The sequence below is a fragment of the Desulfofundulus australicus DSM 11792 genome (genome assembly GCF_900129285.1).
Lineage (GTDB): Bacteria > Bacillota > Desulfotomaculia > Desulfotomaculales > Desulfovirgulaceae > Desulfofundulus > Desulfofundulus australicus.
The window spans coordinates 1-57394 of record NZ_FQUW01000012.1; the positions used below are offsets into that span (position 1 = coordinate 1).

At 54.6% G+C, this 57394-nt stretch carries 67 protein-coding genes (1 of these 67 cut by a window edge); 2 read left to right on the forward strand and 65 right to left on the reverse strand.

Annotated elements, in window-relative coordinates; all coding sequences use genetic code 11:
* Positions 1–257: 257 nt before the first annotated feature.
* The 31 genes from BUB44_RS05510 to BUB44_RS05660 form a co-directional block, all read right to left on the reverse strand.
* Complete coding sequence (locus BUB44_RS05510) at positions 258–770, reverse strand: beta clamp domain-containing protein (protein WP_073163909.1); 513 nt, start codon at positions 768–770, stop codon at positions 258–260.
* A 15-nt stretch (positions 771–785) separates the two neighbouring features.
* On the reverse strand, positions 786–1154 hold the full coding sequence (locus tag BUB44_RS05515) for a hypothetical protein (protein WP_073163912.1): 369 nt from the start codon (positions 1152–1154) through the stop codon (positions 786–788).
* Positions 1142–1933, reverse strand: a complete 792-nt coding sequence (locus BUB44_RS05520) for a hypothetical protein (protein ID WP_073163914.1) — start codon at positions 1931–1933, stop codon at positions 1142–1144. Before BUB44_RS05520 ends, BUB44_RS05515 begins: the two co-directional genes overlap by 13 nt.
* 67 nt (positions 1934–2000) lie before the next feature.
* On the reverse strand, positions 2001–2633 hold the full coding sequence (locus tag BUB44_RS05525) for an HD domain-containing protein (RefSeq protein WP_131821583.1): 633 nt from the start codon (positions 2631–2633) through the stop codon (positions 2001–2003).
* 445 nt (positions 2634–3078) lie between these two features.
* Positions 3079–3405 (reverse strand): hypothetical protein, encoded by a 327-nt coding sequence (locus BUB44_RS05535; RefSeq protein ID WP_073163924.1) that lies wholly within the window; start codon positions 3403–3405, stop codon positions 3079–3081.
* A gap of 155 nt (positions 3406–3560) precedes the next feature.
* Positions 3561–4691 carry a DUF3854 domain-containing protein gene (locus BUB44_RS05540; RefSeq protein WP_073163927.1) on the reverse strand — a complete coding sequence of 377 codons (1131 nt, stop codon included), beginning with the start codon at positions 4689–4691 and terminating at the stop codon, positions 3561–3563.
* Between the two features lie 69 nt (positions 4692–4760).
* On the reverse strand, positions 4761–5840 hold the full coding sequence (locus BUB44_RS14980; RefSeq protein WP_083543109.1) for a RecB family exonuclease: 1080 nt from the start codon (positions 5838–5840) through the stop codon (positions 4761–4763).
* A 33-nt stretch (positions 5841–5873) separates the two neighbouring features.
* Entirely contained in the window at positions 5874–8288 is a 2415-nt protein-coding gene (locus BUB44_RS05550; protein WP_073163930.1) for a cobaltochelatase CobT-related protein, read from the reverse strand.
* Positions 8289–8310: 22 nt separating this feature from the next.
* Entirely contained in the window at positions 8311–9750 is a 1440-nt protein-coding gene (locus BUB44_RS05555; RefSeq protein WP_073163933.1) for an AAA family ATPase, read from the reverse strand.
* A gap of 46 nt (positions 9751–9796) precedes the next feature.
* A complete protein-coding gene (locus BUB44_RS05560) occupies positions 9797–10213 on the reverse strand; it encodes a hypothetical protein (RefSeq protein ID WP_073163936.1) in 417 nt (138 codons plus the stop codon).
* A gap of 73 nt (positions 10214–10286) precedes the next feature.
* Positions 10287–11420: a hypothetical protein gene (locus BUB44_RS05565; protein WP_131821584.1), complete on the reverse strand. Its 1134-nt coding sequence runs from the start codon at positions 11418–11420 to the stop codon at positions 10287–10289.
* Between the two features lie 126 nt (positions 11421–11546).
* Positions 11547–11963, reverse strand: a complete 417-nt coding sequence (locus BUB44_RS05570; RefSeq protein WP_073163941.1) for a single-stranded DNA-binding protein — start codon at positions 11961–11963, stop codon at positions 11547–11549.
* A gap of 60 nt (positions 11964–12023) precedes the next feature.
* A complete protein-coding gene (locus BUB44_RS05575; RefSeq protein WP_073163944.1) occupies positions 12024–12320 on the reverse strand; it encodes a hypothetical protein in 297 nt (98 codons plus the stop codon).
* 42 nt (positions 12321–12362) lie between these two features.
* Positions 12363–13760 (reverse strand): hypothetical protein, encoded by a 1398-nt coding sequence (locus BUB44_RS05580; protein ID WP_073163946.1) that lies wholly within the window; start codon positions 13758–13760, stop codon positions 12363–12365.
* A gap of 103 nt (positions 13761–13863) precedes the next feature.
* A complete protein-coding gene (locus tag BUB44_RS05585) occupies positions 13864–14229 on the reverse strand; it encodes a type II toxin-antitoxin system PemK/MazF family toxin (protein WP_073163949.1) in 366 nt (121 codons plus the stop codon).
* Positions 14216–14434 (reverse strand): hypothetical protein, encoded by a 219-nt coding sequence (locus tag BUB44_RS15220; protein WP_131821585.1) that lies wholly within the window; start codon positions 14432–14434, stop codon positions 14216–14218. The genes BUB44_RS05585 and BUB44_RS15220 overlap by 14 nt, the downstream gene beginning before the upstream one ends.
* A 12-nt stretch (positions 14435–14446) precedes the next feature.
* A complete protein-coding gene (locus tag BUB44_RS05590; RefSeq protein WP_073163951.1) occupies positions 14447–14713 on the reverse strand; it encodes a hypothetical protein in 267 nt (88 codons plus the stop codon).
* A 69-nt stretch (positions 14714–14782) separates the two neighbouring features.
* Complete coding sequence (locus BUB44_RS05595) at positions 14783–15076, reverse strand: LA_3696 family protein (protein ID WP_073163954.1); 294 nt, start codon at positions 15074–15076, stop codon at positions 14783–14785.
* Between the two features lie 245 nt (positions 15077–15321).
* A complete protein-coding gene (locus tag BUB44_RS05600) occupies positions 15322–15840 on the reverse strand; it encodes a hypothetical protein (protein ID WP_131821586.1) in 519 nt (172 codons plus the stop codon).
* A gap of 433 nt (positions 15841–16273) precedes the next feature.
* Positions 16274–17134 carry a S1 RNA-binding domain-containing protein gene (locus tag BUB44_RS05605; RefSeq protein WP_131821587.1) on the reverse strand — a complete coding sequence of 287 codons (861 nt, stop codon included), beginning with the start codon at positions 17132–17134 and terminating at the stop codon, positions 16274–16276.
* A 91-nt stretch (positions 17135–17225) separates the two neighbouring features.
* Positions 17226–19145, reverse strand: a complete 1920-nt coding sequence (locus tag BUB44_RS05610; RefSeq protein ID WP_073163963.1) for a VirD4-like conjugal transfer protein, CD1115 family — start codon at positions 19143–19145, stop codon at positions 17226–17228.
* On the reverse strand, positions 19138–20031 hold the full coding sequence (locus BUB44_RS05615; protein ID WP_073163966.1) for a hypothetical protein: 894 nt from the start codon (positions 20029–20031) through the stop codon (positions 19138–19140). The genes BUB44_RS05610 and BUB44_RS05615 overlap by 8 nt, the downstream gene beginning before the upstream one ends.
* A gap of 281 nt (positions 20032–20312) precedes the next feature.
* Complete coding sequence (locus BUB44_RS05620) at positions 20313–20843, reverse strand: hypothetical protein (protein ID WP_073163969.1); 531 nt, start codon at positions 20841–20843, stop codon at positions 20313–20315.
* Entirely contained in the window at positions 20815–21306 is a 492-nt protein-coding gene (gene nusG, locus BUB44_RS05625; protein ID WP_073163972.1) for a transcription termination/antitermination protein NusG, read from the reverse strand. Before nusG ends, BUB44_RS05620 begins: the two co-directional genes overlap by 29 nt.
* 56 nt (positions 21307–21362) lie before the next feature.
* On the reverse strand, positions 21363–21608 hold the full coding sequence (locus BUB44_RS05630) for a hypothetical protein (RefSeq protein WP_013822005.1): 246 nt from the start codon (positions 21606–21608) through the stop codon (positions 21363–21365).
* Positions 21609–21621: 13 nt separating this feature from the next.
* Entirely contained in the window at positions 21622–22020 is a 399-nt protein-coding gene (locus BUB44_RS05635) for a hypothetical protein (protein ID WP_131821588.1), read from the reverse strand.
* Between the two features lie 111 nt (positions 22021–22131).
* Positions 22132–23205, reverse strand: coding sequence for a ParM/StbA family protein (locus BUB44_RS05640; protein WP_073163978.1), 1074 nt, complete (start codon positions 23203–23205; stop codon positions 22132–22134).
* Positions 23206–23361: 156 nt separating this feature from the next.
* Positions 23362–26325, reverse strand: coding sequence for a DEAD/DEAH box helicase family protein (locus tag BUB44_RS05645; protein WP_073163981.1), 2964 nt, complete (start codon positions 26323–26325; stop codon positions 23362–23364).
* Between the two features lie 3 nt (positions 26326–26328).
* Complete coding sequence (locus BUB44_RS05650) at positions 26329–28920, reverse strand: DNA methyltransferase (RefSeq protein WP_073163985.1); 2592 nt, start codon at positions 28918–28920, stop codon at positions 26329–26331.
* Between the two features lie 288 nt (positions 28921–29208).
* Positions 29209–30327, reverse strand: coding sequence for a stalk domain-containing protein (locus tag BUB44_RS05655; protein ID WP_073163988.1), 1119 nt, complete (start codon positions 30325–30327; stop codon positions 29209–29211).
* Positions 30328–30409: 82 nt separating this feature from the next.
* Positions 30410–30586 (reverse strand): aspartyl-phosphate phosphatase Spo0E family protein, encoded by a 177-nt coding sequence (locus BUB44_RS05660; RefSeq protein WP_242655865.1) that lies wholly within the window; start codon positions 30584–30586, stop codon positions 30410–30412.
* 190 nt (positions 30587–30776) lie between these two features.
* On the opposite strand from BUB44_RS05660, the gene BUB44_RS05665 reads away from it, so the two are divergent.
* Positions 30777–31043, forward strand: a complete 267-nt coding sequence (locus BUB44_RS05665; protein ID WP_073163994.1) for a hypothetical protein — start codon at positions 30777–30779, stop codon at positions 31041–31043.
* A 538-nt stretch (positions 31044–31581) separates the two neighbouring features.
* Here the strand turns inward: BUB44_RS05665 and BUB44_RS05675 are convergent.
* From BUB44_RS05675 to BUB44_RS15350, 14 genes are all read right to left on the reverse strand, one after another.
* Complete coding sequence (locus BUB44_RS05675) at positions 31582–32187, reverse strand: hypothetical protein (protein WP_073163999.1); 606 nt, start codon at positions 32185–32187, stop codon at positions 31582–31584.
* 40 nt (positions 32188–32227) lie between these two features.
* Positions 32228–32599 (reverse strand): hypothetical protein, encoded by a 372-nt coding sequence (locus BUB44_RS05680; protein WP_073164002.1) that lies wholly within the window; start codon positions 32597–32599, stop codon positions 32228–32230.
* Between the two features lie 142 nt (positions 32600–32741).
* The gene (locus tag BUB44_RS05685; RefSeq protein ID WP_165611015.1) at positions 32742–33164 is read right to left on the reverse strand and encodes an ASCH domain-containing protein; all 423 of its coding nucleotides are present in this window, start codon (positions 33162–33164) and stop codon (positions 32742–32744) included.
* Positions 33165–33333: 169 nt separating this feature from the next.
* The gene (locus tag BUB44_RS05695) at positions 33334–33627 is read right to left on the reverse strand and encodes a hypothetical protein (protein WP_073164010.1); all 294 of its coding nucleotides are present in this window, start codon (positions 33625–33627) and stop codon (positions 33334–33336) included.
* Between the two features lie 79 nt (positions 33628–33706).
* Positions 33707–34354: an HD-GYP domain-containing protein gene (locus BUB44_RS05700; protein ID WP_073164013.1), complete on the reverse strand. Its 648-nt coding sequence runs from the start codon at positions 34352–34354 to the stop codon at positions 33707–33709.
* A gap of 96 nt (positions 34355–34450) precedes the next feature.
* Positions 34451–34657, reverse strand: a complete 207-nt coding sequence (locus BUB44_RS05705; protein ID WP_073164016.1) for a hypothetical protein — start codon at positions 34655–34657, stop codon at positions 34451–34453.
* Positions 34658–34671: 14 nt separating this feature from the next.
* Positions 34672–35634 (reverse strand): glycosyltransferase family protein, encoded by a 963-nt coding sequence (locus BUB44_RS05710; RefSeq protein WP_073164018.1) that lies wholly within the window; start codon positions 35632–35634, stop codon positions 34672–34674.
* 92 nt (positions 35635–35726) lie between these two features.
* Positions 35727–36155 (reverse strand): P-loop NTPase family protein, encoded by a 429-nt coding sequence (locus tag BUB44_RS05715; protein ID WP_131821589.1) that lies wholly within the window; start codon positions 36153–36155, stop codon positions 35727–35729.
* Between the two features lie 83 nt (positions 36156–36238).
* Positions 36239–36502 carry a stage V sporulation protein S gene (locus BUB44_RS05720; protein WP_073164024.1) on the reverse strand — a complete coding sequence of 88 codons (264 nt, stop codon included), beginning with the start codon at positions 36500–36502 and terminating at the stop codon, positions 36239–36241.
* Positions 36503–36541: 39 nt separating this feature from the next.
* The gene (locus tag BUB44_RS05725) at positions 36542–37618 is read right to left on the reverse strand and encodes a VanW family protein (RefSeq protein WP_242655867.1); all 1077 of its coding nucleotides are present in this window, start codon (positions 37616–37618) and stop codon (positions 36542–36544) included.
* A 126-nt stretch (positions 37619–37744) separates the two neighbouring features.
* Complete coding sequence (locus BUB44_RS05730; protein WP_073164027.1) at positions 37745–38380, reverse strand: HD-GYP domain-containing protein; 636 nt, start codon at positions 38378–38380, stop codon at positions 37745–37747.
* Between the two features lie 75 nt (positions 38381–38455).
* Positions 38456–38794, reverse strand: coding sequence for a hypothetical protein (locus BUB44_RS05735; protein WP_242655869.1), 339 nt, complete (start codon positions 38792–38794; stop codon positions 38456–38458).
* 232 nt (positions 38795–39026) lie between these two features.
* Entirely contained in the window at positions 39027–41276 is a 2250-nt protein-coding gene (locus BUB44_RS05740) for a glycoside hydrolase family 78 protein (RefSeq protein WP_073164029.1), read from the reverse strand.
* Between the two features lie 81 nt (positions 41277–41357).
* Entirely contained in the window at positions 41358–41495 is a 138-nt protein-coding gene (locus BUB44_RS15350) for a hypothetical protein (protein WP_165611016.1), read from the reverse strand.
* A gap of 352 nt (positions 41496–41847) precedes the next feature.
* On the opposite strand from BUB44_RS15350, the gene BUB44_RS05750 reads away from it, so the two are divergent.
* Positions 41848–42378, forward strand: coding sequence for an FtsH/Yme1/Tma family ATP-dependent metallopeptidase (locus BUB44_RS05750; protein WP_278247936.1), 531 nt, complete (start codon positions 41848–41850; stop codon positions 42376–42378).
* A gap of 61 nt (positions 42379–42439) precedes the next feature.
* Here the strand turns inward: BUB44_RS05750 and BUB44_RS05755 are convergent, their stop codons facing one another.
* The 20 genes from BUB44_RS05755 to BUB44_RS05850 all read right to left on the reverse strand — a co-directional run.
* Positions 42440–43792, reverse strand: coding sequence for a VanW family protein (locus BUB44_RS05755; RefSeq protein ID WP_073164035.1), 1353 nt, complete (start codon positions 43790–43792; stop codon positions 42440–42442).
* A 60-nt stretch (positions 43793–43852) separates the two neighbouring features.
* The gene (locus BUB44_RS05760) at positions 43853–44518 is read right to left on the reverse strand and encodes a hypothetical protein (protein WP_073164038.1); all 666 of its coding nucleotides are present in this window, start codon (positions 44516–44518) and stop codon (positions 43853–43855) included.
* Positions 44519–44832: 314 nt separating this feature from the next.
* The gene (locus BUB44_RS05765; protein ID WP_131821590.1) at positions 44833–45576 is read right to left on the reverse strand and encodes a hypothetical protein; all 744 of its coding nucleotides are present in this window, start codon (positions 45574–45576) and stop codon (positions 44833–44835) included.
* Positions 45573–46121, reverse strand: coding sequence for a hypothetical protein (locus BUB44_RS05770; protein ID WP_073164044.1), 549 nt, complete (start codon positions 46119–46121; stop codon positions 45573–45575). Before BUB44_RS05770 ends, BUB44_RS05765 begins: the two co-directional genes overlap by 4 nt.
* A gap of 64 nt (positions 46122–46185) precedes the next feature.
* A complete protein-coding gene (locus BUB44_RS05775) occupies positions 46186–47160 on the reverse strand; it encodes a hypothetical protein (protein ID WP_131821591.1) in 975 nt (324 codons plus the stop codon).
* Between the two features lie 97 nt (positions 47161–47257).
* A complete protein-coding gene (locus BUB44_RS05780; protein ID WP_073164050.1) occupies positions 47258–47866 on the reverse strand; it encodes a class I SAM-dependent methyltransferase in 609 nt (202 codons plus the stop codon).
* Positions 47863–48603: a dolichyl-phosphate beta-glucosyltransferase gene (locus tag BUB44_RS05785; RefSeq protein ID WP_207545622.1), complete on the reverse strand. Its 741-nt coding sequence runs from the start codon at positions 48601–48603 to the stop codon at positions 47863–47865. Before BUB44_RS05785 ends, BUB44_RS05780 begins: the two co-directional genes overlap by 4 nt.
* Positions 48604–48641: 38 nt before the next feature.
* On the reverse strand, positions 48642–49997 hold the full coding sequence (locus BUB44_RS05790) for a hypothetical protein (protein ID WP_073164056.1): 1356 nt from the start codon (positions 49995–49997) through the stop codon (positions 48642–48644).
* Entirely contained in the window at positions 49987–50640 is a 654-nt protein-coding gene (locus BUB44_RS05795; RefSeq protein WP_073164059.1) for a hypothetical protein, read from the reverse strand. The genes BUB44_RS05790 and BUB44_RS05795 overlap by 11 nt, the downstream gene beginning before the upstream one ends.
* Positions 50621–51034, reverse strand: coding sequence for a hypothetical protein (locus BUB44_RS05800; protein WP_073164062.1), 414 nt, complete (start codon positions 51032–51034; stop codon positions 50621–50623). Before BUB44_RS05800 ends, BUB44_RS05795 begins: the two co-directional genes overlap by 20 nt.
* Positions 51035–51060: 26 nt before the next feature.
* Complete coding sequence (locus BUB44_RS05805; protein ID WP_073164065.1) at positions 51061–51243, reverse strand: hypothetical protein; 183 nt, start codon at positions 51241–51243, stop codon at positions 51061–51063.
* 60 nt (positions 51244–51303) lie between these two features.
* Entirely contained in the window at positions 51304–51498 is a 195-nt protein-coding gene (locus BUB44_RS05810; RefSeq protein WP_073164068.1) for a hypothetical protein, read from the reverse strand.
* Positions 51499–51525: 27 nt separating this feature from the next.
* Positions 51526–52308 (reverse strand): type II secretion system F family protein, encoded by a 783-nt coding sequence (locus BUB44_RS05815; RefSeq protein ID WP_073164071.1) that lies wholly within the window; start codon positions 52306–52308, stop codon positions 51526–51528.
* Complete coding sequence (locus tag BUB44_RS05820; protein WP_073164073.1) at positions 52301–53212, reverse strand: type II secretion system F family protein; 912 nt, start codon at positions 53210–53212, stop codon at positions 52301–52303. Before BUB44_RS05820 ends, BUB44_RS05815 begins: the two co-directional genes overlap by 8 nt.
* Positions 53203–54546: an ATPase, T2SS/T4P/T4SS family gene (locus tag BUB44_RS05825; protein ID WP_073164076.1), complete on the reverse strand. Its 1344-nt coding sequence runs from the start codon at positions 54544–54546 to the stop codon at positions 53203–53205. The genes BUB44_RS05820 and BUB44_RS05825 overlap by 10 nt, the downstream gene beginning before the upstream one ends.
* The gene (cpaB, locus tag BUB44_RS05830) at positions 54452–55279 is read right to left on the reverse strand and encodes a Flp pilus assembly protein CpaB (protein WP_165611018.1); all 828 of its coding nucleotides are present in this window, start codon (positions 55277–55279) and stop codon (positions 54452–54454) included. The genes BUB44_RS05825 and cpaB overlap by 95 nt, the downstream gene beginning before the upstream one ends.
* Positions 55269–55817 (reverse strand): prepilin peptidase, encoded by a 549-nt coding sequence (locus BUB44_RS15355; protein WP_073164081.1) that lies wholly within the window; start codon positions 55815–55817, stop codon positions 55269–55271. The genes cpaB and BUB44_RS15355 overlap by 11 nt, the downstream gene beginning before the upstream one ends.
* Before the next feature lie 14 nt (positions 55818–55831).
* Positions 55832–56125, reverse strand: a complete 294-nt coding sequence (locus BUB44_RS15360) for a prepilin peptidase (RefSeq protein ID WP_073164084.1) — start codon at positions 56123–56125, stop codon at positions 55832–55834.
* Positions 56125–57006 carry a CpaE/TadZ family protein gene (locus BUB44_RS05845; RefSeq protein ID WP_073164087.1) on the reverse strand — a complete coding sequence of 294 codons (882 nt, stop codon included), beginning with the start codon at positions 57004–57006 and terminating at the stop codon, positions 56125–56127. The genes BUB44_RS15360 and BUB44_RS05845 overlap by 1 nt, the downstream gene beginning before the upstream one ends.
* Positions 56996–57394 carry the final stretch of a CpaE/TadZ family protein gene (locus BUB44_RS05850; protein WP_073164090.1) on the reverse strand. Its footprint extends 1041 nt past the window's final position, so the window shows 399 of its 1440 coding nt (coding positions 1042–1440); its start codon lies off the right edge, out of view; its stop codon occupies positions 56996–56998. Before BUB44_RS05850 ends, BUB44_RS05845 begins: the two co-directional genes overlap by 11 nt.

Here is a 57394-nt window from a genome sequence, read left to right on the forward strand (position 1 = left end):
GGGGCATGAGAGTGGTTGGGGAAAGGGAAAATCTTTGCCCAGGCGGGCGTATTCTTCCGGCGGTACAGGCGTGTAAAATATCTGCTGCATGGCGGTCACTTCCAGCAAATATTCTACCTGTTCCACAGCCGGAAGAAAAGGGGTCAGTCACTGGTTGTCATATTCTGGTGAATAGACGGACTGACTGACCTGAAATACCAGCACAATTTGCGAAGCAGTTGCAGATTATTCTGGTATCGGAAATAGTTGCAGATTGTTCAATCTGCGAAAATGGGCAGGGGTTGGGCTAAATCAAAGTGAGAATTGACAAGCACCCCTGTTAGAATGGGCCGGTCGAGTTCACCGTAGCAGGCAAAATAGACCTGACCGACTGCGTTCAAGAATTCCGCGGCATCAACTTCGATGCCCCTGCCGTCGACGGAGGGTACCGCCGGAAACTCGCCGGTGTATACGCTGACCCTGGCTTCGCTGCCGGAATACCTGAGCAGCAGTTCGTTTTCCGCCCGCTCGACTTCTACGGGACCTGCCGGCAGCCGCTTTACAAGGTCGTAGATTCCAGCGTTTACTATCACTTCGCCTTCGTCTACAACCTCGACTTCTGCGGTATAACGGATAGTCAGCTCGGTGTCCGTCCCGACCACCTCCAGGCGGTCGCCCCTGACCGTCATGTGGATCCCCTGGAGGATCCCCAGCGGGCTGTTGTGCCTGACCGCACGCCGCGCCGCGAAGAGGGCGCTTTCGAGTGTTTCTTTGGACGTAGTGAATTTCATAAGACCATTCCTCCTCTAACTATTAAAGTTTTTGTGCAACTTTGCTGCCCGGGAACCCGGCGCCATGTAGCTTTCATCAACCAGTTCAGGAACCGGACGGAAGTATATTTCCGGCAGTGCCAAAAACGTCCGGCTGCATATCTCTTCCAGCCGCTTCCTGTAGTAGATAATGTGGTTCCTGACCAGGTTGGCGTTAACCCCGTCCGGGTAGAAAGGGTCGGTCGTGCCTTTAGCCAAAATTTCGGCGTGCCGCTCGAAACGTTCTTTTAAGGCGGCCACACACTCGTCGTACTCCTCTTTGAGAGGTCTGCGTTTTCTTCTTTTTCCACCAGAGGATTGACCGGTATCATCCGACAGGATGTCAAAGATTGTTAACTGCCGCACGGCAATCCTCTCCCCGTTTTCGCCAGACCAGCACCGCGAACGCTGTCCCGCCACTTTACCAGCTTAATTATCAGCTCGTCAAGGTCCTCGCTGAACGGGTAGCCGCTGCCCAGTTCTTCCGTCCAGCTGTCCCTTAACGCTGCAAAATCGGCTATGAGCAGGTTCAACAGCCGGTACCCCGGCGTCTCCGTTACGATAACTTCTTCCCAGTCTGCCGGTTTCTGCTGCCGGACCCAGCTCCGCACATATTTATCTTCCAGACGGTCCAGTTTTTCCAGCAGCTCCTCAATTTCTCCCCACATTTCAACCGCTTCGCTGACAACTTCTTCTATCTCGTTCTCTTCAGCTTCGTCGCTCATTGCCCACCGGACCTTATCAGCTAAGTGTTCAGCGTCCATTATGTCCCACAAATCAACGTGTTCTTCGCAGTTCTCTCTAAGGTAATCGTCAAGCATTTCTACAGCACGTTCCAGCTTGCGGCCTACCCTGAACAAATCGCCAAATTCTTGCTTGTGTTTTAGAATGTACCTGATCCTTTCCTGCTCGGCTTCCGAAATAAGCATCATATTTTCGTTGTCAACCTGCATTACGTACCCTGTCGACCAGTAGAGGACATTCCCAAAACACGGACTCCATATTTCAGCGTCGTCGGGTTTCTCCGCTACTTTGCCTACACGAAAGTAGCGACCCGCGATTAACCGCTGCCAGTAGCTGTCCGGGTCCAGCTCGGGATTCATCCGCACGTACATGCCTTCCCTGAGCTCGCTCCGTTTCGCCATCCTCTCCTCTCGCTCCTTTCCAGGGATAACTTACGACTTGAGGCCGGGCATATATCCGGCCTCTTTCTTATGCCAGAATTTTCTCCGACACCCACTCCCGGCTGGCAACGTAGTCAGCCAGGTGGACCAGCAGCGCCGCGCCCATTCTCTCCGGCAGGGGCGGAGACATCTTCCAGACATCTACCGGCCCCCAGATACCCATGTGCGTCTCGACGAGCGCCATGACTTCTTCATACCCGCCGGGCGGGAGCATTCCCGCAAACCTCTCGTACCGCTTCCCCGGCAGCAGCGGATGATCCGGATCGGTCCGCCCGGTATCCGGGTCTACCTTGCAGGTGTCGTGCAGCAGGATAGCTGTGATGATCACGTCTCTTTCCGGCTCCAGTTCAGGAAACGCCCGGAGCAGGTCCAGAGCCACCCTGACCGCCGCCTTCGTGTGCCGCACCAGCCCGCCTTCGCCATGCGCAAACTCCGGGTGGTACTTCCTCGAAGATGACGCCGGGGCCGTCCAGAACTCCTGTGGGGCAAATTCCAGACACGCTGCCGCAAAAGCTCTGTACGACGGGTCGGCGATTGCGGCCAGCTCTTCAGTAAATAACTCGACTCTGGCCATGAGAACCATCCCCTTTCTTGAAATTAAAACACCCTGCCGGGAAAACAGCAGGGTTTTTGGACTAAGAAGGCCGTATCTTGTGACCAAGCCCCGAGAGTGAAGCTTTAAACACAGGACAGTCATTCCCGCATAATTTGGTGCAGCCGCGATATGATAACGTCTTTCTTTTCAGCCCGAACATGAAATCAAGGCCTCCCCGAATTAAAATGTACTCGTCCCTTACGGAACTTTTTGTTACCACTGCCCAGTCATCCCGTTCCGGGTGCTTCAGGAAAACGATAAAACGGGGCGATTTGATTTTCTTAAATCCCTCTCGCAACAGTTCATCGACGTAAGGTCTTAGATCCTTCAGCCGGCGCCGTTCAATTATTTCAGCGCCCCTGTAAACGTCTTTTTCCATTGCTTTTTTCTACGGACTTTCTGCAGCCCGTAGAACGTATACCCCCCTTTCTAAGCGGAGCTACCAGGTTGACACGAAGTGTCAGAGCCTGATAGATCCACCAAAGCTCCCTTCCGACAGAAGCCTTTGCCGCTACCGGACCCGTAGCACATCGGACAGCCGCAGGGCAAACCAGGCCGGGCTTTTCGGCTTTATGTCCAGGTACCGGCGGACAAACCCCGTCCGCGCCATCAGCCGCCCCAGGAGGGCGAACCGGGACCCGGCCCAGATCAGGCAGTGCACCAGGAGCATTTTGAGCCAGAATCGCCGCGACCTGTACAAACAGTAGACGGTAGCCTCTTGATCCTGATAGGACTTGTAGCACTCCTCGCACATGTCCACGGTAACCAGTACCCGCCTGGTTTCGAAATCCACTACCCAGGTCGGACGGCGCACCCGGCAAAAGTAGCATACTTCCATTTTTGCCCCTCCTCTTTTGGTTATTTTTTTGAATTTTACCGGCGGCCTTCAAAGGCGCCGTAAAATCAAACCCTGTCTCCGGTGTCTTAAAAGCACCGGCAGCCGCAACCGCGCTCCATTCTGCCCCGCACCCCGCGGGGCAGCAAGCAACGCAGCTACTTTCCAACAGAAACAGTAGTAGTCACCGTCCTCCTGATGGTCACCGGCACGCCCTCGATTGTAAGGGTTACGGACGACACCTCTTCCCTGTGAAGTTTCAAAAACACGTCATCTATCCCCTTGCCGTATGAGGCGGGCCAGCTGGCCACCAGGGGCCGGTACCCGTTCTGCTTGAGGCTCCTGATAAAGTCACCGAGAGCCTTTGCGACGTTGGGGTTGGTCCTGTAATCCGCGTCGAAGGCCACCACGGGGTCTTTACAGCTTAAAGCCTCAAGTATCCCGTCAACGTCCTTCCACGCACCCACCCCGGGGATGCCCACAAAGGGAGCGTTGAGCAGCGCCGAGGCCACGTCAGCCTTCAGGGGACCTTCCGTCACCCACACCTTGCCTCTCCCACCCGTATAGTGGGTGGGAGCTTTCGATGATGTCCCGTTGGGCATCCCGTGGGATGAAAACCAGATGTATTTCCCTTCGTCCAGCCTGACCTGCAGGGCCTGTATCCTGCCCTGCACGTCCTTCACCGGGATCAGATACCCGGCCGGGCTTACGAAGTCCCAGAAGGGGCCGTACCTCCCGTTCCGCGTAAAAAAACCAGGTATCCCTTTGAGGGAGTAACCCTTCTCCAGGAGGTACCTGGTTACTCTCCAGCGGAACCTCGCATCCTGGGGAACAGACCTGTAGAGGTTGTTGTGTATCTGCACCTCACTCAGGCCGCGCCGCAGGAGGTCGGCTTTGTGCGGAGGGTCGAGCTTGAGGAGTCCCAGGAATTTCCTGTAAACCCTGTCCCTCTCGTCTATACCCGCTCCGCTGTCTTCCCCGCCGCTTTCCCCGGGGACCGGCCCGCATTCCGGGAATTCCCCGTCCCGAAGCTGCCTGTAAGCAGTTTTTGCATCTACCCTGTGGTATTTGGCCCACAGGGTGATGGCGTTGCCTTCCTCGCCGCACCGGTGACATTTAAAAACCCCGGTCCTTGCATTGACGTACAGGTGCCCTTTATTGGGGTGCTTGGTGGAGTCGCCGCAGAAGGGACACCTGTATATCCTTTCGTTTCCGGGGCCATTTTTGACGAACTGGAGGCCGAGCCTTTCAGCGACTTCGATAATGTCGAAATCTTTCAGGCAAACCACCCCCTGAAAAAACTGCAGGGGGAAGCGTGTAAGGCTTCCCCCTTGTTTTTGGACCAGGGTATTAGTAGATCAGCTTGCCGCAACATCCCTGAAAGAGATACTCTCCCTTTTTACTGCCCCCAGCTTCCGGAGCACGTCTTCGCCCCAACCCAGTTTTTTGATCTGGGTGGAGCCCAAACTCAAAAAATCAAAAGGATTTCTACCCTCCTGCTCCATCTTCCTGAATGCAGCTTCCAGGGACTTCGCATTCCACTTCCAGTAGACCGAAGGAACCAGGGCGAACTGCCTGCCGCCCACAACCACCGGCCCGCACGCCGACACATAAGCCTTCAAGGCATCCTTCATCCGGCCCAGGGCGGCGTCCAGCCGCAGGATTTCTGCCCCCAGGGCTTCTGCCTCCCGGTAGGTCCTTACCTCCCCGGGTACGGGAGGGAGATTGCCGTCAATGCACTCTACCGCGTACTCGCACTCCCGACAGGCATCGCCGACCCTGGTCGGGAAGAGCTGCTGGTGGTCGGCACCTTCGTTTATCATGCAGAGCTTATCCTGAATTTCCTGCGCCAGCGTGTACGCCCACTCCCGGGCACCTTCCATGTCGCGGTAGGAAAATTCGTGCTCCAGAACTTCGTTCAACCGCAGGAAGACCAGCTTCCCCCTCACGGCCCTGCCGGTTCTCCTGGAAAGGTACCAGGCGTATAACCCCAACTGGTGCGTGTCCGTAGGCTTATATGCCTTGTAGTTGGTCTTCCAGTCGATTAATTCAATATGGCTTCCGTCCCGCCACAGGTCTATATATCCCTGAACCTTCGGGGCAAACGGGTCCTCATCGTCCAGGGGGACGACAAAATGCTCCTCAACCCTGTTATCCGGGTGGAATTCCCGGAGAACAGGGTTCCTGTAGGTAAGAATGAATACCTGTTCCGGTTTTATTTCGAGCGGAGAGGTTGCTAAAGCTATCTCCGACATTACACGGAAAAACATCTCTTCCTTACAGCCAAGCTTCATGGCCGCCTCAATGACGGCATGGGCCGCTTTTCCGGTTACTGAGGCTTCGCTGGGCACCCCTTCCGCATGCAGGCAGTAGTGCCGGTAAAACGCCGCCGGGCAGGATTCGTATTTGGATAAGCGGCTGTAAGAGAATACTTCCATTCCAATACCCCCTTTTTGACCTTCTCTGACTTTCTACAATCCTGCGATGACCTTCTTGAGCACTCTCCCCAGGGCGCGGGGCAGAACCCCGATGTCCCTGACGTAGACCAGGTTGTTATAAATCTTCTGCGCCTGGACAAGGTAGTTTTCAGGGCCGAAGTACAGCCCGATCACCCCGATGCCCATCTTCTCCGTCTCCCGGACGGCCAAGGCGGTGTCTCTAACCCCTGTTTCTCCCCCGTACCCCCTGTAGGGCATAAAGGGAACACCGTCAGAGAGGACGATGAGCACCTTCTGCTCCTCGTTCCTGAGAAGCAGTTCCCTGGCGGCTACCCTGATGGAGTAGCCGTCCCTGTTCTGGGAGAAGGCATCGAGGCGGGCGATGGCGTGTTTTCTGTCGGCTTCGCCGAAGCCCACGGCCCGGTAGTGCGTCACGTCGCTCCAGCTTGAAACCTCGCCGGTAAACCCGGTCACGTTCACCGGAATTTTGAGCTTTTCACAGACCTCGTAAAGCAGGCACGCCGCGCTTTTTGCAGCATGTATGCTGGGTCCCGTCATACTCCCGCTGCAGTCCACCAGCAGGTAGACCGCCAGCCTGGGAATGTCGCCTGGCTCGTTTACTTTATAGAAAATTTTCGGGTCCCCGGTCCTGAGCTTCCAGAGAGCCCCGCAGTCCAGCTTCCCTTTGCGCAAATTGCGCTCCCTGACGGCAGCCCTGTACTCCAGAACCCGGCGGATCTCATCCACAGTTCTGGATATATATCCTTTCACCTCGGAGTAGAGTTTTTCGTACTGGCTCCTGGCATATCTATCGGGATCAATTTTTTTAAGAATAAATTCAACTCCCTTATGTATATCACGGGAAAGTTCTTTTACAATCTCTTCCTCCGAGATGTCTGCCGCGGGAATTTCCAACTTCGCGACCCGGGAGGCCGCCGTCTCGATGGTCTCCAGCTCTTCCCCGGCGGATTCAAGCAGTTCCAGATAGTCATCCATGTCGATGTCGTCTCCTGATGGCTCTCCGCCTCCAGGAAGTTCCAAAGGAGTTTCCGAACCCCATTCCTCATCCGGGGATTCATCACCGTTTCCTTCCGGGGACCCCTCTTCCGGCAGGTCGCCCTCGAATTCTTCCTCGAGGAAGCCTTCATCCGGGAATTTTCCTTCTGGTAGATCGTCTAAGGAATCTTCAAGCTCTTCAAGTTCCGGGAAGCCTTCATCGTCCGGGAATTCTTCTTCCGAAGAATCTCCGTCATCTTCTTCAATGGTTACCAGATCTTCACTGCCCGGAGATTCTCCTTCCGAAGGACTTTCGTCACCCGGAAACTTTTCGGGTTCTTCTTCCGGCAGGTCTTCTTCCGGGTATTTCCCGCCGCCGTATTCTTCTTCCGGAGGCTCTCTTGAAGAATCATTTTTAGAAGAATCACTTCCCGGAGAACCATCCATAAAAGAATCTTCTTCAAAAGAATCTTCTTCTGGAGAATCTTCCTCCGAGAAATCTTCCTCTAGAAAATCCCCTTCCGGAGAATCTTCTTTTGAGGAATCTTCTTCTCCCGGCGGAACAAGGGAAACTGACCGCTCACCCTCACCTGACCCGGGTTCATCCAGGCGCTCCCCGTGGCCGGTTTTATCACCAGAACCATCAGTGTCGAAACTCTCCTTTTCGTCTCGATCCTCCCTGGCACCACCTTCGTCTTTTTTCTCTTCCCCGCAGTGGGAATGGAATTCTTTTCGGGATATCTCCGGCAGCTTCGGTTCCCGGCGCGGGTCGAGTTCCCCCTCCGGCGCTTCCTCGGGAGATTCAGTTCCTGCCGTAAATACTTCCTCCGGGAGGGTGTATGACGAAAAATAATCTTTTACGATGTCCAGTATTTCTGCCGCGCATTCCAGGGCACCGCGGGTGTCTTTCGCCAGCCGTCCCGCGTCGATATGGGGGGCGCACTTCCTGACCAGTTCCATTACGTCTTCTTGAGATGCAATAGAGTCCGGTACCCTCCCGACCACGGCGTAGCAGACCAGCGCCCCCAGAAGCGCCCTGGGTCCTGTGCCCCAGTCTTTCCGGTTCACGAAGATGTAGTCGTTCATGAACCGGAACCACAACATGGCACCCGGGTAGATGTTGGCCATACACCTCTCTACCCGGGCGTCCTCAATGATGTTGAGGATGTGGGCCAGCAGGTTGCCGCCGCGCCTCCTGGCTTCCTGCCAGATGTTCTTGTCGGTAAACCTTATGTGCCCGGCCTCGTGGGCGCAGGAAGCTTTCAGGGCGAGCCAGCACTCTTTTTCGGATGCCGGGACGCCGGGCTCAATCTGACCTTCAAAGGGGACCAGGGTTATATTTTTAAGGTCCGTATAGGCCCCGGCCCCAAACATCAGGGTCAGATCACCCTTGTTGGAAAGCACACGGGCCAGGCTCTGAAGCCTGACCCGCTTTAGCTCCTGGAGGGACATGGTTTAATGACCCCCTTCCCCATCAATCTCGCAGGCATGCCTCTATAATGTCTGTCACCTGATCGATTTCAAATTTGTCGCCCAGGCCTTCGGTCAATACCGAAGTCGCTACCGTTTTCAGCGTCCCGCAGCCGTCCATCTCTTCCCGCGCTATCCTGAAAAGGGAGCGCACGGACAGGACCCTTTCGGAATAGTCTCCGTTGGCCACGCCCTTAGCCAGCTCCGAGAAAAGGTTGGCCAGCTTCCTGGAAACGGACTCCTTGCAGCCCGTCTCCCGGACGATGAGGTCGGCCAGCTGTTCCGATTCCAGGTGCGGTACCTGTACCGAGCGGAACCGGTCCTGGAACGCTTCGTTCAGGGGTTTCGTACCCGCATAACCGTAGTTCATACAGCCCACAAGCCGAAAGCTGGAGGGAGCTTTGACTACCCCGTATCCCGGAACCGACAGCGTTTTCTGCCAGTCCAGCAGGCCGTGCAGGAGGGAGGTCACCTCCGGGATGAGCATGTTTATCTCGTCCACGATGACCATCTCCCCCTTCTCCACGGCCTGGAGGAGTATCCCCGGCTCGAAACCCACTTTCATCTGGGAACTCCTCAATTTCTGGACAAGGGGTTCGGCGTCTATTCCGGCAGCTTTACAGGCTGTTCTAAGTTTCGCCTCGGTTACGATGTCTACCCCTTCATCAGCAGGAATGAGAGTCCTGCTCCCCAGAAGGGCCTCGGCGTTTAAATCAATGCCCCCGAATATCTTGTTCACCGGGAGCATCATTACCGCCGCTAAAGTCTCGGCCATGGTGGATTTCCCGGAACCCTTCGGCCCTATGAGCAGGGGAGCCTCCCAGGCCGAACCGCCCGGGCCGTACACCAGGGCCGCAACCGCGTTCACAAATTCGCTCCCCGACGGGATGTACCGGGCCTTTGGAATCCTGGCCTTCTGTTCTTCCGAGAGAGTTTGTTTCTGCCGCTCCCGGAAGTCGAGGACTTTCTTCAACACCCTCACCGGAAGGTTGTACCTGGCCAGCCAGGCGTCCTCCGGAGATAGTTCCGGCATGATGTATTCTTTCGCCTCTTCCGTGAGGGTATCTTCTTCGATAAGTTCCAGGAGCTCAAAGTCTCCCGGTCTGCCTAAAATGCCTTCCGTCAGGTCCTTTACTATGGGAGCCGGAGCAACCTGGTACCTTTCCACGTTGACCGTCATGGGAGGGTGCCCGGGCATGGCCAGCGATATGGCCCCCAGGTGCCAGCAGGGATAGGGCGTATCACCCTCAAAAGACTTGCATTCGTGATAAATTACGGACGTGCCGCCGGTCTGCGCGGCGATGATTTGTCTCTTGCCGCCTATATGGGAAAGGTACTCCAGGTAAATCTTCCCGTCCCGTCCCAGGCCGAACCCCCTCAAAAGGGGTTTGTGTTCCTCGTCCAGGGCCTTGTCGACGTTTTTGGGGTATATTTTCAGAAGCATGCCGACCCCCCTTTATGAAATCCCCGGGGACAGATCCCCGGGGATTTTAGATGCGAGAAAAAACCGTTGAGTATCCCAAGGTGTTTAGCTGCATGAAATGCTCATTGGCCATCGCTTCGAAATCCTCCCAGGTACCCCTGGCAACCCCTTTCGCAATGGCCCCCTTGAAGGCTTCTTCGATACTACCTTTGTTGTTTTTCCAGCCCTTCTCTGACAGAAAAAGCGGAGCACTGTCCTTCCTGGTTGGCACATGTTTTCTTCCGTTAAGTTTTAAACGCATGAACCATTCATTATATTCTTCTACAGGACCATAAAGAGTTTTCTCCGCAACCAGAACATCCCACGTCATACCATCTCTGGCGATTGTTTTGGTCCCAATGATTCTAATGGAAAACTCCGGAACCTGCAGTGTAACATGTCCCTCTGAGGCAAGCTGAGTAATTGCACCCTTTTCCAGAAGCATGTGAATTCGCCTCCTGTTCTGGTCGAGTTTTCGTGAAAACAAAGGGGATGGCGTTAAACCATCCCCCTTTCTTTTAAGCTGCAGGTTCAAGAAGTTCCTCGACAACGAGCAATATCTTGTCTTTGTCCTGGACCAGGGTCCCCTTAACCCGAACCTCCGCATCAACGGCCAGGGCCTTTACCGCTTCCCGGTTGGCCCCGCGGGCAACGAGCAGGACTTCTTCCCCGTTCGCTACGGCCCGCGCCCAGGTGATGGATTCCAGCCCTGATTCGAAAGTCTTCTTCGCCTCCCGGGGAGGTGACTTGACTATTACGGTAAATTCACCGGGTTCGGGTTCTTGAGCTTTCTTGATGATGGAAACGACAGCTACAATAATCTTATCCCCGCGCCTCTGCCCCTTGACGTATATATGGTCCTGAGGGCCGAGGGCGTCCAGGTGCTTCCCCCTGGTCACGAGGCTCACCGTCTCTTCGCCAACCAGGGTGAACCCCAGCACTTTCTTCCAGCCGTCCTTTTCTTCCGGCGGCTCCAGAACCACCAGTTCGCCTTCGAAGTCTTCTCCCTGCTTCGGTTCGGGTTGTTGTTCAGGCTTTTGTTCAGGCTGCTGTTCAGGTTCTTGCTCGGGCTGCTGTACAGCCTCTTGATTGGGCTGCTGCTCAGGCTCCGGCCCGGCACTCTCAGTTTCTAGCCCGGGTTCCGGCCTAAATTCATTCCGCAGTTCCGGAATGGTCTCCAGCTCGGTCTCGTCCGCCCACCCCAGACCTGCGTACGCCAGTACACCCCGCCTGTACGCTTTGGTCTCCGCGATCATGATCCGGTTCGCCAGGTCTTCGCCCTTCAAACCGGCAATATTAACTGCACCCGTGGCTTCCACCACGCGGCCGTCGGGACCTGTTATACGCGCGGTGACTGCGTACACCGTGTCCCCTATCTTCTCCCGGCTGATGATCTGCCGGGAAAGCTTGTGCTTCGCGGCAAGCTGGTCGGCGCAGTCACGCCTGGCGTACAGGATCACCCGGCTGCCGCCTTTCGGCCTTATAAAATCGAACGGCCTCGTCAGCGGGTTCAACCCCAGACTTTCGCATACCGCCTGGTAGTATGCGACCGTTTCTTCTGGGGTCATGGAATCGAGTTCGCCCCGAACTACCTTCTTCAGAATTTCCGCCGGAAGGCTGTCGTACAGCGTTCTTTCGGTTTTTTCAGACACGGTTTCTTTCCCCCTTTTTTCGATAAAATACAAAAGCCAGTCCCTCTTGTTTGAGAGAAACGGGCTTTTTCGACCGGAAATACCGGCAGGGCAGCAGAAATGCCGCCCTGCCGGCACTAAAAAATACTAGAACGGAATGTCGTCAAAGTTAACTTCTTCGATAAAATCGTCCTTATCCTCTTTCCCCTTTCTGGAAGCAGGAGGCGCTTCATCCGGCCACGGCGGTTCTTCAATAGATTTCTTGCCGTTGGGGAGAAAGACCACCCGGGAGGCTACTATTTCTGCCGCCTTCCTGCGGATCCCTTGACTATCCTCGTAAGTGCGTATCTGCAGCCGGCCCTCTACCGCAGCGGGAGCACCTTTCTTGAGGTACTTAACGCAGTTCTCCGCCTGCTCCCGCCAGACGATGATATCAATAAAGTCGGCCTCGTCTTTGCTTCTGTCAACGGCCAGGGTGAACCGCGCTACCGGAGTCCCATCAGACGTCTCCCTGAGCTCGGGGTCTTTTGTCAGGCGCCCAATGCCAATCCATTTTTGATACATCAAAATTCCTCCTTTCGAGAATCTGAAATTAAAAAACCCGCTCCCAAGCGAGCAGGTCTTCTAGTCCAGCGGCACTGCTTCGTTCCCGTTGCCGCAAATGCGGATTATCCCTGCGTGACCTTCAATATCGGCTCTCATCTTCCGGGGTAAGTCCAGCTTTAAATCTTTAAACTTCCCGTTTTCATAGAAGGCTACATCCAACCGGACGTAGCTCTTAAAAGGGTATACTGCAGCATCAACAATTTCGTTGTAAATCCTGCGTAGTTTTCTTAAGTAGTTTACAGCACGTTTTTCCTGCCCTTTTTGAGTGTAAAGAGCGTAAGAGCGCATCGTGTGTGTAATGGCGTTAACAGACATCTCGAGACCCCCTATCCAGTGGTTTTCTAACAGAACCTTCTTTTAGTGGACGTGAACTCCCCAGCCCTGAGCAGCGTTTTCCGATGAAAGAGCCCTGGAAACGGTCTGTTCCCGGAAACGCTGGAGTTCTGCGTTCTTCTTCTGCAGGGCCTCCAGGTAGACCATGCTCAGCCTGCGGAGCGCCCGGATCTTTTCCTCCTGCTCGGCTATCTTCTGGTACAGGCCCAGCAGATAGCCACACGTCGGGAGAAGTTCCGCCTGCTCCCTGGAGATAACCACGAAATTTGCAGACCTCATCTTCTCCAGCTCCTGCTTGAGGATGCCGTTCTCGCGCTCCACTGACTCCGCCCGGAGTTCGTACCTTTTAGCCTCCAGCTCCTTCTCACGCAGCATGGCCCTCCAGACACTGTAAACCGGAGAGTCCATCAGCTCCATGTACGCATCCTCCAATTTCTTTTTGTTTATGCCCTTCTGCCGGGATACCCGCTCAAGGAGCCGGTCAATGTCCGAAGGTAGCCGGAGAGGCTCCCCGAACATCCCCTCCACGGCAGCCCGGCACGCAGCTTCCCGCTCTTCCTGTTCTCTTGCTTGCTCTTCAGCCAGCTTTTCCAGGGATTCTTCCAGGCCGCTTATGGACCGGACTTTAAACTGAACTTCCGGCCCAATGTTCGTAAATTCGCCGGTTACTATGACCTCACAGCCCGGCTTCACTTTCTCCAACTGCCGCTTCGCGCCTTCCTCTTCAGCTACCAGGATCACCTTTTTATCGTTTATCCTGGCTTCAGCGTGCACAGCCGAGTACCTGGAGGTGTAATACCTCCACTCTGGATCGGAAGTAATTTTTGCCCAAAATTCTCCTCTGGCGGTAATGGACCCCAGCGTGCTCAATACCGTGTGATAGTGAGCGCCAGTTTTCTCTGCCACCGCATCTATATCTTCTTTGCTCAGGGGAGCTGATGGAAAACCTTTTTCGGCCATGACTTTGTACAGTTCGGTTTGGATATTTGGGGTGGGTTTCTGAGTGAAAGTTTCTTCTTGAGAGGAATTTCTCCGGAGAGAATCTTCTTGTGAGGTCTTTTGAGGAAGGATATTCTGATAATAATAGTTCTGTACGCCGTTGGGGTTGAGATTATGCTTTTTAGCAAACTCTATAAACCCTTTTCTCTTACTCCCTGTTCTCTCAATACAGGCGAGCAGCTCTTCCACTTTTTCCTGCGTGTCAAAAAATCTTTTTACAGCAGAGGGTGGTTCGGTATCTACCCGAGGGAGGATCCTGTCCAGTTCGGGCGTTAATATGTGCTCATAGAAATAGTTCTTAACACTGTGCCAGCTGAGCCCGTGCTTTCCAGCAAATTTTTTCATCCCTCCCCTCCTGGAACCGGCTTCGCGGATGCAGGAAATCAATTCCGCAACCTTTTCGTCCGTAAAGAAGTCTTTCACGGCTCCTCCTTTCCACACCTGCCGGCCCACGGCGGCCAGCAGGTGACCGCCGTTTGTCCCCGGCGATGGGAAAGTGTTTCATTAGGAACATTTAAACGGTTGATTAAACAAACGGCCAGATTACGTGGCGTAAAATGTTCTTCAGATCATGTTCTGTCAGCTCTCCTAGCTTTTTTATTATGACTGAGGGATGAATTGTAGCATATTTGCCAATTCTGGCTACCGACGGTTTGGGCAGCCCTGCTTTCGAGTAATATTTTAACGGCACGTCCAGCTCATCCTTTGGAGGTTGCGATGTGAGGGCAACCACTATATAATCCCCACGCAAATAAAAAAACCAGTCGGCATTTATGATTACCACTGGTCTCTTTTTAAGCGTCGCCTGTTTATTCTGTACAGGCGCCTTAGAAAAATAATTTGTTGGCGGAAAAGGGAGGAGAACCACATCCCCCTGTTTATAAGGTGTCATAAACAGAGTCCTCCTCATTGTCCCAGAAATCAAAGGACGGAGATAATAATGCACCGAATTTTTCGAGCAAAAAAGTAAAAAGTTTGTTCTTTTCTGTTTCAGGAAGGTTTTCTATCTCCTGGATGATTTCATCTGCGGTCACATCAACCACCCCTGAAACCATTATAGCACACCTGCCTTTCTTTTTGCCAATTAAAACGCGCATGCACGTGCACTTTTAAAATGCTAGAGCCAACTGCCGCTCCTCAACGGCCCGCCGCTGCAGCTCGCAGTGCAGCTCCAGCAGAGGCGCCGCCACGTGAAGAAGCTCTTTCTCGATTTTCTCCCGATCATCCTGAAGTACGGCTTCCAGCAGGTGCCCCATGTGGGTCCCCGCTATCATGGCCCATTCCTGCGGCGTCCTTCTGGCGCTCCCATGTGCCAGGCGGTTAATTTCCGCCTGTGTGGAAACATTCTTTAGAAATTGATCCCGGGTTCTGAACACTGCAACCGCCTCCTTTTAAAAAACAAACTCCGTTATACCAACGGAGCTTTTGGACTTCGATTTACTCGGCTATTTGGAGTGTACAATCAGGTTGTAGAAAAAACTCATTACCCCGACCATAACCGCAACCTGACCAACCCAGAACAAGAACATCCACTTGATCAAATCGGCCTTTGTCTCGGCTATCTGTTTCTCCAGGTCGGCCCTGGTTTCAGTTATGCGACGTTCAATTTTCTCTGCAGATGTTTCGGTAAAATGTTCTCTTGCATTTTTTATCGAGGCGTTGATAATATCCACCAGTTCCTTCGCACCGTCGTCGCCCAGCTTCTGCCGCAAAATTTCCGGCAAAAGGACAATGTTCATATGCACCACCCGCCTTTCACCCCCATTTTAGCAGAATTTTGAAATTAAAAAAAGCCTTACTGTCCCCTAAAAAAGACAATAAGGCCTTTCACCTACACGTATTGAAAATAACCTTCCTCAGCCTCTTAAGAGAAGCTGCATACCGTGCCTTTTACAAGACACATTCCTCCGGCGCCTTTAAAGCACCGGCAACCATACGATAACTTAAGAAGATTCTACCACAACCATGACCGGAGTGCAATAGCTCACTTGAAAATATTTGCCTCGTCAGGTCTGCAATCTTCGTCGTAAAATGCATACCTCAGCGGCTTTTCCAGCAGGTCCCCGTCCGTCGTCACCCTGAAAGGTACAGGCAAATCAAGCTCCACAAGCTCTTCCGCTATCACCAGCAGGCGCGGGAACCCCCTCAAATACCCGTAGAGAAAAGCAGGGTCTTCACCGCGCCGTACGACCAGTACGGGAAATATCTTCCCCCGGATGTTTATCACCCCCGTTAACGGAGGCGGCAACAAAGATGCCCCGCACGGAAAGTGCTCCCGGATCCTCACGTACAGCTGCGCAAAGGCCAGCTGTTTTAAAACCGTGTTTACATCTTTCTGAGGACTTAAACTGTAAACGTTTAATTTGTATTCGCCCTCAAGCCTGGAAAAGGTAATAAACCCCCCAAACGCAAGCTTCTTCAGCTTCTCCCGACCCTTTCGCGACCACAAACCCTCCACCTGAAACCCCGCAACCGAACCGCAGGATTTTATTATATTCAGCAAAACTACCTCCCTGGGCGTCGGAGTCGATATTTCCCGTACCTTCTTTGTCCGCTGGATTATCCTGTAATTGTTAAGCGCGGAAAAGGGAGATATTTTTAACTTTGATAATACCGGATTCTCAACGGCTGTTCCCATGCACATTAAAATCACCCCCCAAACAAAAAACCACGCCCGGATATTTTTGGGGGCGTGGTCATTATTGTGACATTTTTTTAATTTCGTCGGCCAAATAAATTACCAGCTGCACCGCTGCCAGGTGCAGCCAGTCTAACTGATTGCGAACTGATGTGCTATTTGTTTAGAGTATACCATTACGCATTGGTTACTGTCAATGGATTTTTTTCTCTTCTCACGAGAAACCTGGGCGTTTATTTGACATTTTTTGGCTAAAAAAGAAAAACCGGGGATACCCCCGGTTCCCTGCAGTATGGTATTAAGATGCCGCCCTGTTTTTCCTTAACACCCGTACCAAACTGCCGCTTACACGCCCCCCGTCTTCTCTTAATTCTACCCGCCTCACGGCTACAGCTACCACGTCGCCTTTGTCCACCCTGAAGTCCGATTTTAAGTGACTGCATAGTGCGTTTACCCCGGGCTCCAGCGCTACAAATACTCCGTACCGGGTCACTCCCGTTACCGTCCCCCGGTATACGCCGTTCTTCTCATACCGCTTCGCTGCACCGGGCCACGGGTTAGGTATCAGCGCCTTCAACGATACCGTGACCTTCTTATTCTCGCTGTCCAGTTCTATTATCTTCACGTCAAATACATCCCCCGGCTGGATTACTTCATGTATCTCGTCCACCCAGCCATGGGATATTTCGTATACCGGTAAGTGGGCTTCAATGCCATCAAATTCCACCACCACGGCGTTCTCGTAAACCTTCCGCGCTGTTACGGTCACCACCATGCCTTCCTTCAGGTTCGGCCACGCCTGGGCAGATAAAACCTCCAGCGCCGCCTTGCGGGATGCTATGAAACGGTCGTTCTCTACGTCCACCCCAATGACTATAAACGCCACTTCCTGCCCTAGATACTTCATCATCCTGTTGCGGTTAATGCCGGCGTTTTCACTGAGCTTGATGCCGGATTCGTGAATCGGTATGATCCCCAGCACCTGTTCCTTCCCCACCACCAGGCATGGAACTTTCTTCATCTCTTCTCCAGACCTGATGGTGTAGTCCTTCACACCAACTACGGGCCACCTCAATATCTTCCTCTTCTGCCGCGAGGCAAATACGTCCGGCCACACGTCCTGGAAAAATTCCTTTCTGGTCTCCATTCCGGTTTCCATTTGAAAATTCCCCCTTTTGATTTTTTTGGACTGGATTTTTTGGACCCGGGGAATACTCCCCACAAAAAAATAAGGCGGGAGTTCCCCGCCATCACCAGAATGCTTCAGCCTGCCGAGATTCGCTCCGGCCCGTTTCACTGAAAGCTGTTATATCACTCTCTACCCGAGCAGCGGCCTCGTTATGCCCTTCATCCACGTATTCCCCGGCCTGCTCCGCTTCAATTTCTGTTCCCACCTCCATTTCAAACCCCGCATCTTGTTCCATACTTCCCCAGTCAATTTCTATTTTGCCAGCCGGTTCCATGTGCCAGGAGGGTATGTATTCAGATACTTCCCGGGAAACCAGTTCGCACGCCAATGGATGTTCAGGGTAGCCCAGCTTGTCTATCATCAGCGGGTGCCTCCCACGCACAATTAAAACGGCCTTCTTCTCGTCCATCCTCAAAATCTCGTCCAGGGTCATCAGCGGCCTCTCCTTCGGGCTCCTGCTTACTTTGACGTTCAACATGTCCTTCGTGTTGCGACCAATGGAACGCTGTTCAACGGTACCGGTACCCATAAGGTCCCGCAGGTATTTGGCCGTGTCGATGTCGTTTATACCCAGAAATAACCTGGTGTCGCAGCAGGAGATGATTTCCTGCCAGGCGTCCTGCGGGTAGCGGTTCCTTAACTGCGGCAGAGACTGCGTTATGATGGTGCAGGATATCCCCCTGGAACGCATCGTGGCTATCCTCTTCTTGAAGTCCGGTATGGCCCCAATGTTGCAAAACTCGTCCAGCAGGAAGTTGATGTTGACAGGACATTTGCCACCGCTCCTGTCGCCCAATCTGGTGAGCTTGATGAACAGAAACGAGAAAAACAGGGATGCCAGAAAGTCAAAGGTAGTGTCGGTGTCGGACATTATGCAGTAGTACGCGCATAGCTCTTTCCCCGGCGCTTCAAGGTCAATGTCGCTCTTCTCGGTTATCTTCCTGACCAGCTCGTTCTGGAATACCTGCAGCCTGGTCCCCAACCCCTGTATAACCCCACCTTTGACCGTGTTCCCTGCCTGGGAGTAAATGTTGTAGGGAGCTTTGGCCGGGTGATTCGGTTTCAACCCCTTGAAGATCATGTCCAGGGTATCCAGGTCCCCACCGGCGAGAAGGTGGTACAGGTCGTATACGGTCTGCTTCTCCGGCGGGTATTCATGTTTGACGTAAAGAACCAGCGCTTTAAGAAGGTTCTGCTCCGCCCTGTCCCAGAAGGGGTCACCACCCATCTTCTTTATCCCCGGTACGGCGGTGTTGGCAATAACGACTTCCGTGAACATCTGAGCGTCAATGTCCGTAACCACTTCATCCAATGGGTTCCACCGGTCGGAATGCGCCATGTCCACCAGGTTAAATACCTTCACGCTGTAACCCCGGTTCTGAAAGAATGTCAGCGTCTCCCGCGTTATCTCACCCTTGGGGTCGGTGACCACGATGGATTCTTCGTTCACTGCCGCCTGTAAGCAGTTGGGGATTATTTCGCTGAAAGTCTTGCCGCAGCCCGGAGCACCGAAGATTATGACGTTCCTGTTCAACCTCCCTTTGCCGTTGTACCTCACGGGCTGGCCTCCATAAGACCCCAGCAGTATTCCCGGACCGTGGCCCAGGTCGAATGTACGGGGTATCTCCTCCGGTTTCATCCAGCGGGATGTGCCGCAGGTCGGGTCGTTGATGAAAGAGAGCTTCCTGGGAACAATCTTTTCAACAAGTTCCGGATACTGGATGTACAGGCGAAAAACAATAATCCCCACCAGAATTAACGCCACAACATTGAAAATAAACCACAAGCCGTAGTGACCGGAAACGGGTACTGCAACGGCGGCATATAAGGGATTCTTGAAGCAGGCCAGCCCTTTGTGCGTGTCGTAAAGCCAAACTGCCGGCGACCCCAGCAGCCAGGCGTCGAGAATGTAAAGGAGGATTAAAAAAAATACAGCCTTTGCTTTTCTATTCCGCAAGGCCCGGGCTAGTTTATTAAGCATTTTTATCCCTCCAAAGTTCTGGAATTGTGATCAGCTTTACCCCCGGAAACTGTTCGGTCAATTTCCTGGACTGGCTTTCCAGGCAGACTATCTCCACATCTTTTTTCTCCCTGTCTCTCAGTTTGAGGTAGGCTTCCAGCTGCTCTTTCTTTACCACGTCGTTAAATGCCAGAACAGATACGTATGTCTGGCCTTTCTGATAGTCCGCAAAGCGGCGGTTGGCTTTTTCATAGCCCCGCAAAAGGTCCTCTATACGACCTTCGATTTCATCTTTGTGCCTCAAAAGTTCTATCCCATACGGATAGGGCAACAGCAGCAATTCCTCAAGTTTGGGAATGTCAGTGTAAAAGTGTTCCATAGCCTTGAGCGTGGGGCAGAACACTATGGCATTGTATATGCGGTGGTAAGGCATGTCGTTCAATTCATGCTTTATCCCCTGAATGGTCGTCCTGCGGGGGTCGTCGCTCAAAAGGTATACAACGTATTCTTTGCCATCTTTCCGGAGCATCCCATCCAGGCGGTACGATTTGTTTACCGTGGTGTTCTGTTTGACTTCCCTGGGCGATAAATACTCCCAGTTGGGAAGCCCCAGGCATATCTCCGCCACCCTGGCTTTGTGCCTGCACTGGTCTTTATCCCTGAGTCTCGGAGGCGAATAGTCATACCCTGCTTCTTTTATACCGAGCCTCGTCGCTTCTATATACCTGCTGTACCTGCTCTCGGTCCTTACATACCCGCGCTCCTCCAGGCACTTCAAACGGCGGTAGTGATACTGCTCCGTATTGCCGTAAATCCTCTTCGCCTGCCCCAGCGTCAGAACACTGCACTTTGCCAGATACCTCAACAGCTCCATATCTCTCTGGGTCAATTGCTTTGCCGGCGGCATCTCATCACTCCTTCCTGGAAAAAATGAAATCTGCACCCTTTATCAGCAGCGATAACTCCTGCCACCCGAATTTGTATGATATCACCGGCCAGGGTGCCCCTTTTTAAACTTTTGTCCTGCCTTTCCGTCCTCGGCCATTTTGTTTATGTACCGGCCCGGGCGTTCTGGATGTGCCTTCGGGCCGGGATTTTCAAAGCAAAGATGCCGTATTTGTATATGTACAAATACGGCCCCTTTTTCTTATACATTTCGTTTGTAGCTAAAAAAGGCTTTTTTGTATATCATCCCGAACTTTTTCCTTCTATTATAATGTGTTTCAGTAATTTGTACACGAACACGTGTTCCTCGAAAGGCTGGTTAACTATATAAATTTCCGTCCTCGGGTTCTCCGGGTCCACGCCCCCGATTACCATAAATGACAGTCTCTGGCAGTTATCGTCGTCTATAATCCTGGCAAACCTGATGGCGTCTATGATGAACTTGTAGTACCTGTTGTCAACATCCCAGTTGACTTTACCGGGGACGTAGATGACTATAATACAGAACGCCTTTTCAAAATGCACGTCGATGGGAAGCAGCGCCCTGGTGATCTTCCCGATCCACGACCTGCGCATCATGCTGGTCGCGTGGCGTGTGCGGGGAAGGTACCCGTCGACGACAATCTTCAGAACCCCTTTCAAATCATCTTCCTGGATTATTAGTGCCGTAGCCCCATCCTGCTCTTCTATCGGCACTTCTACTTGTTCACGGGCTGATTCCCCTTCCTCAAGCGCCTCCTCCAGATTATAAAATGCCCTGGCCAGCAGGTTCATCGCCGTCCTGATATGCTCTGAGGAGTTCGTTGTCGGCATCAATTTTCACCTCACCGTCAAAGTAGCTTACCCTGCTCCTTTTAGCACCTGCTTTTTCGATTATTCCCTGGATACCTGCAAGGGGGCCGATGGTTATAACCACCCTGTCGCCTTTTTTGAAAGTCCGTTTCGGTACGATTTGTTTTTGTACTGTAGCGGGTGTATCCATCTGCACCAGTCTTTTTATTTCCTCCCCGGATACCATGCCGATAGTCCTGCACCTTATTGTAGTGCGCGGCAGGTAATGGTCTGGCCATGCGTCCGCCTGGACAAAAATGTACCCGGGGAAAACAGGTTTTCCGTTCTTTTCGGGAACGATTATTTCCCCTATTTTCCCTGCCAGGCCGTTTAATTTGCGCTTTTCAAGATGCTTTTTAATACGTTTCTCGTGCGTTGTTGTTACTTGTACCGCATACCATTGCATCTTTACTCACCTCCTATCGTTAAAAAAAGAAAACCACGACTTTGGAGCCGTGGATGTCAGGATTTCTTTCTGATTCTCTCTTCCAAATAAGCCTGGACCCGCCGGGGATCCATACCCGCCAGCTCGAATATACCGCGCTCATAGCCGTCTTCTAATACTGCTTTTCTGATGAACTTCCGGGCGTCGGCTTTAATACTCCGGGCTGAACGATCGTTGGAGCTGAACCTGACCGGTTTTATTACATCCTTGATAGCCTGGAGCACGACGGCCTGCGCCAAACGGATGTACGCGGGTTCGAACATGCAGGCACCGCCTTTATATATCGAGTAATCTGTCTTTTGCCCGCGCCAGGCGCGGGTCTATATCGAACAACCCAATGTTGTTCTGTTCGTTTGCTGCCGGTCGCTCGGCAATGACCATATTATCAAGCTTATTTTTTATTTCGTTGATAGCACTCTTAATTTCGTCCATCTCGCGGTTCATGCCGTCTATTTTATCGCGGATGTCACTAATCTGGCGGTAAAGGTCCAGCGCAACCCTGATGACTGATTGCCTGTCCCGCTCCTGCCATATCCAGTGGTCTTTCGGCAGGCGGAGGCTTATTACTCTGGTTTTCAGGACTACCACCTCCGGAGTGTTTACACCGGGGAAGCCGCGCCCGGCAAGGGTTTGAGCTCGGTAAAAGTACCCCGGTGTATACAGCAGTGTAAACACCCGAAAAACCGCTGCTGACAAGGCTTCCAGCATGATTTTACAACACAAGTGTATACACCTGCCGGGTAAACCGGCCTAAAAGTGTATACACCCACATCTATTTTTACGCCTTCAGGCCTTATTTTTCAAGGGCTGGCCGCTGTATACACCGGGTGTAAACATTGCCCTTTCATTTTCACCTTCCAACCCTTGTGATTTCTGGCTTTCCGGCTGTATACAACCACCCGCCAGCTTGTAGAACCCCACTGCGTTGGCCCACTGGGGATCCGGAACCACTTCAGCCTGCGGGAACAGGCGGACAATTTCATCCCTGAACTCAAGAGCGCCTCCTCCGCAGAGGAGCACACCGTGCAGCAGGTCCGCCTTTTCCGACCACGCGGTGAACACCGTTTGCACCAAACTCCTGCCGACCTCGCGCCGGGCGTAGTCTATCATCGCACCCACATCAACGAAACGGCCCTGTACGGGGATTTCCCGTTCTCCTTTAACCCAGAAGTCAAAGGCGTCGACGGGCGACAGCGGGATACCGGTCTTTTCCGCAAACTTGTCCCGGAACAATTTGACTGCCGTGGAAACGGCTGTGTCCAGGGAAAGGGTGTACGATTTAAGCAATACCACGTCGTCCGGCAGGCACTCGACCAGAACGCAGTCGGTCGTGCAGAAGCCGATGTCTATGACACCCAGAAGTCCTTTTTGCGGGAGCCTGGTTTGAGCGTAGAGTGCGCCCACTGCCTGCGGGAGAACTTTGACAGACATGAAGCTGATGTACCTTTCAGGCCCGCCGTCCACAGAAACGTAGGCGTTAATTGACCGGAGGAAGTCCTCAGTTTCCTGTTTGCGCAGGCGATAGTAATCCAGGGGCAGCCCAACTGCCAGACTCACCTGCTTCTCGGCCCCGACCAGATAAGCGGCTGTCAGGGCATAGAGTACAGTCTCATCCTGTTTAAATTTATCGCGTGAGAGGGACACCCGGGCGGCACGCCCTTCCTTCCGGGCCAGCTCTCCCACGAAGACCGTTTGTTTGTAAATTTCACCGGGCCTGCGGTATTCCAGGATATGGCCGTAGGATTTTCCATAGTCCAGGCCGCTTTCCTGGGCCGGGGCCAGTACGGAAGGGAAAATAGCACGGTCTTTCTCGGAAATAGCCTTTGTGTAGCCGTAGCCGAGGTCAATTGAGATGAGCAAAATATCAGCTCCCTTCGCAGTTTTTGTTTTCCAAAGAAAAAGCACGGTCGTTCTTGACCGCGCCGTTGTTCAGGTGTTTGTTTTTTCTCTCCCCTTCCTGAAGGGCCTGACGAACGTGAACCTTCCGGTCGATCACTTCCAGAGCGCTTCGGATCACTATTCATGGAGTAAACCTGGTATAGCTGCCGGTGTATCAAACCAATATTCTCGGTAGCCAGCAGGAGCTTGGTTTGCATCCTGCGTATACAGAAGCAGGAAGACCTTTGCCGCCAGGTTGTTAAACGAGAAGGTTTTTGGCTTTCCCGTTTCGTCCAGGAAAATCTGCTTGAAGCCATCCACCTTGTGCTGGTATCCAGTTTGCTGCATCCCTTTCGGGTCGACAAAGACAATGGCGTAGGTTGAGCCTTTCTGCATCCAGAAGATGAAATCAGGTTTGAAGTGTCGGATACGATTGCTGTTAGGGTCGTAGTAGGGAATGTGAACCTCATCCAGAGTTTCGTCCAGTTTGCTGAAAAGCCACCAATCCAGTTGCTTGAAGGCGTTGTCCGCTTGCCCCAGATAGCGCTCCAGTTCGTTAAGAAAATGTACCTCACTGAGGTGGCGGATCACGTGGCGGATGTAATCGATTTTATTACTCTCAGAGATGAGAACTGGTATGTAGTAGTGCCGAGCAATGTACTCGATTTGCAGCCTGTGGCCGTCCTTGTTGAAGGTCTCCGCCTCTCCGAGGGCTTTTGCCTGCTTCAGAAACTCATCAAAGGGAAATTCCCCAGCTTTGTATTTTGCCTCCAGTTTGGCTCTACGGTGGGGGAATTCACGCACCCGTTTGATCTTTTCCTGCAACTCGCCAATATCCTTGAGGAACACCTTGATGTGCCGGAAGTGACGGATTTCGTCTTCCAGCGGCTTCAGTGCCTCCACTTCTCGCGGGATCACCCGGAAATAGGCGAACAGGCGCGGCAGGAGGATGTCCAGGCGGCCGTAGCGACGTCCGTCCGTAGTATTGAAGTACCAGTCGGAGTTGCCCAGGCACTGCCGGAGCAGGCGAATGCTCTGCGGATCGGCGTTATGGTGGGCTAATAAGAGACGGTCATCACCGAGATAGGCCACGTAGTCCTGCAGCCGCTTCAGTTCATCTTGGGCAATCTCAAACTTGCGGGGTGCATGGGACTGCAAGAGGGTGTGTCCCGATTCCCGGTACGTCGGGATGAGTAGCGGGTGGTCGCCCACCGCCTCTCGGTTAACCTCAAGAGACAGTTCGTGTTCCGCCTCCCGGCGCTTTTCCTGGTTCAGTTGCTGAATAACGGTCTGCAGGACGCTGCGATTGGTACCAAAGATGAAGAGCGTCTCCAGCGGCAAGGCGTAGTCTTTCAACTGGCGAAAACGACCTTCATCTACAACCCTGGCGTTGTAAAGAACCTGCAGGCGCTTGCGCTCTCCGGGAAGGGACTCGATGCGCACGCCCCGGCCCACTGACTGGAGGATAAACTTCTTAGCCTCGGTGCCCATGCCGATGTTGATGTAGGTGATGACGTTGGGGCGGTTGGAGTCCCACCCTTCATAGAAACTGCGGGAGCCCATTAGGATGTTGATCTCGGAATCGTCTTCGTTCAAGCGATGGAAAAAGCCTTCGTCCTCGTAACCTTCGACGATTTCGTAACCCTTCAGTTCTTCCTTCAACCAACGGGCGATGTCGCCGATCTTGATCAGGGCAAAGGGGCGGTCGGTGCTTTTGAGCTTGAAGGTCATCTGCTGGCGGTCAGAAGGACGCAGCAGAACCTCGATCTCACCGGACGCCGGGGCATTGTAGACCAGCCGCAGCAGTTCTCCCCGGGTGACGGCATCGAACAGGTCCTTGTCTGCCGCGAAGCGTTCTCCTTCAAACAGCAACTCCGGCCCTTCAGCCAGCTCGGTCCATAGTTCCTCACGGACCTGCTGCCAGGTACTCTCGTCCACTTCGCCTCTACCGATCCGCTTCAGTTCGCGGAAGAAGAGTTTAAGGTCAGCGTCCTGGGTGTTGACCGAGTTCACCAGCACGAGCAGCAGGGGACGGTGGTAGCACGGCACTCCCTGAGGCAAGGTTTCATACGCCTTGCGCACGTAGGCCAGCATAAGCAAGGCTTTGAGCACCACCCGCTGCTTTTCAGCACCGGTGTAATCTTCCTTGTCTTTGAAAGCGCGGTTTTCTTGCTTAAGGATGGTGATGCGCTTGCCGTACCCAGCTTTCACGAAGCGGGCCAAGTTGAAGTCGTAGACCGCGGTCAGGATGTCCCGCGGGTCGGTAAAGGTGGCGGAAAAGTTGAACAAAAAACCGTTGCGGGAAAGGATGCTGTAGATGTGCTGGCGCTTGGATTCCTCTTTGTCGCCCTTATGAGCCTCGTCCAGAAGCACGTACCAGCGCCCGTGGTTATCATAGTTGCGGAAATCAACGATGCGCTCTTTCTGTTCGTCGCTCAGGTTGTCGGAGCGATAGGTGAAGACAAGAAGTTCCTGCTCGGGGAAAAAGGAAGCATAGCTCCGCTTAACGTCAGGGTAAGCCTTGAGGTCCACCAGGCGGATGTAGACGTTGCCCCAGCCAGCGTTGAAGTCCTCCACGTGCGCCTTGAGTTGCTTTAAAAGGTCGTCCCGCGCAGCAAGTACCAGTATGTCGTTTGGAGGAATCTCTCCCCTCTGCATCAAGTACCACAGGATTTCCAGCATTTTGACCAGCACCAGGCTTTTGCCGCTACCCGTGGCCATCCAGAAGCCCATGCGGTTGATGAAGTGCTGGTAAGAGATAACTCCACCTTCCGCTGGGTAGTACTCCTCTAACAGTCGACGGATGTTCCCCTTCTGCTTATCCAGGGGGATAGCCAGATTATCCTCTAGGCCGTTGTCGCGGTACCACTGCCAGAAGGCCTCTTTGCGCACCAGGTTCGTTTCCAGCGGCTCGCCGTCCTGGTAGTCGGCAGAGTCCTGGTAATACTTCCAGAGAGCCTTGATGGCGTGTTGCAAGACCTCCTGCTGGTAGTCCCAAAGACGTTTGGACCCGGAGAAGGTCGCCAAGTCGAAGGTGTTCCATGCAGACGGTAGGTCGTCGTCAAAGGAAATATCTCTCAAGATGTCTTGTAGGATACGCATGACTCACCACCAGATCAGCGGTTTGATCAGTTTCCACGGCGGGTTCTTCAGGTTCACCCGCTCGCCGTCTTCGAACTCCACCTCACCGGGCTTCGTGGGGTTGTCCGGATCTGGGTGGATGCGCCGGATCCACTTGCCGATCACACAGGAGAGGGTCTCTGCCAGGTCGATGTCGTCGTAAAGCTTGCCTGGGTCTACCCGGATCTCGTCCTTTTCGGTGTCGATCTCCACCACCTTTTCGTTAGTTTCGGCGTTGTCCAGCATCTTCTTATCGCGCATGAAGACATATTGGCTGTAGGGATCAGCCTGGATGAAGAGGGGTTCGACATCCTCGTAATGGGCCCGGCGTAAGGTTTCCTCGTATTGCTCTAGGCGGAAGTATTTAAAAAATCCGCCTCCTTGCCAATTAACCTCCTGGGAAATGCCTGATTGGTCTCCTGCTGCTACTGTCTTCATCCGTCTTAATATCACATTGTGAAAATGATCACCCACCTCGACCCCAATCCATTTTCTTCTGAGTTTGTGGGATACTGCCGTTGTTGTTCCAGACCCCAAAAAGAAGTCCATCACTAGATCACCAGCACTGGTCAGATTAGAGAGTATGCGGTATAATAGAGCCTCCGAGTTTTCCGTCTTAAAGCCCCACTTGTTGGAATATCCTCGAATATCTAACCAATTGTTGTCTGCCACAACGGAATCTCTCGGTGGAATCCAGTACTGGATTGTACTACGGAATCTTCTAACGAACTCGAGTTTGCGTCCAGTTCGATTCCAATACTGTTCAATTGTTTCTCCGGATAGTCTCTCTTTTAGGTATCTTTGATAATTCTCGACAGCCTTCAACGCCCTTTCTTTGCTCCACATCCACTGTCCGCGATCCAGACTTACCCCTAAAAGCTCATACCTTAAGTTTGGTCGGTCTTCCGCTTTCCAGAACGAATGCCACTGGCCTTTTTTCTCGGCAGGTTTAGTAATGTGAGGGAAGCGAGTTTCAGGGTCGACGGAGTACCAGTACAAATTGTCGTAGTTAACCATCATAGACTTCATATTTTTAAACTGTTTCACTAATTCCCCCTTAGCCTCTTCTGCACGACGCACAATGATCTCATTACGGTAATTTTCAGGACCGAAAACTTGGTTCAGCAATAGCCGAACAAGCATATTTCCATCATGACCTACTCGGCAGAAAAGGCTACCATCCTGTGTTATAAATTGCCGTGCCAAGGAAAATCTATTTTCAAGCAAAGTCAACCACACAGCATCCTTATAGTTCACAACATATTCGTAATCCGCGTTTTCATCTAAGTTAAAAGGAGGATCCACATAAATGCACTTCACTCGTCCCTGAAACCTGGGCAACAGTGTGTTCAGGGCCTGGTAATTCTCACTATGGATAAGCCAGCCGTCCAGCTCCACGTCAAGATGGTCAAAGAGGCCGAGGATGGCCAACTCCAAGTCGGGGAAGTAGCGGGTGTCCAGGGGTAGATACCGGTAGCGGAGATGCAAACGTCGGCCCGTCTGATCCGTCTCCCACACATGCTCGGGCGTGAAATCCTCCCCCACCATGCCTAGGTCGCGCCACTCCTGCACCTGCTGTTCCATACCAGGGTGGGCTAGAATCTTTTCCAACAGAGCCTCGCCGCTCTCCCGAACTGCAATACGATCCAAGGTTATTACATAATGGCTATCCAGTACGAACTTGGGCTTGTTCCAGATCTTGACCAATTCGTCCTCGAACTGGGCGATGAAGTCAATAATCTTGTAGGCGATTTTCTTCAAGACCTGTAGCTGGCGGATGCGGGTTTCTGTCCATATGGTGCTCTTCCGCTCGGTAATCTCCTCAGCATCCTTCCGCAGCTCCGGCTCAAAAATGTACTGATATAGCCACAGGTTGAACTGCTCCCGGAGAAACTTGCGGGCGTCCTTGTTGATGAAGTAATCTACCTCACTCTGGCGTTCAAAAAGGCAGAAAGCGCGTTCCAGAGTGTCTTCTGACGGAACGGCGTCGGTGTAGCTTCTGAGCCCCAGCGCGTCCTTGATTGCCCGGCGAATGTCGTCCAGTTTGGTGATGCGGCCATTTTGGGAATAGGCCACGGTAAAGACCAACGTCCCGTCTTCACGCCGCTCCTTGAATTCGTAAACCAGGTCCCGCTTCTCGGTGGCCTTCTTATGTTCCAGGGTGGAGACATCGAAGAAGAAGCGGAAGCCGTCCAGTTCCACCTCCATGTTGCGGAAAAGGCGGTCAGTCTTAACATAGTAGAGCATGTGGGTCTTCCAGAAGAGCACCACGTCCCGGTCGTCAGTGTAGACTTGCTCGTAGACCCGCTCGTGCAGCGGCGTGTAGCGGAAGTAGATGGACCCGGACTCACTGAAGTAGCGGCGGAAAAAGGTGTAAAGGCGGTCGAAGAACTCCTCCCGGAACTCGGGGAAGGGCTTCAGCGCTCGATCAATGTCTTCTTTAAGGCACGGAAAAACACTTTTTTCGTAGTACTGCGATTTGATGTGCATCAGGTTGACGAAACCTGACTCGCCTTCGACTTTTGCACCGACAAAGACATCCCGCAGTGCATTGAAGAACTTTTGTTCTTTCAGCACAAGGATCCACCTCGCCTAAGTCGCCTGACATGATGAAAAACTAAAAGTGCCTCACCTGAGATACACGTCCAACAGGACACGGGAACAGATCGACAACTGCATGCCGCATCACCCGCCAGCCCAGCCGCCAAAACCTCCTGTCAACTGACAAACGCCGCGACCGCCGCCTCTTTCGGATGCACATGAAGCCCCAAAAGCCGTCCCTCAGGACGACAAGCTGGGCCAGCAAAATGTCTCTTCCTTTTGCAGAAAGTCTCTTTTTTTAACCCGGGAAAAAGGAAGCTCTGCTCACGGTTTGCACACCTTGCACGGCACATATCCTGCCTTAACCGCCTCTTCCCTACTCCGGAACTCCACCCGGTTCTGTGGAGCTATCTTCTGCGCCCATTGACAGTCCGGGCGGTGGAACTTCCTGGAGTTCGAGTTACCGATGTACTTCGCCCCGCCGCCAGTCTTACCAGCCGGAGCTACAGGGGTTGTACCCCATAGCCCTTTCCCCTGGTTCCTGGCCTCACGCTGGAACTTGACGAACATATCCGCGTACTTGACATTGGGCGGGACCGTCATCACCTGGGCGTAACCATCCAACAAAAGCCGGGCGTTGAACATCTTGGCCCGCACTTCCTCTTCGGAACCAGAAGAGGGCCGCTCCAGCCAGACGTAGGCCAAGAGTCTCCCATACTCGTCCCGCTCCTGAACGTCATATTCCAGGTAGACGGTTTTTCCGGAAAGCCTCTCCCGGGTGTAGGCTGCCGCTTCTTTTCCGTAAGGCTGTTCCTCTATCCCCAACTCCGGGTGAGCTATCTCCGGGCAGTTGACGCCAGTGAACCGTACCTTTTCGTCTTTTCCGTCAAGCTGTACATGCACGGTGTCGCCGTCGGAAACGGACGTTACGACAGCCGGGACCACGCGGACACTATTTTGCGCCCGGGGTGGTTCCGGCAGGTTTCCTTTTGGCCCCACCAGCACGGCCTGGCTCCCGGGGTCCCAACCCACTTCGTAGCCAAACGCTTCAGCCACGAACCTGGCGGGCAGGTAGGTGCGGCCATTGCGTACTACCGGGGCAACGTCCATCTGTTTGGGTTCATCGTTTACGTACATCACCTTGCCGCCTACGGCCAGAACAACGGCAACCTTATCCATGATCGGGGTGACCGTGCCTGCGGAAGGACTCCAGGTGATTTTTTCTTCCGGTACACCCAGGGCCAGGGCAAGGTAGCGCACCGGGACGTAGGTCCTGCCGTTTTCGACGAAAGCGGCGGCATCCATTTGCTTCTCCTGACTGTCCACGGTATAGTTCTTCTGCCCGATGACAAACACGACCCTGTGCGCGGGCGCGGCCAGAACAGGGAAAGCGAAAGCCAGGATTACTAGCAAGAAGGTCAACAAAGCGGCTGTTTTGCGCATCTTACAACACCCCCGCACCGCAGGTATTTTCCTGATTTTTTCTACTTTCCGGTGCGGGTTTCCTGCCCTGGTATGGAAAATGTTATCTTCCTGCTGCCGTCCCTGCTGTTTTGAAGCCGTATTTCAACCGGTAGTACTCCGTTACCAGCCTGTCCACCTTCCGGCTGGCCGCCAGGAGTTTTTCTTTGTCGCCGGGATCGATATTCAACAGCTCCCTCCTGGCCTTCTCCAGCCGTAGGATCGCCCTGCCGAGTTCCAACAAAAATTTCCCCCTTTCGCCATTTTGGCACCAGATCCAATTGAACCACTTACAGGAAAATGCGTCAAGAAAAAACCCTGTCGAGCGGTGTTGGATCGACAGGGTTTTTCTTAAAAAACTAGAGAAGGCATGAAATTTTCCAGCTTCACGACCAATTAATTATGGTAGAAGAAAGAAGCGAGGGATCATCATGCAAAAACAACAGTCCTTTGTACCTGAAAAAGTAGAAAAGTTTCTCACGGAAAACGGGTGGGAGAAAGTCTACGACAGCCTCCCCGATGGCCATCAGACGTGGCAGAAATATTGTCAGGGCTTCTGGGAGTTGGTTATCTACTCTACGGAGGACGGCCGGCACCACTGCAATCTCTGGCGCGGAAGCGATGCCATAAAGCCAGAAGCCGTCTTCTCACTGCGTTCCATCAGGGCGGTACTGCGACGGCGGGGACTAGCGATATAACCTGTCTTTAAAGCAAAATGCTAACTGTACTTCATAAAATGGTGGTCAAAATCTAAAGTAACCTTGACGAAATTGCAAAATGGTCAAAATTGCCTCGCCAGCTCGAACTCCACCACCCACATTCGGCACCCGGGTCCCAAAAGCTGTATATCCCGTTCGAACGCCTCCCGGTACGCTTTTACCGAGGAATAGCCTTGGTTCCGGATGTCCCCCTCCGGGATGTTGCCCAGCCGCTCCCGCCGAACGGCAATCACCCACACGTGGGCTAACGACTCCGCCCGGTAGCTCAACCTGCACTGGTGGACGGAACCGATTTTTCACCTTTTCCCGCTTAACCGTCGGGTCTGGGTTTTGCGGCCCGACAAGATAGGTTCTACGTGTTCGGGTTTGAATAGAATCAAGGCATGTTCACCCCGGCTTTCCTCCATCACCATTGCTTTTCTGCGGTCATCATCGCACCCAAACCAGCGAAATACTCGATTAAAAATCCCGCGGTTGCCGTTATCAATGAAAACTTCCATCTTACTGATTTTCCTGTTTATCGAAGCGTACGCACGCCAGTTAATATTCCAATAACTAGCACAACCACTAAGGCAATGAGGATTGCGATACTTACTCGCATCTGTTTCCTGCGATTAAGTTCATCGAATTCTTTATCCCCCATTCCAACACCGAAGAAATTGCTCAGGCACTCGTCCATTTCCTTGGCGTGCGGTTCGAAAAGCATAACCAATCGAATGATACCTGCAGGTGTCTGTACAACCACCCACCAAACATCCGGCGTACGTATTCCGGGAAACGCGAAGACGAGACCAAAACATAGGGGATTCGACGCTTCCGCAATAGCGACCCGGCGTATGAAGTTCCAAGAAGTTACCTTGATCTTACTTGACCGTCGATCCGCCTCTATGCGAAAATTGGATGGTGTAAAGATGAACCCCAAGACAAAGAGCACTGGCAAGAGAATTATCCAAAGAACAACCCACACAGGCACAATACCAGGGAAAAGCAAGTACATCAAAATTAACAGCAATATCAACGGCCCAACAAAAACAAAGCATCCTACTGATACCGCATAAGTCGGAAAATTATTCTTTTTTTCGAGAACAAGAATTTCGGAAGATTGCCTTTTCTCCAAAAACACTTTTACCATCCTTCTTGAGAATTAGGAATTACAACTGCTTTCACACGATGCTTAAATTTTTCTTTTTTTTCACGGCGTAGATTACCAAATTAAATACACCATATATTCCCCAAAACGCTATAGTCGCTAACGATATTTTAAGATATAGAGCATAGATCTCTTTTCCAACAAAATCAAATATATAAGCTATTAATGATGAAACTGAAAAAACATACGTCCAAGCTTGAAAAATCAAAAATTCTAACGGAACACTTTCAAGCTTTTTCAGAAACAAAATTCTACTTAGCCAAACCGGTATGAACACCTTTCTGGGATTCCATTCATGTTTAAGACAAGCTCCTGAAAAGCCTGTAAACCATAAACCCAAAAATAATAATAACATTAAAATATTTAGCCGAGATTGAATTTCCACGTTTTATATCCACTCCTACAGAGCGGTTTTGTAATGGCAGGATCTGGCTACGTAACCTGACCGCACGACCAAAACGTTAACTATACTTCACAAAATTGGGGATCCAAAATGTAAAGTAGCCCTGACGAAATTGCAAAAACGGTCAGGATTGCCTGACCAGCTCGAAATCCACCACCCAAACGTCAACATCCGGGTCCCAAAAGCCGTATATCCTCTCGAACGCTTCCCGGTACGCCTCCACTGACAGGTAGCCTTCCCTCCGGGCGTCATCATCCGTAATGTTGCCTAGCCTCTCCCGCCGGACAGCAGTCACCCTCACGTAAGCGAACGGCTCCATCCGGTAGCTCAACCTGCACTGGTGGACGGAGCCGACTTTCCACCTTTTCTTACCCAACCGCCGGGTCTGGGTCTTGCAGCCTGACAGGATGGGCTCCACGTGCTCGGGCTTGAACAGAATCAAAGCACCTCCGCCTCCACTTCCCTCCACCACCGCCGCTTTTCTTTGGCACGGCCCTCCCGGTACTTCGGGTCCCGGCACAGCCAGCACGAGCACACCAGGTTCCACTTGCTCAGCCGCCCGGCGTACTTTTCGGTCCATTCCGCGAAGTCATGCAGGAACATCCCGAAAATTTGACGCGCCAACTTCAGTCGCCGCGCTAGGTACCTGCGGCGGTGAAAAACGATGTGAGCCCTGTCGTGACGTTTTACGGCAACCACCCCCATTATTGTACCGCTTACCGTACCGGCCCCAGGACCACCGTGCCCCAGCGTCCGTTAGAAACCAGGCGACCGTTGCAGTACGGGCATTTTTCCGGCGGCACGGCCGACCAGGCGTCAGTCCAAACCGTCTTGGCACAGCGGTCACACCTGTACTCCATACACTCTGCAACCTTCCTGGCCGGCGCGTCATAACTCCATATCAAACCGGCCACGAAGGAACTCATACTTTTGCCTTCCCGAGCGGCAAGCTCCTTCAGCCGTCGGTATTCGGATTCCTCCAGGTACAGCATTACCTTCTTATTTCTCATGTGTTCCTCCTGTACTAGTGTTTTATACTAGTATATTATCACACCAATGATACTAGTACAATACACTAGTACCGGTAACCTATTTCCCTGCCAGATTTTTCACACCAAACATTTTTCCCATCGTCACATCATTCTCAACTGCCGCCAGTACCTGGATCACGTTTTCCGGAAAGCCCTGCCTTTCCAGCTCTGCCAATGCCTCCACCTTCATGAAGCCCCTGTCCCGGTAGGACCGGTGTTCCAAAAGCGCCGTATAGACTTCCACCGCTGCGACTATCATCGACAGGGGGTGAATTTCCCCGTTTCTCAGCCCGTTCGGGTAACCCGAACCATCCGACCTCTCGTGGTGTTCTTTCACTATGCGGCACACCAGCTTCGGTACTTCCGGCCAATACTGACGTAAGTAGTACGCCCCCGCTATGGGGTGAACGTTGACGAGTTTGCGGTCCTCGGTGTCCAGCCTTTCCCTGTCTGCTAGTACCAAAGGCCAGCTTATTTTTCCGCAGTCGTGGAAAAAAGCCGCCTGGGTGAGCCATTCCAGCTCCTCCTCCTGAAGGCCCAACGCCCGGCCCACCGCTTCGGCGTACATCGCCGTGGTAACAGCGTGATAATACAGCGTCTCGTGCCAGGCAAGTATTTCCATAGCCAGCCTGCTCGGCCCCTGGTATTTGAGCATTTCAGATAGCCACCCGGGCAGGCCCGGGCGGTAAAGAATCAGTGCGCGCACCTGCAAGACCACCTTTCTTGAACAGTCCTTGTCACAAAAAAAGCAAAAGCCGGACGCACTCCAGAAAAGAAGAGATTGCCCGGCTTTAGAAAAGAGTTATCTGCTCATCTGCGCGAGTTTCCCTCTATCCCGCAACTTTGTCACTTCGTCCCTGTCGAAAATCTCGACGCCGCACAGGGCACACCCCGCAGTACCATCCTCGTGATAAACGAGGGCGATGTAGCCGCAAGCGGGGCAGGTATTTTCCTTGCTTATCCTACGGCAGTCAACAAAATAATCAATAACCCATTTAAACAGCTTCATCGTACACCCCCAGGTCAGGCAGCTTTCTTCCTGGCGATACCCGCCGCAAGCCCGGCCAGGAAGCAAAAGCACTTCTCCGTAGCGTTGAACCCCGCCACCGCCGGGTCGGGAACAAACTGCTTCTTCCCGGTTAAAATCTCCCGTACTTCCTTTTCCAGCAGAAATACATCTCCACGGTAAAATACCGTGGGCACGCCCAGCCACACCGCCTCATACAGCGGCGTGGAATTTACACCCACCACCAGGCTCGCATCCATCGCGGGTAACAGGGATTCCCCTCCCTCATTCCATACAGCATAAGGAAGGATTTCCAGCCACTCCTCTAACCATGCCTTATTTTCCCTCGGGTGCGGCCGCAGGACCAGCTCGAAGTCCCAACCTTCCTCCCGCAGCCGCTCCAGCACCGATACCAGGGCAAGCAGAGCCTGCTTTTCCGTGGGCTTCAGCCCGTGCATTTCCAGGGGCTGGGAGTAGAACACCACTTTCTTTTTCGGCCCTTCCGGTGGTACGTATCGGAATTGCTTTAAACGGTCAAAATGCGGGTTGCCCAATACCACTACTCCAGAAGTATCGAACCCTGCCTCCCGCATTTCTTCCACCACCCGGGGGTGAGGAGCCATGATCAGGTCGGGCATTTCCCTGAACCGCTTTTCATAGTTGCCGAACCAGTCGAGCATGCACACGCTTACCGCGCTTACCATCCTTGCGGCAGGAACCGATGCAAGTACCGCCGGGTGCGCCGACCCCGTTTCATAGAGTACAACGTCGGGTACCATTGCTTCAACCGTACGCATCACGGCTTCCGGTTCCGGGATCACGTCAAAGCCTACACCGACAATCTCCCTCGCCCAGGGGCTCAGCAGAGCGACGTCGTACCTCACTCCGGGCAGGTCTCTTGCGGCAAGTTCTCTGACCAGTGGGGCGGCGAAGTTTGCCCCGCCAGGACTGTGAATGACAAACAGTAAATAGACGTTCATAGTTATCCCCCCTTACAAAAAAAGCCCGGAAAATCCGGGCAAAACGATTAAACAAAAATTGGCAAGCGGTATTACCTACATTGCAAGGTGGTTTAAAATGCGTTGGACAATGTCCGTTTTAATACAGGCATATCCCGCAATAGCCGTTCCAATAATTCTTGCCTGGTGATTAGTGAAAATTTTTTCGGCGGCCGACATTTTTCTTCCAAATCACATAGTGTCAACCTGCTTGTCTGGTAGCGAGTATTTATTTTCTGCCCATTCATGCTGATCATGCTGCCGGGATGTCCGGCATTTACAGTTCTAAGCGTAGATAAGATTTCCTCAATATCTATTGGTAAATCATGGCTTAATTCCTCTTGCAGAAACAACTCGCTGGTGTCTTCCAAAACAATGACTTTTTCGTTTACGACTGAACGTATTGCTCGAAGACAGGTGGCCATGCCGGTATCAGTTATACCGGAAAATTTGACTTTCGCTTTCGTGCTGCAAAGCTCTTTCAGTAAATTCTCGACTTCCACTCTGTCCATCCCCCTTTTTCTCATTGTGGTTTCAAAAAATAAAAAGCCGGACACCCCGGAAAGGGGCACCCGGCCCGCCAGCATCACCGCCAGAACACGCGAAATTGCACCGCCGTCTTCTCAGTTCCGTCCATTTCCACCTTCACCAACCCCGGCACAGCTTTTAAGTCAGCGCCCTCCGGGGCCGCCAGACCCCGAGCCACGGCTACCCCCTTGACGGCCTGGTTTACCGCCCCGGCACCAACGGCCTGGAGGACGGCTTCTCCGCCATTTTTCCTGAGCGCTTGATACAACGCCTTCCCGAGTTTCCTGGTGTCAGTTCTGGAAGATACCTTCAGCAGTTCCAAATGACATCCCTCCCGCAATTTGCCACCCTACATGACACATTATTTCCGCTGTACCCACAATTCCACCCTCAGTCTTTCGTAATCACTACGGGTTTTGATTACCAGAAGTTTCCCTGCCGTGTTCCTGAACCGGAAATCCCAATACGGCCAGGCCACCGCCGCGTCTTTCCCCGGCTCCGCGTAGCTCACGGGCATGCTGTGGTTATGGCGCTCCACCACCTCCAGCCCCGCGTTCAGCACCGCCAGATGGAGGGCCGTGGAGGCCCTGCACACGCCACCGCCTACGTCCGGCACCAATTTGGGGCCATAAACCGTCTCGACAACGGACCTCCCTTCCACAAAACCCCTGGATACAGTGCGCGGCCCCACAGCCCGGTTAAAGCTGAACACTTCACCCGGCTGGACCACTTTCCCGTTTATCAGTAAAGCCGCCAGGGCCGCATTCTCTCCACCCCCGTCCGGCGGGTTCGGGATCTCGGCGTACCCCAGAAGTTCTGGTACACCCAGCTCCTTTTTGATTAATGCAGCACCTTCAACATGCTTTACTCCACCACCGTCCCACCAGACCAGAGAAGGTATACCCTGGACGCCTTCGGGTGGAGACTGGACCAGGTAGTACGGCTCCCCGGTCAGGCCATTTTCAGCCAGCTTTGCTTTCGCTTTTCCGATGTCCCCTTCTTCGCGCAAGTAAGTGACAATCAGATATGGACGTTTTCCCGGCAACAGCTTGGCCGCATCTTTCAGCGCTTCCGGGCAGTGCGGGCACCATGCCGCGAAAAACAGGGCGGGTTTTTCCCGCAGGTCCAGGTACGTTTCCTCTCCGTCCGGGGTGGATACCCGGAGCTTGTAGGAAGCTGCCTTTTCAACCGGGTCCGGCCCGGCTTTATCGCTGCTGTCAGGGTAATTTTCCGCACCCACCGACACTGCCGTAGTCGCGGGTAGGGCAGAAACCAGCTCTATACGCAGATTGACAACCAGCAGGGCCAGGGCTACCACCGCCAGCGCCCGGGCGGGGCCGGCGAATACATAAACTATCCGTCCGGGCTGTTTATCCAGTGAAACCCGGTAAAGTACGACCAGCAACGCACCTAGAAACAATGAGAACGCAATTGACAAAAATAAGTATCCTATACCAACCAAGACACTATCTACCCCCAAGAAAATAGCCAGGTTAAAGACCCCGGCTATTCCCGAGTATACTGACCCACTTCCCACTTTTACCACCGCGGGCGCATTTTCCGGCTACGAAAGACACTGCCCAACGGTCTTCCCCACCACTACCTCACTTATGCCCGCCAGTACCCGGACCACCTCCCCCGGTAACCCCTGTTTTTCCAGTTCCGCCAGGGCTTCGGCCCGGGTGAAGCTTTTATCCCTGTAGGGCCGGTGCTCCAGGAGCGCCGTATAGACTTCCACCGTGGCGACTATCACCGACAGGGGATGAACCTCCCCGCCCTTCAGACCCGCCGGGTAACCGGAGCCGTCCGGCCTCTCGTGGTGTTCTCTGATCGCACGGCACACCGGATCCGGCACGTCAGGCCAGTACTTACGCAGGTAATACTCTCCTGTTATGGGGTGGACGTTGACCAGCTTCCGGTCGTCGTCGCTCAAATGAGCTTTACTTACCAGCGCCGATGGCCAGGTAATCTTTCCGTAATCGTGGAAAAAGGCCGCCTGTATGAGCCATTCCAGTTCTTTATCCTGCATACCCAGCGCCCGGCCCACCGCTTCGGCGTATACCGCCGTGGTAACAGCGTGGTAATATAGCGTCTCGTGCCAGGCCAGCATTTGTATGGCCAACCTGTTCGGCCCCTGGTACTTAAGCATTTCAGACAGCCACCCGGGCAGACCCGGGCGGTGGAGAATGAGTGCGTGCACTTACGAAACCACCTTTCTGCAGGTTCTTGATAAAGTAAAAGCCGGGTACCCCTGGAAGAAAGGTACCCGGTCTTATCATGCTCTCTTCCTGGCCCTGTTTTTACTGTTCCACGCAGCCGCACAGGATGCACTGCAGAACATACGGTCCGCTTCTTCGGCGAAAAACTCTACGCCGCAGTTAAGGCATCTGAACTGCTTCCAGGGCTTTTGTCTTTCCGGCGGAACGAAACTGCCGTACAGGTATTCCCGGAAAGAGTGGATAAAGGTGCCCACGTCCACCGGCCCGTACTTACTGGCCTGGACGAGGCACCGCAAGAGCCCGGCCAGCCGCCGCTCGCGCTCGGTCAGGACATGCTCCACAGATACCACCACACATTTACCTTTTTCCATTCCCGAACAAACCCAGCAAAGCATCGAACTGCACGCCCGGCCCAGCCATCCTCCCGACCGTCCTGCGGTCCACTTCCCCGCAAAGCACCAGCCTTCACAGCGCTCCCAACCGTACCTGGGGGTCGGAGTCGTCCACCAAAAAAGAGCGCCAGGTCCTCCGGACACCCCGGGTGACGTACCGCGTGCCAGCGCATCTTCGGGTTTTCGGAGAACGCCAGGGAAGCGAGTTTTTACAGAACAGCGCCGTCCGATTCCATCAGCTTGTGTCCCTCCCCTGCAGTACTACGAACCAATCTTCATAAATGCTCCCCTGTGTCACAACCACTCCTTCAGCGTAAGGTGGCGCGTTCAATTGCGCCGCTCCTGCCGCTCCGCTGCCGGAAAGTTGCATCCGCACCACCGTCCCGCTCGGGCAAACCGCAAGCGACGGGTCCGTCCAGAACTCCACGGCCCACCTGTTCACAGCGCTTCCCGCCGGGTACATGGGGTTGCTCGTCGTCCCGTCCGGCAGTTTTGACGGAATATTTACCGTTGCCGTCTTGTTTCCCTGCGGCCCGGTATAGGGGAATGCCCAGGACACCGAATTCAGCGGCCCCACGGAATCAACCAGAAGCACCACCTTAGCCCCGGCCTTGACTTTCGGGAGCTGGTTTGCCGTCATACCCTGGGTAATGACGATGTGTGTCGCCGGATTCTTCGGGTCCGGTGAAACCTGACCTGCCGGCGGGCTGACGATCTGGGCCACCCTGGGCCGTTCGAAGGCATTCACGCAGAAATTCGCCCAGTTCGACCAGGGCGATTCAACCCCGGCCTGGTCCCATACTTTGACACGGTATTTGAACTGATAAGCTCCCGAAGCCCACAGCGGCCCGGGTACGTCCGGCGCCGTGCTTGTAGGTACGGTGTACTGATTGCTACTACTCGCCACCTTACCGCTGTCCAGCACCAGGGCCATATCCGAAGCCTGAACTATTTGGACCTGGTATGCGCTCTGGCTATCTCCCGGGTCGGGATCAGAGAAAGTCCACGAAAGGGTGGGCGTCGTCGTGGTAAAGCACGTGCCGTAGCTCTGCGGAACCGGCGGGTTCGGCGCGCTATTCGTGTCCAGCCTCACAGCCACGCCTCCGCGCGGATTTGCCGCGATTTTCGGGGTAACGTTGGTGTCGGAAGTGGCCAGCTCCGCCTTCCACTTTACCGCCCTGCCAGGACTGACCAAAACCCAGAGCTGTTTGTTGTCCACCGAAGGCAGGGCATCGTTTGCCGCGCCTATCTGGTTCCACGTGTTCCCGTTGTCCGGGGACACTTCCAGCACCGTGCCCGAAGCCGTACCCCGCACACGCCACTTCTTGACCCAGTTCGTGCCGTCAGCCGTGACGGACCAGGTTACCGAAGTATTGTTCGGCAGCTCGTGGACGGCTCTCACCCTAACGTGGGTGACGTTGTAGCCGGGGTCAAAGGCTTTCGAAACGGCCACCGCCGGGGAACGGTAGCCCGCGTTCTGCAAAATGTCGGAGACTGTAACGGAAAGGGACGAGTTGTACACCAGCGAAGAGCCGTTCCACTGGTAATACCTGACCTGGTTGCCGTCCACAATTATCCGGTCGTAAGAGCCCGGCCTTATGGCCACAGCGCGGGGGTTCGTCAGGCCTGAAGTAACCGAAAGTGCCGCGTTGTACCTGAGGGCCGTGCCATCGAAAGAGTAATGTTTCACCTGAGTGCCGTCTACTATTGCCACGTCGTACCCGTTCTGCGGGTCGGCTACAGCGAAGGCCACGGGACTGGTCAACCCGGTCACGGCCAGGGCTGGGTTCTCCGCCATACCCGATCCACTGAAGTTGAACCAGCGTATCCTGTTCGGCTCCAGCACCACCGTGTCGTATCCCCCGGAAGCCAGGGCCACGTCGATGGGGTTGGTCAGGACGACCGAAGGCTCCAGCACGGTGTTCCTGGTCATATTCGATCCGGTAAAGCTGAAGTGCTGGACCTGGGTCCCCACCAGGGCGGCCACTTCGGACTGGCCCGCCGCACCCACGGCCAATACACCGGTCAGGCCCGCCACAGAAAGGGCGGGGTTGTAGGCCATGCCGGAGCCGGTGAAGGAGAAGTGCTTCAGCCCAGTTGAATCAGCCACCAGCACGTCAGGGTAGGTACCCCTGGCCGCCAGGGCAAGGGGGTTGCTCACCCCGGAGACGTTGAGGATGGTGTTCTCCCGCATCTGGGTGCCGTCGAAGGAGTAGTGCTTCACCCCGGAGGTGGTGAGCACCACGTAGTCATACTCCCCCAACTCCCAGAATCCCACCAGGTCTGGTACGGGCTTCGGGGGGAGCTTTATTTCCCGGTTCGCCGTGTCCACTACGGCTGACGTAGAGGATGTGTCGATTATACCCGAAGTGTCGGTCGGATTTATCGTATAGTCCCACGTGGCCGCCGGGGAGGGACGGGGATAGAGGGCCAGGGTTAGACAGGCAACAACAAAAACAAGGAAGATGTACGTTAGGTTCCGCAATTTAGTCGGCCCTCCTTTAAAAGAACTTGCAGGATTTTCTTGCCTTATGGTGAATAACTCAACGTATTCTGACTTCCATCTTTAAAAACCTGGGGGAAGTATTTCAGTGGTTAAAGTTTTTTGATAAGTAAAAAATTCCGTACTGTTCAAACCAATATAAATAGCTACAGATATTGTAACAACAACTATAACAATCAATGTGATTTTTAATCTTTTCATCTTTTCACCCCCTCTTTTAAACCCATGGAAGGAGATTAATATATGCAAGACAGCTTAAGATACAAAATCTTATTTTTTATTTGGACTTTTTTCATTATAATGTCAGTTGCCCTATTTTTTCTTGCACTTAAACTTAACACTTTTTTCTATGGTTATATCAAAATTGTTCCCTTAGTGATTATTTCATGGATACTTTCGTTAATTTCACTATCTCCATTGGCTTAAGGAAAAACTTAATATAAAAGTTTTCCTGCTATTACTTTCATTTGCTTGGCTTATCGTCATCTCACACCTGGTATATAAAACTATAATTCCCCCACAACCTCTTTTTGAAGAATCTTTCTACGAAGCTATAGCTGTTCACGAAGCAGGACATGCAGTGGTAGCTGAAACGCTTTTCCCTGGACAAGTTACTGAGGTGGCAATAATAGAACCATGGAGAGCAAGATGGTTCAAGTTCTTTAATATCGATGTGAATGGCTTTTGTAAATACACATCAATGATAGATATAAGACCCACTCTGGATACTGCCAAAAACGAAATTTGTATCATGTTATCAGGAGCTGCTGCTGTTGATTTCTTTTTCCCAGATCTCAAACTAGGTGGAAATCGAAGTGATTTTTCAAAGGCGGAAGAATTAATACAAAAAACAGTAAATAACGGTTTAAGCGAAGCTGGCCCAGTTACATGGAATATGTTAACTGAAGAACAGAGGAACAAAATTGCTCAAAATATCATGAAAAGTGAATATGAAAGAGCCCGTAAAATTATCAGCGAACACAAAGATGAAATTCTTGCGGTATCAAAAGAATTAAAAGAAAAAGAACATTTAACAGGAGAAGAATTGAGAAATATTCTCAGTTCTTCTCCTTCGAAACAATAAACCAAAAAAAATTCGCCCTATGTTTTCGTGAAAAAGGAAGGAAGAAAAAAGAGGAATACCGTTAGCGAAATACCCATAATTCCACCCTCAATTTCCCCTGGCCACTACGGGTTTTGATTGCCAGAGTTTTCCCTGATGTGTTCCTGAACCGGAAATCCCAGTACGGCCAGGCTACCGCCGTGTCCTTACCCGGCTCCGCGTAGCCTACGGGTATACTGTGATTGTGGCGCTCTACCACTTCCAGCCCCGCATTCAGCACCGCCAGATGAAGGGCCGTGGCCGTCCGGCACACGCCCCCTCCCACGTCGGGCATCGCCTTGGGACCGTAGACCGTCTCGACGATGGACCTCCCCTCTACGAAACCCCTGGATACCGTGCGCGGCCCCACCGCCCGGTTGAAGCTGAATACTTCGCCTGATTGGATCACTTTGCCGTTTATCAGCGAAGCCGCCAGTTCCGCATTCTTCCCGCCCCCGTCCGGCGGGTTCGGGATTTCGGCGTATCCCAGAAGTTCTGGTACGCCCAGTTTTTCGGCTATTGCTCCGGCCCCCTCAACGTGTTTTACTTCGTCTTTGTCCCACCAGACCAGAGAAGGTACCCCCTGGATGCCTTCGGGCGGGGACTGGACCAGGTAGTATGGTTCCCCAGCCAGACCGTTTTCGGTCATCTTCTTTTTTGCCATTTCCTCATCGCCACCCCGAGGGTAGGTGACTACCAGGTACGGGCGCTTTTCCGGAGACAGCATAGCCACGTCCTTTAGCGCTTCCGGGCAGTGGAGGCACCATACCGCGAAAAATAAGGCGGGTTTCTCCCGCAGGTCCAGGTACGTCTCTGCTCCGCCCGGCGTGGACACCCGGAGCTGGTAATGGGCTTTCCCGTCAATTGCTTTTGGTCCCCCTGTCACGAAACCGCCGGATTGACTTTCCGCACCCGCTGCCATGGCTACCGTAGCTGCAGGCGGAGCAACAGCCGGCTTCGTACCGGGATTGATAACCAGCAGGACCAGGGCTACCACCGCCAGCGCCCGGGCAGGGCCGGCGGAAACATACGCCGTGTGCCCGGGCTTTTTGTCCGGTGAAACCCAGTAGGAAGCGGCCAGCAATACGCCCATTGCCGCGAACTTCCAGCATACCGGACAGACGGACCCGGTCACGGCGTAACCGTACCCGATCAATCCCGCATGGAAGATCGCTCCTGCGGCCAGAAAGGTTCCCGTCAACCGGTTTTTCGGCAGGCCCAGGCACAGGACACCCGCCATGGCATAGTACAGCACCCCCCAGATCCACCAGGGGCGGCCCAGGAAAGAATCCAGCTGGGCTACTGCAGAACATGCACCGGAAGCGCAGGAAGGTTCAAGTTGCCAGGCAATGATAGCAGCCAGCGAAAGCAAAAAGTATACATATCCTACAAGCATAAAACCCCTCCCCAACAAAAAACCGCCGGGTTATTCCGGCGGCGTTTACCTTGTCTATCGCTATAGTTTGAACATGGTCATTTGCCCGCTGGCCGTTGCTCCCGCGGCGTTTCTTACCTCCACGAAAATAGTGTGTGCCCCGTTCCCGGTGATACCCGTGGCCGTGGCATAACCGCTGACCGGCGTCCACGCGCTCCAGCTCCCGGTGTCCGCCTTTACCCGGAACTCCGTAGCCCCGGGAGCCTGGACGACTACATTGAATGTGGAGCCGGTGGTGCACGTGGCCCCGTTGTAACCGGATATTCTGAGTATCACTGGTACCATGCTGTTCTGTAGGTTCGTTATGGCGGTCAAGGCCTGGTTGGCCTTGTCACGGGCCTCTTTGGCCAGTGTGGCGGCAGACTTGGATTCAGTTTCATCCCAAGTGTTGTTTGCCGCGTCAGCCGCTCTGGCACGGGCTTCTTCGGCTTTGTTGTAGGCGTTTTGTGCATTGATGGCTGCGGTATTGGCAGCAGATTTCGCTGCGTTGGCTTCATCACGAGCCTGGGTGGATAAAGAAATAACACTGTTTATTTCGCTGGTATTAGCAGTATCCTGAGCTAGCATGATATAAAAAGTGGAACTGTGATCCTGTTTAACACCACCCTGTACCTCAACTGTTGAGTATGCATTTATGTCAACCCAACCATCTTTACCCCAGACATCAATAATTGTTACACCGTCCAAACGGACATCGCCTACATAATGATCAGAAGGCAAATAAATTTTAATCGCCTTTAATCCAGCAGGAACGGTAAATGTTCTCCAAGAGTATGAATTATAAGTAACTGTCCACGACCTATCCTCGAACGCAGACCAACCCGCATTAGCTGTTCCCGTGTGCAAACAAGAGTATAGGATCCATATGGCAAAAATCCCAATTAAACCTAAACTTACTCGCACTAAACGGCACGTGCGCCAGTTGCTAGCAAAGCTATCGGGATACCCCCCCCCGCCCATTTTTGTTATTCATCACATTATCAACCATTTTACGTTCCTCCTTAAATTTGATTGATTTTCATAATTCTCCAGCCTTGCTTCGTCCGAAAGAAACCTGCTAGAACCGAAACATCCCTGCTTTCAACCTGGTAACCAAACCTCATCAACATACTCTTTCCCCGCTTCCACACCGGCTTTGCTTTAAGTTTCTCGACCTTGCCAATCACCGCCCCCTTTCCTAGAACTGCTCCACCCATCTCCTGGCTCCTCCTGGCCGGGCCGGCCAGGTACTTCGCAGCCCCCTGCCAGTCCCCGGCAGCCAGGGCGTCAAGGTAACCCTGAAAAACCCGATTTGCTGCATCCGCTTCCGCCCGATTTACAAACAGGCCCACTCCTGACACTCCTGACATATCAGGTTCCGCTTCCCGGAACGAAACAACCTTCCAGCCCTGGCTGGTTTTAACCGCATCTACGCTGTACCATCCTACGTCAGCGGACCCGTCCTGCAGGGTCAGTTCCACCGTGGCCAGCACTTTGGCCCAACCCCGGCCCAGGGCGGCCACGGAGCAGGATACGTCTTCGACCTTCGCCGTGACCTTGCTACCTTTCAACCGGGAAGCCGCAAAAGCTGCGCTGCCGGAGGAATATTGCAGAGCAGCTTCGGCGTCCCCGGCGGCCAGGGCGCGGACGTAGTTTTCGGCGGCCTTTCTGGGCGGGGCCGAGGCGGAAAACCGCCAGGCCCCGAAACCCAGGACGGCCAGGATCAACGCCGCGGTTAACGCCAGCAAGACCTTCCGCACCATCAACGGCGTTCACCCACGGCGGTCATCAGTTCTTCCAGAACAGCGCGGGCTTCCCTTGACGCTCCCAGAACGGTTTCCAGAGCGGACTCCATCTTGACCAGCGACTCCAGTGCTTTCCGACCTTTTTCCTTCACTTGTGCCCACGTCGCCTCGTCGGTCACCTGCAATGACTCGATGAGCGCCTTGATCCCTGCCAGGGCTTTCGCCGCTTCCGAAGCCGCTTTCCCCGGCAGGACCGCTTTCGGGGCCTGCTCTGCAATTTCCATCTTTTCTTCCGACCTTTCTTCCGCCGCACTCTCGGGTTTGATTTTTTCCTCCCAGTTGACGCCGTTTTCTTTTTGCTTGCGTCCGAACACGTCTCCCTCCTCCTTTAAGATCTGGTTCAGCGATACGGCCGATAATGTTCCGGCCGCCGTGCATAAAAGAAAAGTTTTCAGTTCTTCCGCCCAACCGGGCGTCCCCAAAGTCAAGACGGCATACAGTGTTGCCGAAACAAACAGGTTGGCCAAAGACAGAACAGCGATCGTCCCGGTCGGCGCACGGGGCAAGAAGGACCACCTCCTGAAAAAATAGAAGCCCGGGGATTTTCCCGGGGTGAACTGTCGTACAGTACTACACTTTGAAGAACGTGAACATTGTCTGGGCCACGGTTCCGGCGGCGTTCTTCACCTGCACCGTTGCGGTATTGGCGCCGCTCACTATGCCGCTGGATATGGTTATAGCGTTGCTGGTTACCCATCCGGAATCGAAGGAGCCACATGTCACCCGGTAGTTAACCCCGCTGGACGGGGTAGCGGAGATGACCACCGTGAACGTGGAACCGGTCGTACAGGTGGCTCCGTTTTGGCCCTGGACTTTCGTTATGGTCGGCAACGGTAAAGAATTCTGTGCGGCCAGATAAGCCCAGTATGCGGCGGATTGGTTATTGTAAATGGTGTTATTCCTTGCTTCCTTTGCCAGTGTAGCTGCCGACTTGCCCTCGGCGGAATCCCAGACCCGGGCAGCGGCAGTGTCAGCACTGGCTTTAGCAGCCTGAGCTGCGTTATAAGCGTTCTGGGCGTTGGTAGCCGCAACATCCGCACTGGCTTTAGCAGCATCAGCAGAAGATTTAGCGTTATTTGCATAGTAGTAAAAAGTTGCAGTCCAGGTTAAATAGGAAATACTGCTAGTTGCTTCTGGATAAATTCTTATTGCAGTTACGGACGGAGGCAAGATCCAATAATAGTAATTTCCACTTGGTGAAGTATTTATCGTTGCCCAATTCGTAATCCATGTTCCGTTCTGAAGAATATCTATATAGCCCCTGCCTCCATACTGTGCCCTCTGACATAACATCTCCAGAGCACCTATCGTTTGCCCTGCTGGAGCAACGTAATTTACCCGCGCAGTAGGGTATGCGTTGCCTTGAGTTTCGCCAGATTGCTTATCACCACCCAGCACAGCAAACTCACCAGATTGATGAAGAGCAAGATTGACATAACTATCAGCGTACCAGGCCGCGAAACTTTCTTGCGCAAAAAGAAAGGCAACAACAATAAACATAAGACAAACAGAAACAAGTATCGCAAATTTACCTCTCCACGTCATTGTATATTCCCTCCCATATGTACTATTCTCGCTGCCACCCAGCGCTGGGACCTTGGTACCCTGACCGAAGACCCTCTTCGCCGTCACGTCCACCAGCTCAATCTTGAACACACCAAGCAACAATAACCCCCGTCAACCCAAATGGTAACTTCAGCTTTGCATCGAAAATCGCCGCCCGGCACACCCCTTCCCCCATCCATTTCGGCAGTCCCATCCCTGCGCTACCACCGGGGAAGACCCGCCGAACCAGGAAGACCAGCGGCAAAAACAGCGAAAGAATAAATTGCCTCTCCAAAACGCAAAATCCATACTTTTTTAAAAGCGTCGTCACCTCCCCCATCCTATATCTCCTGAAGTGCCCGCACCTTACATCATGCCCCGACCACAATTCCGGATAAAGGGGCACGGACACGAATAGCAACCCGCCGGGCTTCAGCGCTCTCCGCACCTCCTGTAGAGCCGGGTCTTCTTCCGGCAGGTGCTCGAGCACGTCGAACAGGCACACAGCGTCGAAATGTCCGTCCGGGAAAAACAGCTTTTCGGCACTGCCCGGCTCTGCCCTCATGCCTTTTGCCAGCGCCGTTTCCCGGAGCACCGGGTCCGGCTCGACACCATACCATTCATACCCCGGCAGTGCCTCCGAAAGCCAGCCGTCCCCACAGCCTATATCCAGGACACGGGATCCGCCGGGCAGGTGCCGCCTCACGAAACCGGAGAGGATGTGCTTTCGGGCGCGGAAGTACCAGGAGTCGCCGGAAAAGAGTTCCCGGCAGACCTCCTTCGAATTTGCACCAGTTCCCCGAACATCCTGCACCCGTCTTTGAACAACCTCACCTTCGAACCAGGTACGTCCGTCCAGCTTACCCCCACCTCCTCCACTTTGAAGCCCATCTCCCGGGCCAGCAGTAAAACCTCCACGTCGAAGCAGTACCCCCGGCACTCAGCCAGGGAAAAGAGCAACCTGGCGCTATCCCCCCGGAACAGTTTGAACCCGCACTGGGTGTCCCGGTGGGGCAGCTCCGTGAGGAGCCGCACCAGGAGGTTGAAGAGCCTCCCCGCCAGCTTCCGCTTCAGGGAGGCCCTTCTTACCCTCGCTCCCGGGACATCACGTGAGCCTATGGCTATATCGGCACCCCTCTCCAGGGCGTCTTTCAGCTTCGACAGCTCCGTTACAGGCGCGGCCAGGTCGGCGTCCGTCACCAGCACCAGCTCTCCCCTGGAAGCTATAACGCCGGTCTTGACCGCCGCGCCCTTGCCCAGGTTGCGCGGGTGCCTGACCACCCGGCATCCGAATTTTTCAGCGATCTCCGCCGTTCGGTCTGAAGAGCCATCGTCAACAACGACTATTTCGTGTTCCCGTCCGGCAAGGTACTCCATGACGGCCCCCAGGGCACCCGGCAGGCGGGTTTCTTCGTTGTATGCAGGTATCACCACGCTGAGCACTTGAAGCACCTCCCCGAAAAAGAAGAAAGCCCGCACCGTCAGGGTACGGGCTCGTATATAACCCCCACTTCGTCCCGGTAGGCACATCTCCAGCGGGTTGATTCCCCAAGGGCGTGATCCAGCAGGGAATTTTTGATCACCAGCGCCGCGTCCGCCCCGGTACCCGCGACGTAACGGCTTATTCCCCCGGTTTTGGAAAGCTCCAGGTAATCCTTTAAAATGTTCTCGAACCTGTACAGGTCGGCCCTGCCGTCTATATAGACGGGTACCCCTTTGAAGATGAGATATCCTCCCCAGCCGTAATCGTTGAAAACTTTACCGTAACCTTTTTCTTTTACAAACTCCACCGCCTGCACCGGGTAAGACTTTCCCGCAACGCGGTCCAGGTCTGCCGGGACGCCTTTCGCGGCGAGGAATACTACCGCCCCGGCCAGGGCGAACGCCGCCAGTACCTCCGGGAAGCGTTCCCTGAAGCGCAATTTTAACGTTCCGAATAAAACTGCCGTACTCAAAACGGCGTAAGGCATGTATATCCTGGAGAGCAACGCCAGCGCCCAGAAGCCAGCCGCCCGGGCAAACTCCAGGGTCTTCATCCTGCCCTGAGATGCAGCGCAGAGCATAATCGCGGTGCATGCGAAGAAGGAGATCACCAGGTCCGGCGAGCCGAAGTAAAAGGGCATCCACTCAGCTATGTATTCCCTGTAGTGGTGCGACAACAACCCCTCCCTCACCACATAGACCCACAGCCCGGGTCCGTGCGGGTTCACCAGCGTTCCCAGGAAGGACGTAGCAAAAGCAAGGAACAAACCCCTTTCTGCTCTCCTCTCCAGCAGCTTCAGCCCTGCAAATTCGGCTAACAGGAGCAAAGGGAGCATGCACGCGGTAGCGTGGATGTTCGACCACAGGGCGGCCAGGAAGAAGACCCCAAGTGTTTCCCTTTTCCCCCACCTCCCGTGCAGGGACAGGTAAAGGTAAACAGAGAACAACGCGTAAACTCCCGCCTGGGGCCAGGGCTTTAGCCAGGAGACCAGCAGGAAGGGAGATGCCGCTCCACCCACGGAGGCTACTACACGGTCCGCCCCACGGGCCAGCAGGCCCGCCCGGATGAACAACCCGCACGCCGCTGCGGAGACGAACACCAGGAGCCACAGGCTTGGAAGGCCGAGGACACTGTAGAGAATATACATAAGAGCCTCCCACAGCCACTCGTGGGCCGTCCAGGGCTGGCCGTAAGCCGACCAGGAGTAAACGTCCACCCGCGGCACGGCGTGGTTCTGAACTATCCATTCCCCCACCTTCAGGTGCCAGAACACGTCCGGGTCGGCGGTCCACACCTGGAAAACGGTTGCGGCAAGCGCGCAGGCAAGTACGGCAATTACTCCTCTACTGGACACTGCAGGTCCCCTCCTTGCAAACTATTCTCGCTGCCGCCCAGCGCTGAGATCTTACGGTACCCTGGCCGAAGACCCTCTTCGCCGTCGCGTCCACCAGCACCACGACCCCGGGACTCTCCAGGGTAACCGTCCGCACCCCTCCCGCCCCCCAGAGGATACCCGAGGTCGTAACCGCAAACTTAGCCGGAAAGCCGGAGTAAGGGAAGCTGGATTCGGTCGCCGCGGTTCCGTTGAATTGGAAATATCTCGCCCCGTAAGCCCCTTCGGAGGCGTAGTCGTCGTAGCCGTTGTAAGTCACCAGCCAGTATTTCACGGAGGAGTACGCGGAGCTGGACAAAGGCGCCAGCGTAGCCGGATCCAGGCCCATGTTACGGGCAAGGGCGTCCCGGAAGGCGGCGTGCGCCCGCGACGTATCTATGCGCGGCTTCCCGTCGGCCTGGGATTTGGAAGTCACCTGCATGGCCGCCGCTTTCGCCGCGAACGCTGCCGCTTCCTGAACGTCCACATCCGCAGAAAACACCGCCGTGCCCATCCCCGATAGGCCCTCCATGGCCAGCAAAAGGAGAGGAGCGATAATGAGGAAGGCCGCCAGGACCGCGAAGCCCCGTTCCTCCCTTAAGAAGCTAAGGTTCCACCCTTTCACTGAGCACGCTCCCCCCCACCTTTATCCTGAAGGTATTCGGGGCTGCAGGCGCCCCTATCAGCAGCCCCGTCGTCAGCGGCCTCCATGGCGGCTTCAGCGTGACCGTGAAGTTTATCCTGCTGGCGTTCAAATCCTGGGGGTTCCTCAAAACCCGGGCATCTCCCCGCGACTGCCGGGGACAGGATATGCTCTCCACGGCCATGCCCACGGATCTGTACCTGGAGATCATCTCCGCCTCGTCCGCCGACGTGAGGAACCCCTCAACCCTGACCCTTTCCAGGTAGTAGTGCATGATGTGCTCCGCCACCTTGTGCTGGGTCAAAATAGTGTAGTAGTCCACCCCTGCGAAGATCATGAAGAAAACGATGGAAGACACGATCAGGAAGTCTACCACGCTGCCCCGCCGGTCTTCCAGGATTCTCAGAATCCTGAACCGGTGAGGTTCGTGACCCTGTTGAGCACCGTTGTGTGTGCTCCCGTAAGGGCGGGCAGGAGCGTTTGCACTACCAGTACGCTCAAGAGAGCTATCCCCGCCGTGAGAACCAGGACTTCCGGCGTGGTTATGCCCTTCTCTCCCCGCAATAATTTCAAAAAAGCACTCAAAAACCCGTCATCGAAACCACCCCCTCAGACAAAAAAGAGAGGACAGGGGGGTTCCCTGTCCTACCAGGTTGGGTTGTTACTGCTCACTGCGTTCTGGACTTTGCCGCCCAGGGTGTTGGCCGAGTTGGTAGTAAACGGTCTCATGGTAGCCCACACAAAGAACCCCATCAGGGCGGCGAGGCCCGCGATGGTTATCGCCTCGGGGGTGGAGATCCCCCTTTCGTCGGTCAGAATCCTGCGGAGCTTACTGAGCAACTTCAAATCCCTCCTTACCTTGAATCATCAGCTCAAGTTGGATACGGTTTGCAGAAGCTTTATTAACTTGTACGCGAGCGGTCCCACCATCACCCCCCCGACGGCAATTAAAGGCAATCCCCTGTAGACGGCGAAGTACAGGGGTTTGCTGACCACCTTCAGCTCGGCCAGGTTCCGCCTCAGCTCTTCCAGGCTCCGGCTCTCCTCCTGCAGGGCGCTCCTGCCAAGGGCCATTCCGGACTCTTCGGCATGCGCCAGTATTGAGGATAACAAAGCAGCTTCCGAAAGGCCGACTTCCCGGGCGAATTCTTCCAGGGCGCGTGCCCTGTCGGACGGGTAGCGTGCCAGGCACCGCTCCACGCACGGTCTCAAGGAAGGAGCGGCCACGGACCCTAAACGCAGCGCCTGGGGTATGGTGTACCCCGCCTGGGTAAAAAAGTCCACCGCCTCGTAGAGCACGGCTATTTCTCTCAGCAGCCGCAGGCGCCTGGTTTCCTGGATGTTCCTGTACACGAACCAGCCGAGCAGGGCGCCGCCGGACGACCCGATGCCGACCGCGTTGAAGAAAAGAGGCGTCCCGAAACCAAAAACAGCGCCGAGGAACCCTCCCACGGCGCTCCCGGCAATGAAAGCCCTGTTCGACCCGCCGGACGACGGAAGTTCCCGTTTTTCCCGTACCTGCAAAAACTTCCGGGAGGGAAATGCCGGGAATCGCAGGCCCCGCAAAACTCCCAGGATAAATGCGGCCGATGCACCGCCGGCCAACCCCGCTCCGGCACAAAATCCCAGGAGAAGCAAATATTCAGTCATTACCCGCACCTCCCATCAGCACGTCCAGGACGCCCCCGGTCACGGCGGACAGTAAACACAGCACCACCACACCTTTACCGGCAGCGGTGGTCAGGAAAAATTCCTTCGCTTCCGGCACGACATGAGAAGCAAAAAAATAGGCCGGGACAACGGCAAGGTTAAGGGCAACCGCCAGCACCCTGTCCATGGATATTTCCAGCCTGTTTTTCCGTATCAGGTCCTGCTGGGCGGTCACCCGCGCGGCCAGTTTCGTAAAGAGCGGCTTAACGGCCTCGTCCTCGAAAGACAGCCGCAGGAGCTGGACGAACATCCTGCCGTACTCCCCGTGCAGTTCCCTGCCCAGCTTGACGAGCGCCCCGTCCACATCGTCGGGGTCCCTGGCCGTCACCAGGTCGGAGGCCGCCCGGCGCAGGATGCCCCCGATGGGGTCGGGCAGTTTCCGCGCGGCGGCGGACAGTGCCTTCATCGGGTGCGGGGTGTCGGAGTATTCCGCCGCGAAGACCCGTACCGCCGCCCCCAGTTGCTCGATTATCTTTTCGCGGTGTATCCTCTCCCGGTGCCGGCGCACCTGTTCGGAGAAGACCACGCCGGCCAGGGACAGAAGGAGCGCCGCCGGGAAGTTTCGCAGGTAGACAACCCCCGCGTAAAACCCCGCCAGGGCAAGGAAGAAAACGAAGGCAAGGTAGGGTGCGCTCGATACGGAGAATACCTTCCTGCGCATCCCTTTCTCAGCCCGGACCGCCCATTTTTCCAGGGACCCGGACAGCACACGGGACGAAGCCAGCCGCGCAAGGCGTGCCCGGAAACCCTTCCCTGAGAAGGACCGGCAGAGCAGCAGGACCAGGGAGGACGCAGAAACCGCCGCCCCCAGGCAGAAGAGGGCCGTCAACCCCGTCAGGACCACTTTTCGTACACCTCTTCCACCATCCGCCCGGTCACGCCGTACCTGAAGAGCCGGGACAGGAGCCGTTTGCCGGGCCTCTCAACCAGCTTCCAATCTCCTTTGAGGTAGTCGTCACCGGAAGGGACCCAGCGCAGAAGGTCGCGGTACTGCACCGGGTTCCCGGGCACCAGTTCCGTGACGGACTCCAGCTTGATGACACCCCGCGTGGAGTCGCCGAACATCTTCACCACTACGTTGAAAGCCGCAGCCACCAGCTCCTCGGCCGCCTCCCTCGGTAAATTGAGACCCTCTTTGACCAGCAACCTCGCCGTGCCGGAGACGAATTCCGGAGCGGATCCGAAGTGGGCAGTAGTTATGGAACCGTCGTGGCCGCGCTCGCACGCGCGTACGGCCTCCGTAGCCTCACCTTCACCGCGGAACTCGCCCACGATGATCATGGTCGGGGTGAACCGCAGGACGACCCGGAAAAGGCCCTTCAAGGTGCGTCCCACCTCGGGGTGTTCCTCCAGCTCCACTATGTTGTGGCCAGGGTAGTTCTTTGAGAGGAATAATTCCCTGTCCGTTTCCAGCACCACGGTCCTTGCCCGGGGGTCGGTTTCGCTGAAAAGGGTGCGTACCATGGTGGTCTTGCCGCTACCCACGCCTCCCACTACGGCAATGTTGGCCCGCCCGCGCACCAGGAGCTTCAAAAGGTCGCGGCCTTTTTCGTCCATCGTCCCCCTCTCCACCATCTCGTCGAAAGTAATCGCCCGCGGGATGTGCTTGCGCAGCGTCAGGGTCACGTATTCCGACACCGGCGGGCAGGTGGCGGTTATCCTGGTGCCATCCTTTCTCATTGATTCTATAGTCGGGCTGGACCTGTTCAGGGACACCCCGCGGTCATGCATGACCATTCTGGTCACCAAGCTCATTACGTGGTCGTCGTCCCGGAAGCGCACGTCTTCCACCGGCTCCAACCGGAGGTTCCTCAACACAAAAATCTTGTCCAGCGCGTTAACCTGGATTTCGTTCACCGCCGGGTCGCGGTATACTTCTTCCAGCGGTCCCAGTCCCCACAGTTCCCGGTAAATTTCGTAGGCCGCCCGGGAGAGGTCCATCCCTTCGACTTCAACCCCCCGTTCGGACAGGAATTCCTCCACCATCTTTACGGACTCCGACCTGGCCCCGGGAACGCCCGCCATGGCATCCTCCGCCGTCCGCCTGTTACGGGCCGCCCGTTCCTCGCCCATGGCCTCCGGATCAAGGATTGTGTCCTGAACCAGGCGCAGGGTTGCCTCGAAACTCAGCCTGCCGATTTTCTCCTGATGCGGTTGCCTGTCCTTCAGAAACCGCACTGCCAGCACCTCCAATGGAAAACTTTTTAGTCAGTACCACGTTTTGGGATTTCGGGGACGCCCCGCCCACCACTTTGGGTACGTCACCGGTTTTAACCGCCAGGACAACCACCGCCGGCGGGTTGGATGACGAGGGGGCCGCCCCGCCCAGGGCCTGCTGGACGATATTGTTCGACGCCAGTACAGATTTCCCGGCACTGTCCCGTATATCCAGCACCACGGCGTCGGACGCCGCCAGGGTCCATCCAGTGGCGGGGTTGGGGTCGTTCACCCACCACACGTCCACCAGGTCGCCCGCCCGGAGAGAACCACCTACACAGCGGGCAACGTCCACATTCAGGGAGACCACCTGCCGCCCGGCCACCAGACCCGGGTCGGCCAGCCGCTCTTTCCTGATCTGCTCCCCGCGGTAGAGCGTGGTCAGAGACAGTTTCCCGACCGCCTCCGCCGGGTCGCGCACGGCACCGGGCTCCTCTCCACCCGCTACGATGTCCCGCCAGGTCACGTCCTGGGAGGAAATGACCGTATACGGGGGAATGTCCCGTGCAGGCACCGGCACCCGCACCGTCTCCCGGTGGGTATTAACGTAGAGAAGCAAGTACCGCGCACTGAACAGCGCCACGGCCAGACCAATAGCTACGGCCGCCAGCAACGGCAAATGACGCCGGATGGACGTAAGAGGAGGGTTTCTAAAACGAAAGCGCAACTTCGTCACCGTCCTTTCAAAAAACAAAAAACAGATTCAGCCCCCACAGCACCCACACCGCCACCACCATGCACGCACCGAAAGGCACCGTATCAGGCGGGGTGGGCGCATCCGGGTGCTCCGGGAGTTTTGGAACCGGCACCGCACCTTTTACGCCGCAGATAACGCGCAGGTACAGCCCGATAAGGAGCGTTTTGGCCCAGGCGGCCAGTACCCCGCGCCGGAGTTTCAGAATTACCCCCCACGCGGCGCCGAGAAGCACCGCTGCAAAAAGCGAGCGGGCTAAACCATAGGGGCCGAGCCAGGCCCCCAGGGCCGCCGCGCACTTGAGGTCGCCGCCGCCGGCCAGGTTGAAAAGGCAGGGTAGAATAAATATGCCGAAACCCAGGGCCGTTCCCAGGAGAGCATCTGACAGTCTATCCGTATAGACCGATCCCACCAGCCCCGCCAGGAGAATAGACAGGATGAGTTTGTCTGGCACCAGGCGGTACCTCACATCGGCGTAAAAAATGCCCAGCGAAGGGAAAAGGCAGCCCAGCAAAAAGGCGAGCTGTTCAGCTCCCACTGTACGCACCCCCCTCAGCGCAAGACGAAGCCTGCCACCCCTGCGAAGACCAACCCGGTACCCAGTTCCACCAGCGGGTAGACCGGGCTTATCCTCTCCCCGCAGCACCGCGACCGGCCCCGAAAGGCGAGCCAGCCCAATACCGGCACCAGTTCCAAAAAACCCAGCGTCTTCCCGCAGGAGTCGCAGAAGGAGCGGGCAGGAATCCAGGTAGACATGCCCCTTCTTCTTCTGTAGACCAGCATGTTCAGGTAGCTCCCGGTCAGCGTTCCATAGACGAAAGCTAAAAAAAGCCAGAAAGCCCGCATCAGAAAAACCTTCCTTTCGCAAAGAACTCCGTCACCCGGCGGAAAAGACCTCCGTCACGGGGACGAAACAGGACGTCCCTGACCCGCCCTATACCATCGTAAAAAGCCCCCCTGCCGGTAAAAACACCGCTGTACATCCTTTCTTCCAGACCGCGCTCCTCCGGAAGCTCTACAACCCCGGCCAGGTCTTTAAACCTTTCCAGGGCCTCCGGACCGCACTTATAACCGTTCGCCACCAGCAGTACGTCTTTTTTGAGATTGCCGCACCTGGCGGCGGCACGCACCAGTTCACCCGGGAACCCCAGCGTGACCATGACTACCGCGTTGGAACAGTTCACCGCCTCGGCCACGTACCCGTCGTCCCGGTTCGGAAGGTCGAACACCACGGCGTCAAACGATTTGCGCGCTTCGACGACCAGCCGCGTCACATCTTCGGAACCGAATTGAAAACTTCCCGGAAACGCTGGCGGCCTGAGTGCCCAGAGGCCGGGCTCAACCTGCACCACCGCCGATTCCAGCCCCTTCCGGGTAAACGTCTCCATATCCGGTGAATCGGGTAAACCCAGGTAGAGCGTCGCGTCGCTCCCGCCGACGGAAAAATCCATGTCCACGAACAGTACCGTCATCACTTCCGCCACGACGTGCGCCAGGTGGATAGCCACGGCGGTACATCCCGCCCCGCCCTTCGCACGCCAGACGGAAACCACCCGCTGGCGGTACGACGAAGAGGCTACCTGCACCAGGGTGCCTTTGACATCCTCCTTCACTTCCACCCGGCCGGCGAGGATTTCCCTGACCGCCCCGACGGGTACACCCAGGGCGGCGGCAACGGCTTCTTCGTCCAGGTACTCCGCCATGCGCCTGACCTTTTCAATGTCCAATTTTCAGTGCCCCCTTCCTGAACAGGCCAAACAGGCTCCTGTCATTTTTCTTTTCTTTCCCCGGACTCACAAACGGCAGCCCAAGGTCTTTCGCGACCACTTCCGCCAGCTTCACCCAGGGAGAGTGGGGGTCTTCCAGCCCGGGGACCGCGCCCCGGTAACCTTCTTTCACAAAGTCCTCCCAGTTCTCCGGTATGACGGAAACTACCCGGGGAAGAGCCTTTTTCACCTTAAATCCTGCGTTAAAAGCCGCTTCCACCTTCTTTATGCTGTGGAGTTTTGCACTGAACTTGTTGCATACTATCCTGATACGGGAGGGTTCCACGCCCATCATGATCAGCTTCGGCGCGTAGTCCCTCGTCTCGGATTCGGAAAACTTTGACTGGTC

Coding starts and splice junctions, on each gene's coding strand:
- BUB44_RS05510 (WP_073163909.1), bottom strand. CDS start 770: ATGAAATTCACTACGTCCAAAGAAACACTCGAAAGCGCCCTCTTCGCG.
- BUB44_RS05520 (WP_073163914.1), bottom strand. CDS start 1,933: ATGGCGAAACGGAGCGAGCTCAGGGAAGGCATGTACGTGCGGATGAAT.
- BUB44_RS05535 (WP_073163924.1), bottom strand. CDS start 3,405: ATGGAAGTATGCTACTTTTGCCGGGTGCGCCGTCCGACCTGGGTAGTG.
- BUB44_RS14980 (WP_083543109.1), bottom strand. CDS start 5,840: ATGGAAGTATTCTCTTACAGCCGCTTATCCAAATACGAATCCTGCCCG.
- BUB44_RS05550 (WP_073163930.1), bottom strand. CDS start 8,288: ATGTCCCTCCAGGAGCTAAAGCGGGTCAGGCTTCAGAGCCTGGCCCGT.
- BUB44_RS05555 (WP_073163933.1), bottom strand. CDS start 9,750: ATGCTTCTGAAAATATACCCCAAAAACGTCGACAAGGCCCTGGACGAG.
- BUB44_RS05560 (WP_073163936.1), bottom strand. CDS start 10,213: ATGCTTCTGGAAAAGGGTGCAATTACTCAGCTTGCCTCAGAGGGACAT.
- BUB44_RS05570 (WP_073163941.1), bottom strand. CDS start 11,963: ATGTATCAAAAATGGATTGGCATTGGGCGCCTGACAAAAGACCCCGAG.
- BUB44_RS05575 (WP_073163944.1), bottom strand. CDS start 12,320: ATGTCTGTTAACGCCATTACACACACGATGCGCTCTTACGCTCTTTAC.
- BUB44_RS05585 (WP_073163949.1), bottom strand. CDS start 14,229: ATGACACCTTATAAACAGGGGGATGTGGTTCTCCTCCCTTTTCCGCCA.
- BUB44_RS15220 (WP_131821585.1), bottom strand. CDS start 14,434: ATGCGCGTTTTAATTGGCAAAAAGAAAGGCAGGTGTGCTATAATGGTT.
- BUB44_RS05595 (WP_073163954.1), bottom strand. CDS start 15,076: ATGAACATTGTCCTTTTGCCGGAAATTTTGCGGCAGAAGCTGGGCGAC.
- BUB44_RS05605 (WP_131821587.1), bottom strand. CDS start 17,134: ATGGAAACCGGAATGGAGACCAGAAAGGAATTTTTCCAGGACGTGTGG.
- BUB44_RS05610 (WP_073163963.1), bottom strand. CDS start 19,145: ATGCTTAATAAACTAGCCCGGGCCTTGCGGAATAGAAAAGCAAAGGCT.
- BUB44_RS05615 (WP_073163966.1), bottom strand. CDS start 20,031: ATGCCGCCGGCAAAGCAATTGACCCAGAGAGATATGGAGCTGTTGAGG.
- BUB44_RS05620 (WP_073163969.1), bottom strand. CDS start 20,843: ATGAACCTGCTGGCCAGGGCATTTTATAATCTGGAGGAGGCGCTTGAG.
- nusG (WP_073163972.1), bottom strand. CDS start 21,306: ATGCAATGGTATGCGGTACAAGTAACAACAACGCACGAGAAACGTATT.
- BUB44_RS05630 (WP_013822005.1), bottom strand. CDS start 21,608: ATGTTCGAACCCGCGTACATCCGTTTGGCGCAGGCCGTCGTGCTCCAG.
- BUB44_RS05645 (WP_073163981.1), bottom strand. CDS start 26,325: ATGCGTATCCTACAAGACATCTTGAGAGATATTTCCTTTGACGACGAC.
- BUB44_RS05655 (WP_073163988.1), bottom strand. CDS start 30,327: ATGCGCAAAACAGCCGCTTTGTTGACCTTCTTGCTAGTAATCCTGGCT.
- BUB44_RS05665 (WP_073163994.1), top strand. CDS start 30,777: ATGCAAAAACAACAGTCCTTTGTACCTGAAAAAGTAGAAAAGTTTCTC.
- BUB44_RS05695 (WP_073164010.1), bottom strand. CDS start 33,627: ATGAGAAATAAGAAGGTAATGCTGTACCTGGAGGAATCCGAATACCGA.
- BUB44_RS05705 (WP_073164016.1), bottom strand. CDS start 34,657: ATGAAGCTGTTTAAATGGGTTATTGATTATTTTGTTGACTGCCGTAGG.
- BUB44_RS05710 (WP_073164018.1), bottom strand. CDS start 35,634: ATGAACGTCTATTTACTGTTTGTCATTCACAGTCCTGGCGGGGCAAAC.
- BUB44_RS05735 (WP_242655869.1), bottom strand. CDS start 38,794: ATGCTTTGCTGGGTTTGTTCGGGAATGGAAAAAGGTAAATGTGTGGTG.
- BUB44_RS15350 (WP_165611016.1), bottom strand. CDS start 41,495: ATGAAAAGATTAAAAATCACATTGATTGTTATAGTTGTTGTTACAATA.
- BUB44_RS05755 (WP_073164035.1), bottom strand. CDS start 43,792: ATGCTTGTAGGATATGTATACTTTTTGCTTTCGCTGGCTGCTATCATT.
- BUB44_RS05775 (WP_131821591.1), bottom strand. CDS start 47,160: ATGACGTGGAGAGGTAAATTTGCGATACTTGTTTCTGTTTGTCTTATG.
- BUB44_RS05815 (WP_073164071.1), bottom strand. CDS start 52,308: ATGACTGAATATTTGCTTCTCCTGGGATTTTGTGCCGGAGCGGGGTTG.
- BUB44_RS15360 (WP_073164084.1), bottom strand. CDS start 56,125: ATGCGGGCTTTCTGGCTTTTTTTAGCTTTCGTCTATGGAACGCTGACC.